General features: G+C 70.0%; 42 protein-coding genes (2 of these 42 running past the window's edge). 23 read left to right on the forward strand and 19 right to left on the reverse strand.

Features of this window, described 5'->3' with window-relative positions; genetic code table 11:
- The 3 genes from WMF34_RS39090 to WMF34_RS39100 form a co-directional block, all read right to left on the reverse strand.
- Positions 1–19, reverse strand: the start of a protein-coding gene (locus WMF34_RS39090; RefSeq protein ID WP_437990980.1) for a hypothetical protein. It extends 230 nt beyond the left edge of the window; 19 of the gene's 249 nt are visible here — the first part of the coding sequence; it begins with the start codon at positions 17–19; the stop codon falls past the left edge of the window.
- Between the two features lie 11 nt (positions 20–30).
- Positions 31–264: a hypothetical protein gene (locus tag WMF34_RS39095; RefSeq protein WP_012240302.1), complete on the reverse strand. Its 234-nt coding sequence runs from the start codon at positions 262–264 to the stop codon at positions 31–33.
- A gap of 72 nt (positions 265–336) precedes the next feature.
- Positions 337–669, reverse strand: coding sequence for a hypothetical protein (locus WMF34_RS39100; RefSeq protein ID WP_044966869.1), 333 nt, complete (start codon positions 667–669; stop codon positions 337–339).
- Between the two features lie 210 nt (positions 670–879).
- Between WMF34_RS39100 and WMF34_RS39105 the strand changes: the two genes are divergently transcribed.
- From WMF34_RS39105 to WMF34_RS39115, 3 genes are all read left to right on the forward strand, one after another.
- Positions 880–1,680, forward strand: a complete 801-nt coding sequence (locus tag WMF34_RS39105; protein WP_044966871.1) for a metallophosphoesterase — start codon at positions 880–882, stop codon at positions 1,678–1,680.
- A gap of 117 nt (positions 1,681–1,797) precedes the next feature.
- The gene (locus WMF34_RS39110) at positions 1,798–2,925 is read left to right on the forward strand and encodes a S8 family serine peptidase (RefSeq protein ID WP_437990981.1); all 1,128 of its coding nucleotides are present in this window, start codon (positions 1,798–1,800) and stop codon (positions 2,923–2,925) included.
- Positions 2,926–3,524: 599 nt separating this feature from the next.
- Positions 3,525–3,896 (forward strand): RNA recognition motif domain-containing protein, encoded by a 372-nt coding sequence (locus tag WMF34_RS39115; RefSeq protein WP_012240305.1) that lies wholly within the window; start codon positions 3,525–3,527, stop codon positions 3,894–3,896.
- Between the two features lie 192 nt (positions 3,897–4,088).
- On the opposite strand, the gene eno is transcribed toward WMF34_RS39115, so the two are convergent.
- Positions 4,089–5,384 (reverse strand): phosphopyruvate hydratase, encoded by a 1,296-nt coding sequence (eno, locus tag WMF34_RS39120; protein ID WP_437990982.1) that lies wholly within the window; start codon positions 5,382–5,384, stop codon positions 4,089–4,091.
- 241 nt (positions 5,385–5,625) lie between these two features.
- Here eno and WMF34_RS39125 point away from each other — a divergent pair, with 241 nt between their 5' ends.
- From WMF34_RS39125 to WMF34_RS39145, 5 genes are all read left to right on the forward strand, one after another.
- Complete coding sequence (locus tag WMF34_RS39125) at positions 5,626–6,267, forward strand: DotU family type IV/VI secretion system protein (protein ID WP_157907223.1); 642 nt, start codon at positions 5,626–5,628, stop codon at positions 6,265–6,267.
- Positions 6,264–7,358: a type VI secretion system protein gene (locus tag WMF34_RS39130; RefSeq protein ID WP_012240308.1), complete on the forward strand. Its 1,095-nt coding sequence runs from the start codon at positions 6,264–6,266 to the stop codon at positions 7,356–7,358. The genes WMF34_RS39125 and WMF34_RS39130 overlap by 4 nt, the downstream gene beginning before the upstream one ends.
- 154 nt (positions 7,359–7,512) lie before the next feature.
- A complete protein-coding gene (locus WMF34_RS39135) occupies positions 7,513–12,951 on the forward strand; it encodes an AAA family ATPase (protein WP_437990983.1) in 5,439 nt (1,812 codons plus the stop codon).
- A gap of 65 nt (positions 12,952–13,016) precedes the next feature.
- Positions 13,017–13,325 carry a response regulator gene (locus tag WMF34_RS39140; RefSeq protein ID WP_012240310.1) on the forward strand — a complete coding sequence of 103 codons (309 nt, stop codon included), beginning with the start codon at positions 13,017–13,019 and terminating at the stop codon, positions 13,323–13,325.
- 237 nt (positions 13,326–13,562) lie between these two features.
- Positions 13,563–14,291, forward strand: coding sequence for an Hsp20/alpha crystallin family protein (locus tag WMF34_RS39145; RefSeq protein WP_012240311.1), 729 nt, complete (start codon positions 13,563–13,565; stop codon positions 14,289–14,291).
- An 18-nt stretch (positions 14,292–14,309) separates the two neighbouring features.
- On the opposite strand, the gene WMF34_RS39150 is transcribed toward WMF34_RS39145, so the two are convergent.
- A complete protein-coding gene (locus WMF34_RS39150; RefSeq protein WP_437990984.1) occupies positions 14,310–15,311 on the reverse strand; it encodes a DsbA family protein in 1,002 nt (333 codons plus the stop codon).
- 302 nt (positions 15,312–15,613) lie between these two features.
- On the opposite strand from WMF34_RS39150, the gene WMF34_RS39155 reads away from it, so the two are divergent.
- The 3 genes from WMF34_RS39155 to WMF34_RS39165 are packed head-to-tail and all read left to right on the forward strand — an operon-like array spanning position 15,614 to position 18,402.
- Positions 15,614–16,600 carry a MopE-related protein gene (locus WMF34_RS39155; RefSeq protein ID WP_437990985.1) on the forward strand — a complete coding sequence of 329 codons (987 nt, stop codon included), beginning with the start codon at positions 15,614–15,616 and terminating at the stop codon, positions 16,598–16,600.
- A 6-nt stretch (positions 16,601–16,606) separates the two neighbouring features.
- Entirely contained in the window at positions 16,607–17,467 is an 861-nt protein-coding gene (locus WMF34_RS39160) for a DUF692 domain-containing protein (RefSeq protein ID WP_437990986.1), read from the forward strand.
- Positions 17,464–18,402 (forward strand): HvfC/BufC N-terminal domain-containing protein, encoded by a 939-nt coding sequence (locus WMF34_RS39165; protein WP_437990987.1) that lies wholly within the window; start codon positions 17,464–17,466, stop codon positions 18,400–18,402. The genes WMF34_RS39160 and WMF34_RS39165 overlap by 4 nt, the downstream gene beginning before the upstream one ends.
- Here the strand turns inward: WMF34_RS39165 and WMF34_RS39170 are convergent.
- A complete protein-coding gene (locus WMF34_RS39170) occupies positions 18,399–19,010 on the reverse strand; it encodes a helix-turn-helix domain-containing protein (RefSeq protein WP_437990988.1) in 612 nt (203 codons plus the stop codon). The two genes, WMF34_RS39165 and WMF34_RS39170, sit on opposite strands and share 4 nt — an antisense overlap.
- A 314-nt stretch (positions 19,011–19,324) precedes the next feature.
- On the opposite strand from WMF34_RS39170, the gene WMF34_RS39175 reads away from it, so the two are divergent.
- Entirely contained in the window at positions 19,325–20,380 is a 1,056-nt protein-coding gene (locus WMF34_RS39175; RefSeq protein ID WP_437990989.1) for a hypothetical protein, read from the forward strand.
- Here WMF34_RS39175 and WMF34_RS39180 read toward each other — a convergent pair.
- On the reverse strand, positions 20,351–21,184 hold the full coding sequence (locus tag WMF34_RS39180) for an AraC family transcriptional regulator (protein WP_437994695.1): 834 nt from the start codon (positions 21,182–21,184) through the stop codon (positions 20,351–20,353). The genes WMF34_RS39175 and WMF34_RS39180 overlap by 30 nt on opposite strands.
- A gap of 344 nt (positions 21,185–21,528) precedes the next feature.
- On the opposite strand from WMF34_RS39180, the gene WMF34_RS39185 reads away from it, so the two are divergent.
- On the forward strand, positions 21,529–22,686 hold the full coding sequence (locus WMF34_RS39185) for a pyridoxamine 5'-phosphate oxidase family protein (protein WP_437990990.1): 1,158 nt from the start codon (positions 21,529–21,531) through the stop codon (positions 22,684–22,686).
- A gap of 30 nt (positions 22,687–22,716) precedes the next feature.
- Here the strand turns inward: WMF34_RS39185 and WMF34_RS39190 are convergent, their stop codons facing one another.
- Both WMF34_RS39190 and WMF34_RS39195 read right to left on the reverse strand, forming a co-directional pair.
- Positions 22,717–23,820, reverse strand: a complete 1,104-nt coding sequence (locus WMF34_RS39190) for a metallophosphoesterase family protein (RefSeq protein WP_437990991.1) — start codon at positions 23,818–23,820, stop codon at positions 22,717–22,719.
- On the reverse strand, positions 23,817–24,977 hold the full coding sequence (locus WMF34_RS39195) for a hypothetical protein (protein WP_437990992.1): 1,161 nt from the start codon (positions 24,975–24,977) through the stop codon (positions 23,817–23,819). Before WMF34_RS39195 ends, WMF34_RS39190 begins: the two co-directional genes overlap by 4 nt.
- 178 nt (positions 24,978–25,155) lie before the next feature.
- On the opposite strand from WMF34_RS39195, the gene WMF34_RS39200 reads away from it, so the two are divergent.
- Entirely contained in the window at positions 25,156–26,070 is a 915-nt protein-coding gene (locus WMF34_RS39200) for a hypothetical protein (protein ID WP_437990993.1), read from the forward strand.
- Between the two features lie 8 nt (positions 26,071–26,078).
- On the opposite strand, the gene WMF34_RS39205 is transcribed toward WMF34_RS39200, so the two are convergent.
- A complete protein-coding gene (locus tag WMF34_RS39205) occupies positions 26,079–26,765 on the reverse strand; it encodes a queuosine precursor transporter (RefSeq protein ID WP_437990994.1) in 687 nt (228 codons plus the stop codon).
- A 1,191-nt stretch (positions 26,766–27,956) separates the two neighbouring features.
- Between WMF34_RS39205 and WMF34_RS39210 the strand changes: the two genes are divergently transcribed.
- Together WMF34_RS39210 and WMF34_RS39215 are read left to right on the forward strand one after the other, a co-directional pair.
- Complete coding sequence (locus tag WMF34_RS39210) at positions 27,957–28,472, forward strand: hypothetical protein (protein ID WP_012240324.1); 516 nt, start codon at positions 27,957–27,959, stop codon at positions 28,470–28,472.
- 379 nt (positions 28,473–28,851) lie between these two features.
- A complete protein-coding gene (locus WMF34_RS39215; RefSeq protein WP_437990995.1) occupies positions 28,852–29,295 on the forward strand; it encodes a leucine-rich repeat domain-containing protein in 444 nt (147 codons plus the stop codon).
- Between the two features lie 39 nt (positions 29,296–29,334).
- Here WMF34_RS39215 and WMF34_RS39220 read toward each other — a convergent pair whose 3' ends face one another.
- Positions 29,335–31,671: a helicase-related protein gene (locus tag WMF34_RS39220; RefSeq protein WP_437990996.1), complete on the reverse strand. Its 2,337-nt coding sequence runs from the start codon at positions 31,669–31,671 to the stop codon at positions 29,335–29,337.
- Positions 31,672–31,890: 219 nt separating this feature from the next.
- Positions 31,891–32,985, reverse strand: a complete 1,095-nt coding sequence (locus WMF34_RS39225; protein WP_437990997.1) for a hypothetical protein — start codon at positions 32,983–32,985, stop codon at positions 31,891–31,893.
- A gap of 634 nt (positions 32,986–33,619) precedes the next feature.
- Here WMF34_RS39225 and WMF34_RS39230 point away from each other — a divergent pair.
- On the forward strand, positions 33,620–35,359 hold the full coding sequence (locus WMF34_RS39230; RefSeq protein ID WP_437990998.1) for a protein kinase domain-containing protein: 1,740 nt from the start codon (positions 33,620–33,622) through the stop codon (positions 35,357–35,359).
- On the opposite strand, the gene WMF34_RS39235 is transcribed toward WMF34_RS39230, so the two are convergent.
- Positions 35,356–36,051: a nitroreductase family protein gene (locus WMF34_RS39235; protein ID WP_437990999.1), complete on the reverse strand. Its 696-nt coding sequence runs from the start codon at positions 36,049–36,051 to the stop codon at positions 35,356–35,358. The two genes, WMF34_RS39230 and WMF34_RS39235, sit on opposite strands and share 4 nt — an antisense overlap.
- Before the next feature lie 75 nt (positions 36,052–36,126).
- Here WMF34_RS39235 and WMF34_RS39240 point away from each other — a divergent pair, with 75 nt between their 5' ends.
- Positions 36,127–36,408, forward strand: coding sequence for a hypothetical protein (locus tag WMF34_RS39240; protein WP_437991000.1), 282 nt, complete (start codon positions 36,127–36,129; stop codon positions 36,406–36,408).
- 761 nt (positions 36,409–37,169) lie between these two features.
- Here the strand turns inward: WMF34_RS39240 and WMF34_RS39245 are convergent.
- The 3 genes from WMF34_RS39245 to WMF34_RS39255 form a co-directional block, all read right to left on the reverse strand.
- Positions 37,170–38,270: an aldo/keto reductase gene (locus WMF34_RS39245; protein WP_437991001.1), complete on the reverse strand. Its 1,101-nt coding sequence runs from the start codon at positions 38,268–38,270 to the stop codon at positions 37,170–37,172.
- 115 nt (positions 38,271–38,385) lie between these two features.
- Positions 38,386–40,722, reverse strand: coding sequence for a multiheme c-type cytochrome (locus WMF34_RS39250; protein WP_437991002.1), 2,337 nt, complete (start codon positions 40,720–40,722; stop codon positions 38,386–38,388).
- Between the two features lie 80 nt (positions 40,723–40,802).
- Positions 40,803–42,881 carry an arylsulfatase gene (locus WMF34_RS39255; protein ID WP_437991003.1) on the reverse strand — a complete coding sequence of 693 codons (2,079 nt, stop codon included), beginning with the start codon at positions 42,879–42,881 and terminating at the stop codon, positions 40,803–40,805.
- Between the two features lie 565 nt (positions 42,882–43,446).
- Between WMF34_RS39255 and WMF34_RS39260 the strand changes: the two genes are divergently transcribed.
- The 5 genes from WMF34_RS39260 (at position 43,447) to WMF34_RS39280 (ending at position 52,252) form a co-directional block, all read left to right on the forward strand.
- Complete coding sequence (locus tag WMF34_RS39260; RefSeq protein WP_437991004.1) at positions 43,447–44,400, forward strand: ArsR/SmtB family transcription factor; 954 nt, start codon at positions 43,447–43,449, stop codon at positions 44,398–44,400.
- Between the two features lie 2 nt (positions 44,401–44,402).
- On the forward strand, positions 44,403–48,248 hold the full coding sequence (gene metH, locus WMF34_RS39265; protein ID WP_437991005.1) for a methionine synthase: 3,846 nt from the start codon (positions 44,403–44,405) through the stop codon (positions 48,246–48,248).
- Positions 48,249–48,265: 17 nt separating this feature from the next.
- Positions 48,266–48,898 (forward strand): glutathione S-transferase family protein, encoded by a 633-nt coding sequence (locus WMF34_RS39270; protein ID WP_012240342.1) that lies wholly within the window; start codon positions 48,266–48,268, stop codon positions 48,896–48,898.
- Between the two features lie 420 nt (positions 48,899–49,318).
- Positions 49,319–50,083: a hypothetical protein gene (locus tag WMF34_RS39275; protein WP_157907227.1), complete on the forward strand. Its 765-nt coding sequence runs from the start codon at positions 49,319–49,321 to the stop codon at positions 50,081–50,083.
- Positions 50,084–51,139: 1,056 nt separating this feature from the next.
- Complete coding sequence (locus tag WMF34_RS39280; protein WP_437991006.1) at positions 51,140–52,252, forward strand: alpha/beta hydrolase family esterase; 1,113 nt, start codon at positions 51,140–51,142, stop codon at positions 52,250–52,252.
- 213 nt (positions 52,253–52,465) lie between these two features.
- Here the strand turns inward: WMF34_RS39280 and WMF34_RS39285 are convergent, their stop codons facing one another.
- The 3 genes from WMF34_RS39285 to WMF34_RS39295 form a co-directional block, all read right to left on the reverse strand.
- On the reverse strand, positions 52,466–55,693 hold the full coding sequence (locus WMF34_RS39285; protein ID WP_437991007.1) for a hypothetical protein: 3,228 nt from the start codon (positions 55,691–55,693) through the stop codon (positions 52,466–52,468).
- A 174-nt stretch (positions 55,694–55,867) separates the two neighbouring features.
- Positions 55,868–57,274, reverse strand: a complete 1,407-nt coding sequence (locus tag WMF34_RS39290; RefSeq protein ID WP_437991008.1) for a DUF1552 domain-containing protein — start codon at positions 57,272–57,274, stop codon at positions 55,868–55,870.
- On the reverse strand, positions 57,271–57,671 hold the 3' end of the coding sequence (locus tag WMF34_RS39295) for a DUF1592 domain-containing protein (RefSeq protein WP_437991009.1). 1,309 nt of this gene lie beyond the right edge of the window; 401 of the gene's 1,710 nt are visible here — the last part of the coding sequence; its start codon lies off the right edge, out of view — the gene reads right to left on this strand; the stop codon is at positions 57,271–57,273. Before WMF34_RS39295 ends, WMF34_RS39290 begins: the two co-directional genes overlap by 4 nt.

Here is a 57,671-nt window from a genome sequence, read left to right on the forward strand (position 1 = left end):
TCTTCCTCTCCTTGCTCATGCGGCTCCCTCTCATTCTGCGCAGGTGAACGTCTGCGGGCACGCCCCCGACGGCTCGCAGGCGTCGCCGCACTCCTCGTAGCAGCGCACGCACGCCTCGTGGCTCTCGTCGGTGGAGCAGGACGGCACCGCGCCGCGCAGCTGGGCACAGCGCTGCTGCGCCTCCTCCGTCGAGAGCCCCCCGCAGCCGACCGCGAGCGCGACCAGCGAGAGCAGCGCCGCGCCAGTACCCAGCCTTCGAGCCATCCAAGCCTCCCTTCGAGCCATCCAAGCCTATCCGAAGCGCCGCGGCAGAGCGCGGCTTTCCGCCGCGCGCGCTCAGCCGTCCGCCGGCCTCGGCACCGTGACGAGCCCGTACGTCCCCGCGCCGCTCACCTGGATCCACGCGCGAAGCACCTGGATCGGCCGCCCCGCCCGCGCCACGGCGGCCGCCGCGTCGCCGAGGTCGCGCGCGCACGCGGCGTGCAGGTCGTCGGTCGTCTCGTGGTCCTCCGCGGAGCGGCGGATCCAGACCGCGGTCGACGGCATCGCCGCGCCCTCGTGCCTGTCCTGCCAGCGCCTGCCGACGAGGTGCGCGCGGAGGAGCTTCCTCGCTTCCGGGGGCGTGTCCGGGTGGAGCTCATACACCATCGTCGCGATGAACGACCTCATGCGCCCGAGCCTGCCGGAGCAGCGCGGGCCCGTCCAGCGCCGCGCGCCGGATGTCCGGCCATGGATGCCAGGCTCCTGCGCCGCTTCGGGGCGGCTTGGCGCGGGCGTCCCCAGCCGACGGGCGCGGTCTCGGATCAGCTTGGGTCCTCGACGCCGAGGCGCGCGGGCACAGCCGTCGAACCCGCGTTCCTGTACAATGCGCGAACGGGCATGACATCTTCCACCCTCGTTGCCGTCGTCGGCGACGTGCATGGCGCCATGCACTCCATGGTCGAGCTGCTCGACGCCTGGGAGCACCGCCATCGCCGTCACATCGATTTCGTGCTGCAGGTCGGGGACTTCGAGCCACACCGCCACGAGGACGATCTGGCCACGGCCTCGCTCCCGCAGAAGTACCGGGATCTCGGTGATTTCTGGGCCTTCGACCAGGGCATGGCGAGCTTCGAGTGGCCGATCTACTTCATCGGCGGCAACCACGAGCCCTACGGGTTCCTCGACCAGTTCCCCAGAGGCGGCGAGATCGCGCCGAACTGCTACTACCTCGGCCGCGTCGGTCGCGTCGAGGTCGCGGGCCTCAGGGTGGTGGGCCTGAGCGGCATCTACTCGGAAGGCGCGCTCGCCTGGCGGCCGCCGCTGCGCGAGATCAAAAGTCAGAAGAAGAAGCTCTTCGCTTACTACACCGAAGACGAGGTGATGAAGGCCGCGAGCTACGGCAGCTGCGACATCCTCGTGCTGCACGAGTGGCCGCGCGGAGCGATCGAGCCCGAGCAGGAAGCGGAGCTCGCGGGCATGCGCCGCGCGCACCGCCCCGAGGAGGTGGGCAGTGAGCTCGCGCGGCTGGTCGTCGATTCGCTGCGGCCCAAGCTCGTTGTCGCGGGTCACATGCACTGGCGGCACCGCTCGCGGATCGGCCCGAGCGCCTTCGCCGCGATGGGACACATCGACACGGGCAAGGACGCGCTCGGCGTGTTCGAGGCACGCGCCGACGGCTCGATCGTGGAGATCGAGTGAAGCGCGATGGGCTCACGAGCAGAGCCCAGCGCTCAGCATGCCAGTCGGACGAGCGAGCGGGCTCGCGCGGAATTCCCGCACGCCCAGGCGGCGAAACGGTGGAATAGTGTCCTGCCCATGCCTCCGAGCGACCTCGACCCCAGGCGTATCCTGCCCATCGCGGACCGGTTGCACGCGGACCCCGGCTACGCCGGCCGCGGCGTCACCATCGCCTTCCTCGACTCCGGCTTTTACGCCCACCCGGACCTCACCACGCCCAGGAACCGCGTCCTCGCCTACCACGATCTGTTCGCGCCCGAGGCGGGCCCCTCGGCGCTCGAGCGCGGCGACGCCTCGTCGTGGCACGGCATGATGACCTCGGTGGTCGCCGCCGGGAACGGCGCGCTCTCCGACGGGCGCTTCCGCGGCCTCGCCTGGGAGGCGAACCTCGTGCTGGTCAAGGTCGGCTTCGCCCACCGCATCGTCCACGACGACATCCGGCGGGGCATCGAGTGGGTGATCGCGCACCGCGAGCAGCACGGAATCCGTGTGCTCAACATCTCCTGCGGGGGCGATTACGAGGAGTCGTACCTGACCGGGAGCCTGTCGCGCGCCGCCGACGACGCGACCCGCCACGGCATCGTGGTCGTGGCGGCCGCGGGCAACGCAGGGCACGACCCGGGGCACCGGGTCCTGCCGCCGGCCAGCGCGCCGAGCGTCATCGCCGTCGGGGGGCTCGACGACGGCGGCGCAGGAGAGCAGACGTGGAACTACCACTCTTCGTACGGCCTCACCCTCGACGGGCTGCAGAAGCCGGAGCTCATCGCGCCGGCGATCTGGCTGGCGGCGCCCATCCTGCCGGGGACGCCGACCGCGGCGCAGGCGCAGCTCCTCTCGCTGCTCGACCGCGCCCGGGACGAGGAGCTGCCCGGGCTGCTCGTCGAGCACGCGTGCGTCGATCCGGACCTCGACGCCATCGCCGGCCGCGAGCCGTACCTCGTGCGCCAGCTCGCGGCGGCCAAGCTGCGCGACCAGAAGGTGATCTCCGGCCATTACAAACACGTGGACGGGACGAGCTTCGCCGCGCCGATCGTGAGCAGCGTCGTGGCGCAGATGCTCGAGGCGAACCCGCGCCTCTCCCCGCAGCAATGCCGGCGCATCCTGATGAAGACGGCGCGCGGGCTGCCCGGCATCGCGCCGGAGCGGCAGGGCTTCGGCGTCGTGCAGCCCCGCGCCGCGGTGGCCGCCGCGCGCGCCGCCGCGTGAGCTCGCCCGCCTCCACGCGGCGAAGAGGTCGCTGGCGCTCAAGCTGACCTGCCCGACCTGCGCCGTGACGCCGCGCCCGGGGCCGTCCTGGAAGCGGCCGATCGCCGCGAGCTGCACGGCGGCGGGCTCGCCGCGGGCGAGCGCGACGGACCTCCAGGTCGAGCTCCGGACAGGCCGGGTACCGCGCCGGTCTGACGGCCGGTTCGCCGGGACTTCGAGCACGAACGGCGCGAGGAGGCCCGGAGCCCGTTCGTCCACATCGCACCGAGCATCGCGGCACGAGGCGCGCGCCGTATCCAACGGGGGTGCGCGCCGCCGCCGCCGTCCGACGCGCCGCGCGCGGCGGCGGTCAGGAACAGGCAGACGCGGCCAGCCTGGGGGAATACCTTGCGTACCCCGCCGCCGGCCGGTAGCTTCCGGAGCGCCTCAAGGCTCGTTCGTCCTCGACCTCTGATCCGGCCGCCTGCTGCAACGTGGTTGCCTCGTCCGAACGTGGGGTGACGGCCGGTCGTCGGGGAGCGTTTTCGCGTGCGGCCCGCGGCACGATCCGGGCCGTCCGCGAGGGAAGCGGGGATCGTGCAACGGGATTGGCGGCAGACATGAGCAAGCGGCTTTATGTGGGGAACCTGGCGTTCCATTCGACGGAAGACAGCCTGCGCACCGCGTTCGAAGGGGCCGGCGTCGAGGTGCTCTCGATTCAGTTGATGACGGACAGGATGACCGGGCAGTCGCGCGGGTTCGGGTTCGTCGAGGTGAGCGATGCCCAGGCGCAGGCGGCCATCAATGCGCTGCACGGCAAGGACCTCGACGGCCGTACCCTGACGGTCAACGAGGCGCGCGAGCGCACCGGCGGCCCCGGTGGCGGCGGCGGCGGTGGCGGCTTCCGCGGGGGTGGCGGCGGCGGCGGCCGTGGAGGTGGCGGCGGCGGGCGCGGCGGTGGCCGCGGCGGTGGTGGGCGCGACCGCTGGTAGCGCCGCAAGGTCGACCCCGACGGCGCGCTCAGCGCCGCGCGGGGCGTCTCGCCCGCTCGACCACGGGCGCCGGGGCGCGGAGCGCAGGGGGATCCCCCAGGAAATAAAACAAGGAACGCCAGCGCGAAGGCGCGGCGACCCGCGCAGGAGCCCGGCCATCGCTGGCCGGACTCCTGACCGGGTAGAGCGGAGCTAGCTGGAGCGCTTCGCCCCGGGGCGGCGGAACGGCGCGCGGCCGGCGAAGACCTGGCCGTCGCCGAGCGCGTAGGAGATCCGGAGCAGCTGGTTGTACTTCGCGACGCGATCCGAGCGGGACGCGGAGCCGGTCTTGATCTGGCCCGCGTTCGTCGCGACCGCGAGGTCGGCGATGAACGTGTCCTCGGTCTCGCCCGAGCGGTGGGAGATGATCGACCGGTAGCCGCCCTCGGCCGCCTGGCGGATGCAGTCGAGGGTCTCGGTGACGGTGCCGATCTGGTTCAGCTTGATGAGGATGGCGTTGGCGAGGCCGTCCTCGATGCCCTTCGCGAGGCGCGCGGGGTTCGTCACGAAGAGGTCGTCGCCGACGAGCTGGACCTTCTTGCCGAGCCGCTCCGTGAGCAGGCGCCAGCCCTTCTCGTCGTTCTCGGCGACGCCATCCTCGATGGACACGATCGGGAACGCCTTGGCGAGCTCGTCGTAGATGGCGACGATCTCCTCGCGGGTCTTCGACTGCTTGTCGAAGGTGTACCGCTCGGTCTTCGCGTCGTAGAACTCGCTGAGCGCCGAGTCGAGCGCGACGCCGACGTCCTCGCCCGGGCGGTGGCCGGCGGCCTCGATGGCGCGCACGACGTACTCGAGCGCCGCCCGGTTCGACGGCAGGCGCGGGGCGAAGCCGCCCTCGTCGCCGACGGCCGTGACCATGCCGTCCTTCTTCAGCAGGCCCCTCAGGGTGTGGAAGATCTCGGCGCCCGTGCGCAGCGCCTCGGCGAACGACTCGGCGCCGTAAGGGACGATCATGAACTCCTGGATCTCGAGGCCGTTGTCGGCGTGCACGCCGCCGTTCAGGATGTTCATGAGCGGCGTCGGAAGGACGCGCGCCGCGGCGCCGCCGAGGTAGCGCCAGAGCGGCAGGTCGACCGTGTCCGCGGCGGCGCGGGCGGCGGCCATCGAGACGGCGAGGATGGCGTTGGCGCCGAGCTTCGACTTGTTGGGGGAGCCGTCGGCCTGGATGAGCACCTTGTCGAGCTCGGCCTGATCGAGCGCATCCATCCCGAGGACGGCCGGACCGAGGACGGTCTCGATGTTCTTCACCGCGGTGAGCACGCCCTTGCCGAGGAAGCGCTTCTTGTCGCCGTCCCTGAGTTCGACGGCCTCGTGCTCGCCGGTCGACGCGCCGCTCGGCACGGCCGCACGGCCCGTGCCGCTCAGCGTGGTGACCTCGGCCTCGACGGTGGGGTTGCCGCGCGAATCGATGACTTCGCGCGCGATGACGCTCTGGATCTCCGACATGACCTCTCCTCAAGGGGACCGCCTTCGCGCGACCCCGGCAGCTCTCGAAGGGGGCTCGAGAAGCGGCCGGAGCATAGGCACGGCCCCCCCCGGATGTCGACGCTCCGGTGCACCCGCGGCGCGCGGCGCGGGATCCGGCGCGGACCGACGCGGACCGACCCGTCGACCTACGCGCGGCGCGCGAGGTGGACGCGCGCCCGGGTCGACGGTCGGTGCGCGCCTGGCGTAAGCTCGCGCCCGCGTGGAAACGTCCATCGGCGTCTTCGGTGAGGAGATGCTCCTCTGGCTCTGCATGCTCCGCCAGTCCCCGCGGCGGCCGCCGGCCGATCACGTGCTGCGGCAGGCGAACCTGCTGCTCGAGGAGCTGAAGGGGTCCAGGCTCGCGCAGGGGATGCCGATCGCGTCGGTCGACGACGGGATGTTCGCGATCGCCGCGTGCGCGGACGAGTTCGCGATGTCGCTGCCGGACCTGCGGCCGGTCTGGGCGCAGCGCCCGCTCCAGGCGTCGCGGTGGACGACCAACAACGCGGGCGTCGAGTTCTTCGAGCGGCTCGAGCGCGTCCGGAAGGGCCCGCTCCCGGTGATGGCGACGTACGCGTGCGTGCTCGGGCTCGGCTTCCGCGGGCGCTACGGGCTGCCGGGGCAGAACCCCGACGATCTGCTGCGGATCCGCCGCGAGCTGTCGCTCAAGCTCGGCGTGGATCCGGATCGGGACTGGAAGGGCGGGGTGCTCAAGCCGGTGCAGGTCGAGGGCGTCGCGGTGCAGCACCTCCCCACCCAGTCGTTCTGGCGGTCCGTGCTCGTCGGGCGGGTGCTGGCGTCGCTCGTCGCGATCGCCGGCGCGCTCGCGCTCGCGTGGACGATCGCCCAAAGGGTCCGATGAGCGGCTCCTTCGTTTACGAGCTGGCGAGCGTCCACACGCTGGTCGAGCAGGCGAACCTGGGCAACGACCAGGGGATCTACGCGGTCCCCTGCTACCTGGTGCTCGGCGAGCCCGGGTCGGGCCGCTCCACGGTGATCCGCTCGATGAACCTGACGTGGCCCGTGAGCGGCGGGCAGCTCCCGATCGGCGTGCCCGGGGCGCGGTGCTCTTACTGGCTGGCGAAGGAGGCGCTCTTCATCGAGCCGGAGGCGTCGGTGCTCGGCCCGCGGCGGGAGCCGGCCGAGCTCTCGCGGCTCTGCGACGAGCTGCGCCGCGCGCGGGAGCGCGAGCCGATCGACGGCATCCTGCTCGTCCTGAGCATCGCGGAGTTCGTCGAGCTCGACGAGCAGGGGCTCGACGCGTACGCGAACCGCATCCGCGCGTACCTCGTCGAGGTCGGCCGGGCGCTGCACGCCGACGTGCCGACGTACGTGGTGCTGTCGCGCTACGACACGCTCTGGGGCTTCGCCGAGGTGTTCCAGTGGACCGCCGAGCGCGGGCGCGAGGAGCCCTGGGGCTTCACGCTCCCGCTCGAGACGAGCCCGGACAACGCCGGGCCGCGGATCCTCCAGGAGCTCGAGGGGCTGAACGCGCGGCTGGAGTCGACCTGCCTCGCGCGGGTGAGCTCGGAGGACGCGCCCGAGGCGCGGACGCGGGCGTTCCAGCACCTGGCCGAGGTGCGGGCGCTGATGCCGCGGCTGCGGCAGCTGTTCGGGGTGATCGCGATGGCGAACGCGTTCGAGCGGGCGCCGTGGCTCCGCGCGGTGGCGATCGGCAGCGCGATGCCCGGCATGGGGGACCGGCTCCGCGCGGGGGTGACGCGGTTCATCAACATGGGGCTGGCGCAGCCGCCGAACGTGGCGGTCGCGATGCGGCCGGGGGGGCTGCCGATCCACGCGACCCTGAGGGCCGTCGTGCTGCCGGAGCGGGACATCGTGCCGCTCCGGCAGCGGTGGCGGGACGACCGGTTCACGCTGTTCTGCTTCGTGGGCGGGCTCTTGCTGCTGCTCGCGGCGGGGCTCACCGAGATCATCCTGCGGTACGCGATGTGAGCGGGCGCCGAGGGCGGCCCCGCCGGCCCCGGCCGTCCAGTTGACATGGCAACTCGTGGGCTCAAACGCCCCCGAGATGCGGAGCACGTCGGAGGCATGGAATCGACCTGCTGTCCAGGAGGCTCGCTCCGTCGAGCCTGGGCGCGCGCCCTCGGTGCGACCAGGCACAGCCCAGCTCAAGGGGTATCACGTCACCGCGAAGATCGGCGAGGGCCCGGGCTCCACCACGTATCGAGCCCGTCGGGACGCCGACGGCATCGACGTGGCGATCAGGATGCTGCACACCGATGACGCCCGAGCCGGCGATGTCATGCGCCTCAGGCACGCCTACCGCGCGATACGGCAGCTCGACTCGGAGAGGGTCGTCAAGGTGTACGCCGTCGAGGAGCACGAGGACGGCCTGGCGCTCGTCACCGAGGCTTTCCCGGGCGCCCCGCTGTCCGCGAAGGCGGCCTGCAAGCTGGGCGTCCGCGCGTCGCTGGACGTCTTGATCCCCGTGGCCGAGGCCCTGGCCGACATCCATCGTCATGGCCTCATCCATGGCGACGTGAGGCCTACGAACATCCTGCTCGGAGAGGACGGTCAGGTGAAGCTCACGGGCTTCGGCGTGGAGTCCATCGTGACGCGCGAGAAGGAGGAGATCTATTGCCGCCGCGTCCTCTCGAAGGTGCTCCCCTATACATCGCCGGAGCAGACCGGCCGCATGAACCGGAGCGTGGACTACCGCACCGACATGTACTCGTTCGGCGTCGTCCTCTACGAGATGCTCGCGGGGCGGAGGCCGTTCGAGGCGCTCGACCCCCTCGAGCTGATGCACGCCCACATCGCCGTGACGCCCGTCGCCCCCTCGGAGATCGACCCGGAGGTGCCCGACGCGCTCTCCGCCGTCACGATGAAGCTGCTCAGCAAGAACGCCGAGGACCGCTACCAGTGCGCCGAGGGGCTGAAGGCCGATCTGGAGGAGATCCGAGCGCGATGGCAGCGCGGCGGCCAGATAGGAGCGTTCAGCCCTGGCCGCCACGACAGGAGAGACCTCTTCCGGCTCCCCCAGAAGCTCTACGGCCGCGAAGGAGACATCCGGAAGCTCGTCGGCGCGTTCGACGACGTGCTGCGGGGCAAGCGGACGATCGTCCTCGTCTCGGGCTATTCGGGCATCGGCAAGTCGTCCCTCGTCCAGGAGATCTTGAAGCCGCTGGTGCGCGAGAAGGGCTATTACATCAGCGGGAAGTACGATCAGGTCAACCGCGACACGCCCTACAGCGCCATCGTCCACGCGTTCGACACGCTCGTCAGGCAGCTCCTCTCCGAGAGCGAGGAGCGGATCACGCGGTGGCGGGACGCCATCCTGGGCGCGCTCGGGACCAACGGACAGGTGATCTGCGACGTCCTCCCGTCGCTCGAGCACCTCCTCGGCGAGCAGCCGCCCGTCCCCGCGCTCGGCCCGGTCGAGGCCCAGAACCGCTTCATCCTCTACTTCCACAACTTCGTGTCCGTCTTCGCCCGGCACGCCCACCCGCTGGCCCTCTTCCTCGACGATCTCCAGTGGGTGGACTCGGCCAGCCTGAGCCTGCTCACGAGCGTCCTCGCGAGAGAGGACCTGGAGTCGCTCTTCTTCTGCGGCGCTTACCGCGACAACGAGGTGAGCCCGACCCACCCCTTCCTCGTCGCGCTGGAGCAGCTCACGAAGGGCGGCCTCGAGGCGCGCGACATCGTCCTCGCGCCCCTCGGCCTCGGGCACCTGACAGAGCTCATCAACGACAGCCTGCAGACAGGCGGCGGAGAGGCGCTCGCGGGCGCGATCATGAAGAAGACCGGGGGCAACCCGTTCTTCGTGAAGCAGTTCATGCGCCACCTCTACGACACGAAGGCGCTGGTCTTCGATCCGCCGGCGGGCTGGCGCTGGGACCTGCGCCAGATCGAGCGGCTGGAGTGCACCGATAACGTCCTGAGCCTCATGGCGGAGACCATCCGGCGCCTGCCGCAGGCGACGCAGCAGGTGCTCCGGCTGGCCTCGGCGATCGGCAACACGTTCGAGATGGATGTCCTGAACACCGTCAGCGAGCGGCCCCCCGACGAGACGTACGCGAGCCTCGACCACGCCGTCGCCGAAGGCCTGATCGTGAGCGCGGACGAGCAGGTTCGATTCGCGCACGACAAGATCCAGGAAGCCGCATATTCGCTGATCCCGGAGGGAGACAGGCCGGCGTTTCACTACCGGATCGGGAAGCTCCTGCTCGGCAAGCCGCGCTCCGACGAGGGGCGCGATCTGTTCGACGTCGTCAATCACCTGAACAGCGCCGGCGATCTGATCCGCGCGCCGGAAGAGCGCATGGAATCGGCCAGGCTCAACCTCCAGGCGGCCGGGCGCGCCCAGGAGTCGTCGGCCTTCACAGCGGCCCTCAGGTACCTGGAACATGGCATCTCCATGCTGCCCGGAGACGCGTGGACCTCCAGCTACGAGCTGACCTTCACCTACCACACGAAGAAGGGGCTCCTGGAGTCGCTCTGCGGACGCCACGACGACGCGCTCTCCACCCTCTCGGGGACCTTCGAAAGAGCGGTGGGGCGCCTCCACAAGACGGAGGTGCGCCGCCTGAAGATGAACGTGGAGATCCTGAAGAACGATCTGCCCGCCGCCATGGAAGAGGGGCTCGCCGCGCTCGGGGCGTACGACATCCACCTGCCGCCTTATCCGGACGACGACGCGCTCATGGCCGAGATGGAGCGGACCATCGCGATGATCGGCGACCGCCCGATCGCGTCGCTCGTCGATCTGCCCGCGCTCGACGATCCCGAGATCGCCGCCCTGCAGGACGTGCTCCAGGAGATGTTCTCGCCGACCTACCAGCTCGGCACGAACAACTTCGGCATCACGGTGATGAAGGCGCTCCAGAACTCGCTGGCCCATGGCATCTCGCGGACCTCGATCTACGCCTACGTGAACTTCGGGACGCTCCTGTGCGCCAGGCTCGACATCGAGAAGGGGTACGAGTTCGGGCGGGCGGCGGTCCGCCTGAACGAGCGCCACCCGGACGCGAAGTCCGAGTCCATGCTGTGCAACATGTGGGGAGCGTGGGTCCAGCACTGGATGGATACCTACGAGAGCTCGAAGGCGTCCCTGCGCAAGGGCGTCCACGCCGGCATGGAGACGGGGCAGTACATCTGGGCCTTCTACAACGCGTGCAACGCGAGCATGAACGGCCTCCTCCGGGGGGAGCACCTCCACGACGTCATCGAGGAGGCGAGGCAGTATCTGCCGCTCTGCAAGCTCGACAAGTTCAACGCGATCACGTGGATCGTCGGGGCCGTCGGGCAGCTCTGCGAATACCTGAGCACGCCGGACGAGGGCGACTGGAAGCGCGGGGCGTGGGTCGACATCGACGCGGTCACCGAGGCCGCCCGCAGCATCGACAACCGGGCGTCGCTCTACTTCGTGAACGTCTTCAAGGTCCACGCCGGCGTGTTCCAGGGCGCGTACGAGGAGGTGGCCGAGATCTGGGGCTCGACCGATCCGGCCCGCCTCGGCATGCTCGCCGCGTGGCACGCGAGCCCTTGTTATCACTTCTACGGCGGGCTGGCCTTCTCGCGGGCCGCGGGCGCCGCCGCCCCCGCGCTCAGGGCGGCGTACCTCGCGAGGCTCGCGGAGTGCGCGCGCAAGGTGGAGTCGTGGGCGGCGCTCGGCCCGGAGAGCCACCGCCACCGTAGCTTGATCCTGAAGGCCGAGGTCGCCCGGAGCGAGCGCCGAGAGGGCGCGGGCGCCCTCTACGATCAGGGGATCGCGGCCGCGCGGGAGGGCCATTTCCTGCACGACGAGGCGCTGGCCAACGAGCTCTGCGCTCGACACTACCTCGACCTGGGCAGGGCGTTCGTCGCGCGCGCCTACATGACCGAGGCGCACAGGCTCTACGCGCGCTGGGGCGCCGTGCGGCCGATGCTGCGCCTCGAGAGGGACTTTCCGCACGCGCTCGGGCCGGAGGCGCTGCGCAGGCGGACCGACCTCGCGCGGGACGGGGGCGCCGACGTCCGCGGAGCCGCCGTGGGTCACGGCGCTCGCCCGGGGCTCGACTTCATGACCATGCTCAGGGCCTCGCAGGCGGTCTCTGGCGAGCTGAACCTCGACCGGGTGATCGAGGCCCTGCTGACGATCGCGGTCGAGCACGCGGGCGCCGAGCGGGGGCTGCTGATCCGCGCGTCCTGTGGCTCGCACGCCGCGCACGACGTCGAGGCCGAGGTCGTCACCCGGCGCGGCCGGGTCGAGGTCACCCTTCGCCAGACGCCCGTCACCTCGAGCGATCTCCCCACCGCCATCCTCCAGTACGTCATCCGCACGCGAGAGAGCGTGATCCTGGACGACGCCGCCGTGCCCAACCTGTACTCGGAAGACGCCTACGTGCGCGGGCGGCGCCCCCGCTCCGTGCTCTGCCTCCCCCTGGTGAAGCAGGGCGCGCTGGTCGGCGTGCTCTATCTGGAGAACAACCTGACCCCGCGCGCCTTCACCGCGGATCGGATCGAGGTGCTGGAGCTCCTGGCCTCCCAGTCCGCCATCTCGCTGGAGAACGCGCGCCTCTACACCCAGCTCCAGCAGGAGAACGGCGAGCGCAGGCGGGCGGAGCTGGCGCTGCGGGAGAGAGAGGCGCGCATCCGGCGCCTCGTGGACTCCAACATCATCGGGATCGCCGTCTGGGACCTCGACGGCAGGGTCATCGACGCGAACGACGCGCTCCTGTGCATGCTCGGCTACAGCCGTGAAGATCTGACCTCGGGCAACATCCGCTGGGCAGATCTCACGCCGCCGGAGTTCAAGGAGGCGACCCGGCGGACGCTCGAGCAGGTCCGCGTGACGGGTGAGTTCGGGCCGCTGGAGAAGGAGTATTTCCGAAAGGACGGCGGCCGCGTCCCGGTGGTGATCGGCGGCGCGCGGTTCGAGGGGTCGGAGAGCCAGGGGGTGGCGTTCTTCCTCGACGTGACCGAGCGCAAGCAGGCCGAGGAACGCCAGAAGCTCCTGATGAACGAGCTGAACCACCGGGTGAAGAACACGCTGGCGATCGTCCAGGCGATCGCCGTGCAGACGCTCCGCATGGCGGACTCGCCCAAGGCCTTCACGAGCGCCTTCCTCGCCCGGTTGCTCGCCCTGTCCCAGACCCACAACCTCCTGAACCAGACCGCGTGGCAGGGCGCCGACCTCCACGACGTCGTCCGCGCCGAGCTCGCGCCGCACGCCAGCGGCAACGCCGAGCGCGTCCGCCTGGTGGGCCAGGACGTCCGCCTCCTCCCGGAGGCGGCGGTGACGCTCGGCATGGTCTTTCACGAGCTGGCGAGCAACGCGGCCAAGTACGGAGCGCTATCGCAGCCGTCCGGCCGCGTCGCGGTCACATGGGACGTGATCACCCAGGCGCACGGGCGCCTGCTCCACCTGGAATGGCAGGAGACGGGCGGGCCGCCTGTCCGGCCGCCGCGCCGCAAGGGCTTCGGCTCACGCCTGATCGAGCGCGATCTCGGCCGCCAGCTCGCCACGGAGGTGCGCCTCGACTACCTGCCTGGCGGCGTACATTGCGTGATGGACCTGCCCTTCGAGCGCGTGGGCGTAGGATGAAGCCGGTCCCAGGAGGCGAACGTGGGCTGGAGGGGCTGCGTGTCCTCATCGTCGAGGACGAGCCCATGATCGCCTCGTCCCTCGAAGACGCCCTGACCGACCTCGGCTGTGTGGTGATCGGCCCGGCGCTGAACATGAAGGACGCGACGCGCCTGGCCCGCGCGGCCGAGATCGACGGGGCGAGCCTGGACGTCAACATCGCCGGCGAGAAGGTCTATCCGGTGGCCGACATCCTGAGCGAGCGAGGCATCCCGTTCGTCTTCCTGACCGGATATGGCAAAGCTGGGTTGCGCGAGTCCGATCTCAGCCATCCGGTGCTGCAGAAGCCGTGCAGTCTGGACCGCTTCGAGGAGATCCTGGCGGGGTGGCGGTGAGCGATCCCACCGGGCTCCCGGGCGCAGCGGCGCCTGCGCGCGCTCGGCCCCGGCGCGCTCTGCCGAGGACGGCGCGCCCGTGTGGCGCGCCGCGCCGGCCTGCGCGGCGCGCCACGGCGGACACGGCCAGCGGGCGCGGCGTCGACAGGCCACGTCATCTACGTTGGTTCACGCTCGCGACACGGCATCACACTTGCAAGTCCGACGTTGGCAACGTTCGCAAGAGAGGAGGTTCTTATGGCGGAACAGCAGCGTCAGCCGACAGGCCAGGACGTGTCCGTGAGCAAGTCGCAGCAAGGCAAGCCCGGCAGCCAGGCGACAGGTCAGACCCCTTCCCAGGGGGCCGGCGGTCAGTCCACCGGGCTGCAGCGTCAGCAGGGCGGCGGCCAGATGGGGCGGTACGCCGCGGCGGGCGGCGTCTTCAACCCGTTCGCGATGATGAGCCGGATGATGGAGGACATGGATCGCATGTTCGACGACTTCGGCTTCGGAGGGTTGCTCTCGCCGTTCAGGCAGGGCCGCGCGATGGGTGAGCCTGGTGGCGGCCGGGGTCTCTCGTCCCTCGGGGGCGGCCTCTGGTCGCCGCGCATCGAGCTGGGCGAGCGCAACGGTCAGCTCGTGGTCAAGGCCGATCTCCCCGGCGTCACCAAGGACGACATCCGGGTGGAGCTCCGCGACGACACCCTGATCATCGAGGGCGAGCGCCGGCAGGAGCAGCAGGAGCAGCGCGAGGGGGTGAGCTACACCGAGCGCAGCTACGGGTCGTTCACGCGCGCCATCCCGCTGCCCGAGGGCGTGCAGGCCGACGACGTGGACGCGAGGTTCGAGAACGGCGTCCTCGAGGTCTGTCTGAAGCTGCCGCAGCAGCAGCAGCGCGGCCGCTCGGTCGAGATCAAGAGCGGCGGGCCCTCGCAGGGGACGAGCGCTGGCGGCGGCCAGATGTCCGAGAAGAACCGGCCCAGCTAGCCGATCTCGACCTGGGTCTCACCGGGGCGGCGGCGCGCCTCCGGGCGCCGCCGCCTCGCGCCCTCCGAGGATCGCGAGCTCGGTCTCGATCCACCGGTCGAGCTCGCCCTGCAGGCTGAACAGCGCCAGATCGAACTCCCGCCCGTTGATGACGATGAACGGCGTCCCCGAGAGCCCGGCGCGGTCGGCCTCGGCCTTGTCGCGCGCGACCACCCGGGCGGCGGGCTCGCCCGCCATGTCGGCGCGGAACCGGGCCATGTCGAGGCCGACCTTCTGCGCGTAGCCGAGCAGGTCCTTCTCCTCGAGCCGCTGCTGGTTCTCGAACAGGAGGCGCTCCATCGGCCAGTAGCGGCCCTGGCGGTGCGCCGCGATGGCCGCGCGCGCCGCGGCGTCGGCGTGCGGGTGCGATCGCAGCGGATACACCTTGTGGATCAGCCTGACGTGGGGCGCGTGGCGCTCGACCACCTCGTCGAGGTGCGGGACCGCGCGCCCGCAGGAAGGACACTCGAAGTCCGACCATACGACGATCTGGATCGACGCGCGATCCGGCCCGCGAGAGGGCGAGTCGGCGAGGTCGATCTGCTTCACGTTCGGACCGAACCTCACGCCGTACGCGGCCTGCGCCTCCGCGCCGCTCGCGCCGCCGCGGATCTTGTCGGCGAGGAGCTGCGCGGCCGGCGCGCAGGCCGCGCAGGCGCGCGACTCGCGGACGCACTGCGCGAGCGACACCGCCTGTTCGGGGCACGGCGCGTAGAGCTGCGAGACGAGCTGCCACCAGGTATCGCGCTCGCGGCGGACGAGCTCGGCCGTGTCCACGCCGGGCAGCTCTTCCGGCGCGCCGCCGGGCGCGTCGAGCAGCGGCGCGCCGGAGGAGCTGCCCGGAGGCCCGGGGAGCGGGACCGCGGGGGAATCGGCGAACTGGGGTTCCTGCCGCTCCGCGCCGCCGCAACCCGGGAGCGCGGCGAGCGCGAGGAGCGCGGCGAGCGCGGGCCGTCGTGCACCTGATCTCGGAATGAACACGCGCGGATGCTACACCCCTGCCGCGGCCGGGCCAGGCGCGAAGCGCCGCCCGAGGCGCGCGGCCGGCGCCGCGGCTCCTCAGAAGACGCCGCCGAGACCGAAGGTGGCGCGGCCGGGCGCGAGGGCGACGTGCGGCGCGCGCCGTCAGACCCGGCGGCCCTCGTTCCGCCCGCGGGCGTCGAGCGATGTGCGTGCGACAACTTGCCACATGTTCCGCGCGCCACAGCCGTGGCTATACGTCCCGCGCCGGACGACCGGCAGGCGCGCGCGCAGCGCGGCCCTTCGGAGACAGGACGACTCCCATGAAGACATCGCCGGGATCCACGTTGTTCGCGCTGGCGCTCGCCAGCTTCGCCGCCTTCGCGCCCGCGTGCGGCGACGACGAAGGCGTATCACCCGTGGACACCGAGCCCCCCGCCGGGACCGGCGGCGCAGGCGGCGACGAGCCCGCCGGGACAGGCGGCTCCGGCGCGACGGGCGCGGGTGGCCAGCCCGTGGACGACGAGGACAGCGACCACGACAGGGACGGCTTGACCCCGCGCGCGGGCGACTGCGACGACTTCAACAACACCGTCCATCCCGGCGCCGAGGACCGGAATTTCGATGCCATCGACTCGGACTGCGACGGGGCCGACGCGCCGGCCAAGACGCTGGTGTGGAGCGCTGCCGCGCAGCCCGATCAGCCCGATCAGGTCGACGCGCTGGCCCTCATGGACGCGGACGGCGACGGGCAGATCTCCCTCGACGAGTTCTCCGCGAGGTGCGCCGAGTCCGCCATGCTGGTGGGCACCGCGCGCCCCGGCGTGGTCCAGGTCCACGCGGTCTGCGGCGGCACGAACAGCTGCCGCGGCATGGTCTATCAGACATGGAACGAGATTTATGAGCACGCCTGCCGCGCCGTGAACAGCTGCGCGGGCTGGAGCTGCGTCGAGACCGCCGAGGACCAGGAGCGAGACGGGCCCGCCGCGTTCGCAGGCGCGAGGTGCAACCACTGCCACGCCGGCGCGGAAGGCAAGTTCAACGTGCAGGTGCCGCCCGGCGAGGACGTGAGCGCCTTCATCGCCGATTTCTGGGAACGTCGCTCGGACGCGTACCTGCAATCCGTCATCGCGTTCGGGATCCAGGGCGCCACCGCCGAGGGCCAGGCCTACTCGAACATGCCTGGCTCCTATCGCCTGCTCTCGCGCGCCGAGATAAACCGGCTGATCGCCCACCTGCGCACCCTGACGCCGGAAGGCGAGAGCTTCGAGCAGCTGCCGCCGGCAGACCCGATCGACCCGGGCAACTAGCCGGCGATGGGCGCGCCGAGAGACCCTGCCGGCGGCCTCGCGAGCGGAGCGCGGGCCCCCTCGCGAGACGCGCTCGGCCTCGGGCTGCGCCCGCCGCACTACGAGGCGATCGAGCGGACCCGGCCCGAGCTCGGCTTCTTCGAGATCATCGCGGAGAACTACCTCGGCGCGTCTCCCCTGCCCCGGGAGCGGCTCCGGCGCATCGCCGAGCGGACTCCGATCGTCGCCCACGGCGTCTCCGTCAACCTGCTGGGCGAGGCCCCCCTCGATCGCGATTACCTGTCCCGCCTCAGGGATCTGATCCAGGAGCTCCGCATCCCCTATTTCACGGATCACCTCTGCTGGACGGCGTTCGAGGGCGTCACGCACCACGACCTCCTGCCGGCGCCCTACGATCCGGAGCTCATCCCCTACGCCGCGGGCCGGGCGTTCGAGGTCCAGGAGGCGCTGGGCGTCCCGTTCGGGATCGAAAACCTGTCTTCCTATGTCGCCTGGGAGCGCGACGTGTTGCCTGAGTGGGAGTTCTACCGCCGCGTGGTGGAGGAGTCCGGCTGCTGGGCCATGCTGGATCTCAACAACGTGTTCGTCTCCAGCGACAATCACGGGTTCGATCCGCGCGAGTACCTCGACAGCGTGCCATGGCACAGGGTCCTGCAGGTCCACCTGGCGGGCCACCAGACGTTGCCCTCCGGCTTGCGGCACGACACGCACGATCGCCCGGTGTGCGACGAGGTATGGTCTCTTTACGAAGAGGCGTGGCGCCGGGGCGGTCCTTTCCCGACGCTCCTCGAATGGGACGCGGAGATCCCGCCCTTGCACGTGGCGCTCGCCGAGCTCGGCAAGGCGCGGCGGGTGCGGCCTTCATGAGCCCGAGGGGCGGGGCTCCTCCGGGCTGGCTGCGAGAGCTCCAGCGCGACTTCACCGCCGTCCTCCGCGCGCCGCTCGACTCGAGCGCGGGCCGCTTCCGGGAGCTGCAGGAGCGGTATCCCGCTCGGCTCGTGGCGCAGGTCAAGGGCGGCCCCGGGGGCCTCGCGCCGGCGGAGCGGCTCGCGGTCTATCACCGCCAGTACTGGATGCGCCTGTTCACCGCCCTGCAGACGAGCTTCCCGCGCGTGTCGCGGGCGATCGGCTGCTGGCACTTCAATCACCTGGCCGCGCTGCACCTCGAGGCGCGCCCGCCCCGTCACTTCGACATCGACGAGAGCACGCGCGGGTTCGCCGAGCGGCTCCGCGGCGCGCTGCGCGGCCCTGACGGCGCACGCCTCGATCGCCCGCCGGGGCGCCCGGCGCGCGGGCACGACGACGCCTGGCGCCGGCGGATCGAGCTCTCCAGGGCGCCGCTCGCGATGGTCCGCCAGGCGCTGCGCATGGACGAGGCGGAGCGGCGCGCCTGCGAGTCGCCGTTCGAGGGCCTCTGGCGGCCGACGCCGGAGGAGCTCGCCACGCTGGCCGAGGCGCGGCTGCGCTTCGCTGTGTCCTTCACGCTCACCCACGAGGACTGGGACCTCGCGCGCTTCTCGCGGCTCGCGGGAGGCGATCCGGGAGAGGGCCCCCTCGACGCGAGGCGTCGCCACCCGTCGACCCGCGCGTGGGTCTTCGCCCGGAGCGCCGCCGGCACGACCACGACCTCGGTGGATCCGCTGTTCGCCCGCCTGCTCGAGCGCTGCCGGGAGCTGCCGTTCGGGCAGGCCCTTGCCGCCGTCGAGCAGGGCTGCACGGCGGCGGAGGCAGCGCAGCTGCACGCCAATCTGCAGGGCTGGATCGCGCTCGCCCTCTCGAACGGCTGGTGGACGGGCCTCTAGGCGGCCGCGCTCCTGCGGCCGGCTGCGCCGTTTCCCCCGTCGTTGAGCTTCGCTTCGTGCTTTGCGACCCACTTGCGGAGCCGCTGCGACAGAGGCGACCGCCCGTTTTCGTAGTTGGCGACCGAGCTGCGCGCGAGGCCGAGCTTTTCGCCGAGCTCGGCCTGCGAGAGCCCGAGCTTCTCGCGAAGCACCTTCAGCGTCGTCGAGTCCGCCGCCGCTTGCGTGCGCGCCGGTGCGCTCGGACGGGTGGGTGGCACGGCCTCGACCGCGCGCCCGGCCCGCTGTGTGCGCTCGGCCGCCGCCGGCTGCGACTCGGCGCGGGGAGCTTCCGGAGCGGTGCGCCGCGCGACCGGCGCTCGGACGCTGTTCGTGCTCCCCGCGAGCTTCTCGCCGCAAAACGGGCAGTAGTCGAACGCGAGGACCTTGCCCGAGTCGGTGCGGAACTCGACTCCCTGGATCGACGCGGGAATCCCCTGCGCGCGGCGCTCTTCGCTCGCCCACCCGTACACGAGCGTGAGCCCGCGCTCCTCTTGATTCACCGGTAGCCCGGTCTGACTCATCCGAAGGCAGACCGTCCTGCCGTCGCGCGTGCACTGTCGTCCGATCATGGGCATCGTCATCTCCTCTTTTCCGTGCGGGCGCAGGCGTACCCGGTCGAACTTTTGCGCAGTACTGCTCACCTGTCAAGGTGGACACACGCCAGGTCGAACTTTTGCGGGATACTGTGCATTTGTCAAGGCAGAACAGCGGGAAGCCTGGGCGTGGAAGAGGCGATGATGTAGGGATCGCCCACGAGCTCGTCCTCGTCCTCGTCCCTCGTCCTTTTCATTTTCGCTTGTTCACTTTTCATTTTCAGCTCCAGCGTGGAACCCACGCGTGGAGTGTCCACGTGCCGTCGCGTTCCTGGGGGAGCTTGCTGCCGATGAGCCCCGTCAACGTTTACCACTGCCAGCGATGCATCGCGCCGCTGGAGGTCCCGCCGGGCAGCCGCACGATCGTGTGCCGTTACTGCGGAACACACAACGAGCTGCAGCGCGCAGTCTCGCCCGGCCCGCCCGGCCCGTCCGGCGCCGCGCCTCGCCCCGCAGCGGCGCCGACACGCACGTCCGCGGCCATCCTCCTCGGGGTCGCCATCGCGATCGCCATGCTCGTGAGCATCGCCGTGCTCGCCTCGCGGGGCGCACGGGTCCCCAAACCGTTCCGCGGCCCGCTCGAGCTCGAGTGGTCGAACGAGCGGAAATTCGTCGTCAAGTCCGACGATGCGCTCCACGGCGACGTCGCCATCTACGAGGGCACTTACCAGATCACCTTCCACGGCTTCCCGGAAGGCACCCGGTGGAAGGTCGGGGAGAAGAGCGGGCGTATCGAGAGCGCTATCTATGACATCATCAAGCTCGACAATGTCGAGGGCCAGCTCGGGAGAGTTCCAGTCGCCAGGTACCGCGATACCCTGCTAGGGCCCAAGGCGAAGCTCGAGATCGAGCTCCCCTCCGGACAGGCAGCTTCCATCGAGCTGCGCCAGGTCGACGCCGCCATGTCCGTCCTGTCGGTGCTCGATCGGGTCAAGAATGGTCCGGTCCTCTTCGAAGGCGAGCCGAAGCAGGAGAACGATCTGAGCAGCGTGCTCCTCCTCGAGACGGCTTCCATGAAGCTCTTCGGCCAGGCGGTCCTGCTGCAAGACGTCGATCTGGTGGCCATCACGCGCCGGCTCCCGGAGATCAAGGGCCGAAAGACGTGCACCGGGTACAAGGACCGCGCGGGCGAGCCGCTCGCCGACCTGACGATCCGGTTCAAGGAGACCGAGGCCACCGTGCTCGATAGGCGGACCGGGGCCGTCGTGCAGAAGAAGGTCTTTCCGCCGGATGAAGAGTGCCCGATGTTCAGGTTTTCGATCGGCGACGATCGCGAGCGAGAGCAAGACAGCTACCCGCCGACGCGGGACATCGAGTCATGGCTGAGCTCCTTGGTCCAGCGTTAGCCGGCCGAGACGACGGGCCATGTACCGCGCCGGCGACGCGCCGAGCGCCTTGCGGAACATGGTGACGAAGCTGCTCGCGCTCTCGTAGCCGAGGTCGCTCGCGACGCTCTGCACGCTCGCTCCGCGCGAGAGCCGCTGGAGCGCCAGGACGATGTGGAGCTGCTGGCGCCAGCGACCGAAGCTGAGGCCGGTCTCCCGGACGAGCAGCCGGTTGAGGGTCCGTTCGCCGACGCCGATCCGGCGCGCCCACGTGCCCATCGTCGCGCCGTCGGCGGGGTTCTCCGCCATCGCATCGACCAGCTTTCGGAGGCGCGGGTCGGCCGGCATCGGCAGGCGATGTTTCTCGATCGTCGCCGCCGCCAGCTCGTCGAAAAGGACGGCCACGAGCCGCGCATCCGGCCCGTCGAGGTCGTACAGCGCGGGGCGCGCCGCGAGACGGACGAGCAGCTCGCGAAAGAGCGGCGTGACCGAGACGGCGCAGCACTCGGCCGGCAGGCTCGGAGCCACGTCCGGCTCCATGAAGACGCCGTAGCCCTCGAGCGGCGCGCGCCCTCGTATCTTGTGGAGCACTCCGGCGGGGATCCACAGCGCCGAGCGCGGCGGGACGATCCACAGCGCGTTCGACGCCTCGCACGTGACCTCGCCGCGCTCGAGGAAGAACAGCTGTGACTCGCGATGGCTGTGGAACTCGCTCTCCAGCCCGCCGGTGAGCATGCTCAGGCCGACGGCGTTGGCGGGCCGCGCGAGCGTGCTTCGCCACTGGCCACGATCCTCGCGCGCGAAGCGACGCGAGAGCGACTCCATCGCCTCGGCCGCCGACGCGCGCGGCTCGTTCGCGATCTGGACGTCGCCATGAAAGGTCCAGCCGGGGGAGCCGATCGACGGCGACGCGGGCGGGGCCGACGGGCCTTTCGTGGTGGAACCGGCGGAGGGCGAGGCCGATGCCGTCGCCGGCGATGCCGTTGATGCCACGGGCGACGCGGGACGCTTCCTTCGCTTCGAACCCATGGCCGGATTGCAAAACAAAATGTCCTCATTTCGGAATGCGGTCAAGCTCACCGGCTGCGATGGTTCCTCTGCGCGCTCCGGCGGCCGTGCCGGAGCCCGCGAGACCGCTCTTCGGCGGACAGGAACGCGGAGGCTCTTCGATGCGGAAGGTGATGACCGCGCAGCAGGTCGAGGCGATCGTCGGCGCCCCGATCCCGGCCGTGCGCATGAAGCAGATCGGCGCCCTGGACGAGGGATGTCGGCGCGTCCTCGCCAATGCTCCGATCGCCGGCTTCGGTTTTCGTGACGAACAGGGAGGCTGGCGCAGCACCTTCGTCGGAGGCGCCCGCGGCTTCGCGCACGTGGAATCGCCGAAGCGCGTCCGGTTCGAGCTACCGGCGAGGCACCCGGCGCCAAAGTCCGGCAGCGGCGCCTCGTTCGTCTTCCTCGTGCCGGGGATCGGCGAGACCCTTCGGCTCAACGGCTCCGTGGCCGAGCGACGCGGCGGCCGGATCGTCGTCACCGTCGAGGAGGCCTTCGTGCACTGCGCGAGGAGCATCCTCCGATCCCGCCTCTGGCAGGGACCGCGCGCTCGCGCCGCCGCCGCCGTCGAGCCGCCGTCGCCGCGTGATGGCGCGCGCCACGAAAGGGAAGGCGGACCCCTCGGCGATCCGAGCGTCGCTCGCTTCCTCGCATCGAGCCCCTTCGCCGTCCTCTCGTCGTGGGACGCCGCGGGCTCGGGCGATACGAGCCCGCGAGGAGATTTCCCGGGCTTCTTGCGGATCCTCGACCACGAGACGCTCGTCATCCCCGATCGCCGGGGAAACCGGCGGACCGATACGTTCCACAACGTCGTGACGTGCGACGAGGTCTCCCTCGCGGCCGTGGTTCCAGGGCGCGACGACGTCCTCCACGTCAGCGGCACGGCGTACGTCACCGACGAGCCGGCGCTCCTGTCGACCATGGCCCTCGCCGGAAAACCGCCGCAGGCCGCGCTCGTCCTCCGCGTGGCGCGCGCGGAGCTCCTGGCGAACGAGGCCCTTCAGCGGTCGACGATCTGGCAACGCTCCGCCGGCGCCGACGCGGGCGCCGTCCCCGATCTGATGGCGCTGGCGACTCAGCACCTCGCGCTCAACGAGGACGGCGGCGCGAAGGCGGCGATGATTCGCCTCCTCGGCAGCGGCGCCGGCGCTTTCCCGAGGCTCCTGCGCTGGCTCATCGATCTCGGTTACCGCAAGGGGCTGACGGACGAGGGCTACGACCGCGGCGCGACGAGGGCGGACGACCCGGAGAGCCAGCGCGAAGGTCGCCTGCGATGACGATCGGCCCGGACAGCGAGGCGATCCGGCTCAATCCACGCGAACCACGGCGACCTGCGCTACCTTGCCGGGGGGCTCGACGTCGACCGTCACGAAATGGCGCCCGATGCCGTCGAGCCGCTCGGGGATCGCGCCGCCGCCGCCCGAGATGTACGCGGGGATCCCCGCGTTCTCGAACGCATAGAACGAGTGGATGTGGCCGTAGAACGTGAGATCCACGCGCCCGCCCGCGAGCATCGTGAGGAGCTTGTTCGCCTCGGCGCGGCTCGCGAATGCGCCGTTGCGGGAGCCCACCGGGTCGAGGGGCGCGAGGTGCATCGTGACCACGTGCAAGAGATCCTGCCCCTCGGTGAGCCAGCCGTCGAGCCACCCGTAGGCGAGCGGATCGATCGTCGCGCTCGCCGAGTCGAGCATCGTGAACTGCACACCTCGGAACGCGAAGCGGTAATTCCCGCGGCCAAACCACTCGTGGTAAAGATCGTCCCGCGTGCCGAGCTCGTGGTTGCCGAGCGTCGCATAGCAAGGAAAACGGAGCGTCTTCATCTCGCGCTGGAATCGCTCGAGCTGCTCGGGCGAGCCCCGCGACGTGAGATCGCCGCTGATGAGCGCGAAGCGGACGCCCTCCGCCTCGTTCATCCTCGCGTAGATGTCCTGAACGCGGTCGATGTCCTCCTGGACGTCGGCGAAGACCGCGAACCTCCACGGCTCGCGCCGCGCCTCGTCCGGCGGGCGCAGCGAGAGGGTCGCCTCGGCGCCGGGCGGCAGGGAGAGGCGGAAGGTGCGCTGGGTCGGAAACGGCGCCTCGACGAGCTCCACGGGCACACGTTTGTCCCCGACGCGCGCCGAGAGCTCGGCGTCGGCGAGCATGTTCTCGATCGTGATCGTCCACGGCCCGCCCGCCTCGTCGGTGAGGCGGATCGAGAGCGCGGGCGCGCTCGCCCAGAGCGCGAGCTCGCCCGCGTCGAGGCGGCGGACCGCCGCGAGCCCCTCGTCCACGGTGACGCGCGCCTTTCCCCGTGAAGCCTTTCCCACCTCCAGGTCGCGGCGCGCGCGGCCCTCGGCGACGTCCAGGCAGGAGAGGGCGAGCGGCGCGGTGAGAGCGATGAGCGCGAGGAGAGCGTCTCTCAGGATCATGGCGAGTCTCCAGGGCGGAAGAGCAGCGCGAGGCGCCCGACGTACGCGGAGCCCGCCTTCACGTCGGCGAGCAGGCCCCAGCGCGGCGAGGCATGGAGCCGGCCCTCCAGGCCGAAATGGCCCGGGACGCCGCTGCCGAGGCCGGGGAGCTTCGCGCCGCCGACATATCCGTCATGCCGGTGGTCGTAAACCACCTTGGCCTCGCCGCGCGGATACCCCGCGTGCCCGAGGTACGCGCCGAAGGCGAAGCGGGGAATCAAGAGCTCGTTTCCCTCGAGCGGGCGGCGGCCGTGGCGGTAGCCCTCGACAGCGATCCCCCAGCCCATCTCCGCGAACGAGCCCCGCAGCGTGCGCCCGAGGTGGGCGAGATCGAGCCGGCCCTCGAGGCTGACCTCGCCGGTGGTGATCGAGAAGTCGTCGGAGGTGTAGCGGTGATGGGTGAGCGCGCCCTCGATCTCGAGGAACGAGCCGTCCGCCGCGCGCGGGCCGTCCGGCGTGCCGGGGCCGAGGAAGCGATGCGCGGCCTCGACGCGGAGGCGCGCATTGTCGTCGTTCAAGGCAAACCAGCCGGAGCCCGAGACGCGGAGGGAGCTCAGGCGCAGATCCATGCCGGGCACGAGGAACGTGCGGTACGCGAACGTGGGGTCGTGGACGTAGGCGAATCCGAGCTGCGTCTCGACCCAGGGCAGCGACGAAGGAGGGCTGCCGGTGCCGCCCTCCGGGGCGAGCACGCCATAGAGGTCCGCCAGAAGGGAGATCCCGAACAGGCCCACACCCGTCACGGTGGTGAGCACGATCGGCGCGATGACGCGCCGCGAGGCCCCTGAGGCCGCCGCGCCCGCGAGCCCGCCCACGGCGAGGCCGGCGCCCGCGCCCTCGAGCGCCAGGAGGGTCCAGCCCGTGCCCGGCTCACCCAGGATCAGGTGCCCGGTGCCGTGCGCGATGACCCCGGGGAACACCGCGCCGGCCGCGGCGACGGCGCGGCGCCCGGCGGAGACATCCTTCGTCGGCGGCGCCGCGGTCGCTGGCGCCTCACCTGGCGCGGCGGTGGCCGGAGGGATTGGCGCGCCATCACCCGCCTCGACCTGGGCCGGCGCGAGCACGAGGAGGAGCGCCAGGGTGAGGACGTGGCCTGTGGTGCGCGGGGGCCTCAGCATCGAGCTCTGCGTGGCGGGCGCCTAACGTGGCACGGCCGTGCCGGCTTTGCACGCGTCGAGAGCACCCGATCCTCGCCGCCCTCGACCGGGCAGCTCCTCCAGCGCGCGGGCCCGTGACGCTGTAGCCGGCGCCGCAGGTCGGATAGTGTTGTCCGGCAACCAAGGAGAAGCCGCGAAGATGATCCGATCCTCACGCGCCGCGACGGCGGCCATGACAAGCCTGTTCCTGCTCCCGCTCGGAGCGTGCGTCGCGGAGTCGGGGGCTCGGCCTCCCGCCGCGGCCGCCGCCCCATCACCCAGCCCGGAGCCCGCGGCCGCTGCGACGAGCCCCGCTCCGGCCGCGACCGCGCCGGCGACGGCCGCGACTGCGCCGGCGACAGGCGCGCCCGACCCGGCGGCCCCCGCGGCGGTGGATCTCGATGCGCTCTACAGCGAGGCGATCTTCAAGTCCGCCGTCGTCACCCCCTCTGCCGCGCGCAAGCTCGTGCCGCTCAAGCCCGACGCGAACGGCACCTACACCGTGACCACCTGGGCCGGCTGCCGGGGCGACGGCGGACCGAACAAGTGCGGCGCCTACGTGGCGCAGCAGCCCGTGAACGTGAAGTGGGACGTGTGGGTCACGAGCAACGGCGAGCTCCAGAACAAGTGCAAGACGTGGACAGGCGATGTGGTGCTCCAGATCCACCAGGTCCTCGGCCTGTCGGCCCCGCAGCCGTCGCTCCCCGTGGACACGACGGAGCGGCAGTTCGTCACGTTCTCGGGGGTGCCGGCCGCGAGCATCTTCCGCCCGTGCACGGACGCCCGCGTCGACACCGATTCCTGCGACGGGACGAAGCTGCCTGAAAAGCAGCCTTCACTGGCGCCGGCCGATTATTACAGGTGGTTCACGAACCACGCGATGTCGTCGTGGCAAGTGCCGGAGAAGGGCCAGACGCCCACGGGCTTCCCCTGGACCAGGCTCGGCTACTCGTACAACTGGGCGCCGGGCGCGGACATCTACGGCGCGTCCGAGTACGTCATCTCCGGCGGCGCGAAGGCGGTGAAGCTCACCGTCGCCGCCGTCCAGACGGCCAAAGATTACTGCAAGCCCTGAGCAGCGGGTTATGCCTGAAGCCCGGGGGCGTCCTGGCTCTTCTTGTCGGGCACGAGATAGATGCCCGGCAGGCTTATCAGGGTCATGGCGAATTTGGTCGCCAGATTGATGGCGAAGATCTGCCGGATCACCTCGAACGGCAGGACAAAGGCGAAGGCGCCGAAGCAAAACAGCAGGTTGTCGACCGGGACGCTGACCGCGTTGCTCGCGAGGACCGCGAGCCACTGGCGCCTGGGGCCCGCTTTCCTCAAATAGGCCTCGCGGACCCGATGGAAAACCTCGGTGTCCAGCAGCTCGCTCACGACCTCCGCGACGATGCTCGCGAACACGATGCGCCACACCGGGCTCAGGATCGCCGAGAACTGTTCGCCGAGCCCCCAGGACGGATCAGACGGCACTTGCGCGGCCCAGAGGAGATAGAGGGCCATCAGGAGGTTGGCCCCGCCGGCGCAAAAGATCAGCGTCTGGGCGCCGCGCTTGCCGATGGTCTTGTGGACCATGTCCCGCAAGGTGAAGGTAAGGGGATAGATGAAGGTCCCCATATCCACGGCCAGCGAGAAGACGACGCCGATCTTGAGGCTCGCGATCTGACTGATGAGCTGCGCCGCGATATAGAACGAGATGACGACGATGGCCGCCGGCCTGATGGCGCTCGTCAGCTCCTGGCTCGCGCTCCTGGACGACAATTCGGACATGAGAATCGCCTCATTTCACGGCGGATTCGTGGACCGCCGAAGCTTCGAGTCTGGATGCCCATGATGTTCATGCGTCCCTGGTGACTCGCGCCGCTGAGCCTCCCTGCGGGACGAGGGGCCTCGCTTCGCTGGATCACGGTAACCGGGTGCAGCGGCCGCGCAGGTGTGGACCCGGGGGCGCTCCGCTTCTGCAGCGCCCAACGCGCAGGCGCTGCGCGCAGCGCGGCTCCAGCCCGACGAAGGCGCCCGCGCAGCGGGGGCGACGCGCCTGGAGGCGCGCGAGCACGATGCAATATGTGCGCGTCGCGTGTCGACACAATTCTACAGACTGCTCGACGCGCACGGCGCTGCCGCTCCACCGGAGCGCGCTCGTCGGCGGCGGTCGGGTTTGCACTTTTCGGTCTGATGATTCCATAGAGTTGCGAGCCAAAGACCGAACACGACCCGCGCGTCGAGATGCTTGACGTCGCGCACATCAGCATGCGAGCATACTTCCACGGTCGGCGTCTATGTAGATCAGCACGGTGCCGCAGGCGATGAAGTTACACGATGATGACCCAACCTCGTGGAGATCCATGGCGCCATAGTCGCCACGATCCCCGACGCGGTCATCGGTCTGTGTCGTCGACGAGGAACTGCGCGCAGCAGCCCCGGCGAACGTGAACGCCTTGCTGATGCCTTATCATAACTGATCTGTTGTTCTATTCGCTACACCTATTCGAGATGAAGTTTTGAGGGCGTGGCACAAGCACGCTGACCACCGCTCCTTGCCGCATCACGCTCAGAAAAGCCGGAGGGTGGCGAAGCTGGAGGGCGGCGAAGAGGGCCGCGCCAATGCAGGCGCTTGCGCGCCACCACAAGCGCTTGCGCAGCAGCGCAACCGCCAGCGCAAAGCCATCAGCGCACGAACCTGGCAACTAGGCTTCTCGCCGCCCCTCGATCGCGGGATTTCCGCCAGGATTTAGAGACCGCAGCGCTCGTTCGACCTCATGGAACAGCGATTGCTTATGCCCGGACGCGGCGGAGGACCGCTCGAAGGCTGAGTGACGGCGAGAGGCTCGCGGCACAGCAGCCCGACGGCGGAGCTCTCGCCGCTTGCACCGCGGCAATAGAACGCGGGCACTTACTGCAAATCAACATTGCCTTGTGGGCACGTGTCCACAAGGCTCACACCCATCTTTGGGAGCATTGATGAAGCGAAACAAGCTGATGTGGTTCGGGATGGCTCTCCTCGTCTCTGCGTGCGCCGCCATGGGCTGCGCCGCGCCGGACGCGCCGGCCGGCAATCTGCTGGACGGCGGCGACGATGTGCCGGCGTCGGTGGTCGAGGCCGCCCAGCAAGGGACCATCTACGAGGTGAGCGTCACGTTCGAGGGCGAGACGACGACCGTTCAGGCGCAGGCGACGGTCGAGCTGCGCGCGCACCTCCTCGATGCGGGGTTCAGAGATCTCCACGGCGAGGAGGCGGTCACTGCGTTCCTCACCGCGATGGCCCAGCATACGGTCGATGAGACCGGAGAGCTCCCGGAGGGGATCCTGACCGTGGGTGACCACGAGGGCGATCCGAGCGAGCTCGCGCCGAACGATGTGTGCTTATACGCCATCCAACACGACGTCTACGTGTGCACGGCCGTCTGCGCCAATTGCCCTCCCCACTGCGTCTACAGCCACACGTGGTACTCCTACACCATCAACACCTGTAACTGAATGTGACGAGCGCTGGTCACCCGCGCCGCCCAGCCGGCGGCGCGGGTCGCTATCGATCGATTATTCTGGCGTGACTGTTGTTCGCGCTCGCGCGGCCTGGGTCACCCAGCGGCGTCGCTGCGCGACGCCTCCCGCAGCGCGTTCGAGCGTTGCGCGACATCGCCAGTCGGTCTACCTTTGTGAAGGTCACACTTGAGTAGCATTCTGACCCGCCACGCCAGCCGGCGGCCTCCGGCAGCGGCTGAATGTCAACGTGGGGCGGGTCCAAGGGCTGGAGCTTGAGATGCCGCGGAAGCAAACAGTCAAGCACACTCGCGACGATGTTCAGCGGACTTACGTCCTGTGGTACACGGACGACGCTCCCGCACGAAGGGAATCCGTGGCGTTCTTCCAGGCGGCTGGCCGCCTGTTCCCGGCGATCAACATCCCACGAGAAGTACGTGACATGTCGGTCGAAGAGGCCAACGAGTACCTGAGAATCCATCCGACACAAGAGCAGTGGGAGGGGCTCACGCTTGTCAGGCCGATCGCGGAGAGCGATCTGCCGAGGTTCGAGCACGTCAATGAGCTCCAAAGAGTATGCCTCATGGGCGGCGACGTATCGGATCGAGGTCTGAAGCATCTGCTGTGGCTGAAGCAGCTCGAATGCCTCGTGCTGTACTCGAATCAGCTCACGGATGCGTGCCTCGAGACCATCCGGCAGATGCCCTCGTTGCGCACGCTCGACATGCAGGACTCTCGCCGCGTCTCCCGTTCCGCGTTTGAAGACGCCGTCCGGTCGTTGCCCCAGATCGAAACATCGTATGCGCCTTTGCCCCCATGACGTCGTGCGGAGACGTCGACACAGGGACGCCCCTCTCCCCTACCCCAGCAGCGACGCCGCCACTTTCGGCGCCTCGCGCGCGGGGCACCCCATCCAGCCAGAGAGCCGCTCCGCCGGCTCGCCGCTCGCGAGCGCCCGGAGCACCCGCTCCGCCACGTCCGCGCGGAGCGCCCGCGTCCCGAACACCGGGTAGCCGATCGCCGCGTACGCCTTCGGATCTACGCCCCGCGCGACCGCCATCGACACCGCGCCGGGCGCCGGGCACGCGGGCACCCGGCCGCTGTCGAACCAGGCGGCGCACAGCGCGAGGCGGCGCTCCAGCGCGCCGCGCCGGAGCAGCGGCTGCACGTAGAGCACGCGCTCGCCCACCTCGATGCCGCGCGCCGCGAGCAGCGCCCGGCCCTCCGGCGCGAGCTCCGCGACCTGCTCCTCCGCGTCGCGCGCCGCCGCCGTCCCGAGCCCCTGCTCCAGCTGGTAGACGATCCCCCGCGCCGCGGCCGGGAGCGCGCGCACCTCGGGCGAGCGCAGCGGCGCGAGCAGCACCTCGACGAGATCGCGCGCGAACGCCACGAGCCGCCGGAGCACGCGCGATCGCGCCCCCGCGCCGAGGTCCTCGAGCGCGGCGAGCCGCACGTCGGGCAGGAGCAGCGTCGGGCCGCGCGCGAGCTGCCCGAGCAGCCGCTCGCCGTCGAAGATCCGCCCGCCCACGTCGACCGAGAACCGCTCGTGCGGCGCCTCCACGAGCGCCTCGACCCAGCGCGCCCGGTCGTCCTCGGGCGCCGGCGCCGCGGGCCCCGGCGCGAGCCGGGCCCGGAGCGCCGCGATCCGCGCGAACGGGTGCCCCTCCGGCACCGCCGGCGGCTCGGCCTCCGCGCGCCGCTGCGTCAGGGGCGCGCCCGGCGACGACCGCGCGCTCGACGCCGCCCGCGCGCCCGACGCCGCCCGCAAGCGGCGCCCCGCGCCGCCGCCCCGCTCGACGAAGCGCTGCACCAGCCGCTCGTGGAGCGCGTCGCTCAGGCGATCCTCGATCGCCCGCGTGCGCTCCTGCCACGCCGCCGCGTCGCGGACCCAGCGCGCGTGGTTCGAGATGTACGTCCACGTCCTGATCGACGCGATCCGCGTGATCAGCGTGTCGATGTCGCCGCCCACCTCGTCGATCTCGGCCACCCGGGCGGCCATCCAGCCGGCGTCGAGCGCCGCGCTCGGGCCCGAGAGCTGCCCGTAGATCTCGGCGAGGAGCGCGACGTGCGACTCGAACAGGAGCTTGCGGAAGTCGGGGATGCGGCAGACCTCCCAGAGGAGCCCCACCGCCTCTTCACCCCGCGCGCGCGCTCGCACCTCCGGGTCCTCGGCGAGCCTCGCCAGCGCGGCCGTGTCCTCCGCGTCGTCGACGAGCCTCAGCGAGCGGGCGCGCGGGCGCGCCCGGAGCGACGCGAGGAGCGCGTCGATCGAGCTCATGTCGAGCTCGCTGCTCCGCCAGAGCAGCCGCCGCACCGGGGGGAACCGGTGCGCCTCGATCGCGGCGGCCACGCCGTCGGGGAGCGCGAGCGGCGCGACGGTGCCGAAGGTCCCGTCCGCGAGGTGCCTGCCCGCGCGGCCGGCGATCTGCGCGAGCTCGGCGGGGTCGAGGTCGCGCACGGCGCGCCCGTCGAACTTGCGGAGCGCCGCGAACGCGACGTGGCGCACGTCGAGGTTGAGCCCCATGCCGATCGCGTCGGTGGCGACGAGGTAGTCGACCTCGCCCGACTGGAAGAGGGCGACCTGCGCGTTGCGGGTGCGCGGCGAGAGCGCGCCGAGCACCACGGCCGCGCCGCCCCGCTGCGCGCGCAGCCGCTCGGCGATCTCGTAGACCTGCGGGGTCGAGAACGCGACGACGGCGCTGCGCGGCGGCAAGCGCGAGAGCTTGCCGGCCCCGGCGCTCGCGAGCCGCGAGAGGCGCGGGTGCTGGACGATGCTTGCGGTCGGGACGAGCTCGGCCATGAGCGGCCGCATCGTGTCGGCGCCGAGGAACCAGGTCTCGCGCCGGCCGCGCGAGAGGAGCAGGCGCTCGGTGAACACGTGGCCGCGCTGGTCGTGCGCGGCGAGCTGGATCTCGTCGATGGCCAGGAAGTCGACCTCCAGATCGACAGGCATCGCCTCGACGGTGCACACCCAGTAGTCCGGCCGCCTCGGGACGCGCTTCTCCTCGCCGGTCACGAGCGCGACGCGGGCCTCGCCGACCTGGGTGCTCACCCGGTCGTAGACCTCGCGCGCGAGCAGGCGCAGCGGCAGGCCGATCATGCCCGAGTCGTGCGAGAGCATGCGCTCGATGGCGCGGTGGGTCTTGCCGGTGTTGGTCGGGCCCAGGACGGCGGTGATGGGGGAAGCGTCGACCATGGCGCACGCAGCTTAGTACCGGACGCCGCAGCTACGCCCCCGCGCGACGCGCCGAGGGCGTGCGCCTCGGGTTCCGTGCCCGGAAGCGAGCAGGCGGGTCTGCGTCAACCCCGCCCAGCGCCGTCGTGCGCCGGGAGAGGGCAACTGCACGCCGCGCGCTGCGAGCCGGACGCGCCCGCGACGGAAGCGCAGGCACCGCCTGCGAACGACGAATCTCTCTCAGCGCGCCATCGGGTCCGCGAGCCAGGCGGCGAGCGCATCGGACGGGAGCGCCAGCTTGGCGTCGTCGAGGCGATCAGCGCCGAGGCGCTCGAACCGTTCAGCCAAAACGGAGTGCTCCATCTCGGTCAGGGGTCGGCCCAGCTTCTTCTCGAACTGCCTCGCCAGCACCCGGAGCTGCCCTTCCTTAAGGCCCTCCTTGCGGCCCTCCTGGAGGCCCTCCTTGCGGCCCTCCTGGAGGCCCTCCTTGCGGCCCTCCAGAAGCGCCTCCTTCCGCGCCTCGTCGCGGAGCGACTGCTTGAGCTGCTCGAACCACTGCTGAACTTCCGTCACGATCTCCTCCTCTTCCACGTCTTCCGCAGTGCGCGCCGAGGGCTCGGCCGGGACCTCGAAGCGCAATCGTAACAGCCAAGGCAGGGCGATGCCCCTCTCCCAAGCGTCGTCGGGCAGGGCGACGAGCTCATGGATGGCATCGCGGAGCACGGCGCCTGCGCCGAGCAGGCGCAGGAGCAGGGTGTCTCGGGTGCGCGGCAGCTCGGTGATGACGACGACGTCGATCCGCCATCCCGGCGCGGCCTGGTAGAGGCCGGCGCGCCCGGGCACCGGGGCGAAGCCGAACGCGTCGAGCACGGTGGCAGGCCGGCCGCTGCTGAGGACGCACAGCCGCGGGAAGAGCACGGCGCCCCCGGCGCGGCGCTCGAGCTCGTGGTGCCAGTGGAGCTGCTTGCGGACACAGCCGCGCAGCTCGGCCGGACCGGGTGTGTCGTGGAAGAGCTCGAACTGGCAAGGCTCCGCCGCGAGCTCGCCGATCAGTCCGAGCTCCGCGCGCAACGCGGCGCGGGCAGGATCGGGCACGTACCAGATGTCCATGGTCTGGGAAGTTGCGATGACCTCGACCTGAGTGTCGGCGCCGCCGGTGAGAGCGAGGGTCTCGCGCAGGACGTTCTTGCCGAAGGCGTCGAATCTGCTGCGCATCGTGCGGTGGCGAAAATGGGATTTATCGAACGTACCGGCAAGCCAATTTTCGCGTGGATCATGCTGTTTTTGCGAAGCGATGGAGAGCGGCTTCGCGTGTGAGGAGAAGGCTCGGGCCATTACACGTGCCGCATCGACGTCATTTAGAAATCGTGCCTTCAGCGCTTTACGGCTACGGGGTTGGAGGGGGGGGCGACTCGATGGACAGGAGAGAGGTAGTTCGTCATGCGCATGTTCGGGGTATGCATGCGCGTACCGAGAGAGAGCGCGAAGGACGCGGCGGTCGAAGGCGTGGGCCTCGACGCTGGGGATCGGGCTCCTGCGCACGCAGCGCGCTGGCCCATGTCACGGACGAGCGCGGCAGCTCGCTCCTCTCTCTGCTGGGCTGCATCGACGTCGGCGATCGGCGGGCGCCGAACGCCTGAACAGTCAGAAAATTTCACTATCATTGCATGCGCGGAGCGAAGCCTGGGCCACCTGGGGGGGAGAGAGGCTCCTCCCCTCTTCAGCGGCATCGACGCCTCACCTCGAGGCCGCGGAGCGCCCATGGGGTCGGGGGAGCGCAGCCTGCCGATGCGGGGAAGGAGAAGATGCGAGAGCTGCCCGCTCGCGCTCGGCCTTCGTCGCGTCGCCGCGCCCATGGCATGATGGGGCGAGATGCCGGCCGCTGTAAGAAGCACGACATGGGGCCCGCCCTCTGCTAGACCGCGGATGCCCGAACGGAAGGACGCTGGGACGCGGAAGGCTCGATCGCATGCTGTCGCTTGAAGCGGGGAGCGTCGTCGGTGGGAAGTATCGCCTGGAGCGGCCGCTGGCGGGCGGCGCCATGGGCTTCCTCTGGGTGGCCCGGCACCTCCAGCTGGACGTCGAGGTCGCGCTCAAGTTCATGATGCCGCAGCACGCCGACTCCCCCGTGGCGCGCGCGCGGTTCGAGCGGGAGGCGAAGGCCTCGGCCCAGCTCCGGACCCCCAACGTGGTCCACGTCTACGACTACGGCCTCGAGGGCGACACGCCCTACCTCGCGATGGAGCTGCTCGAGGGAGAGGACCTCGCGGCGTACCTCGCGCGCCACGGGCGCCTCGAGCCGGAGGAGCTGCTCGGCATCGTGAGCCAGGTGTGCAAGGCGCTCCGCCGCGCGCACGAGGTGGGGCTCATCCACCGCGACCTCAAGCCGGCGAACATCTTCCTCGCGCGGCAGGGCGAGGAGGTCGTCAAGATCCTCGACTTCGGGGTCGCCAAGGCGATCGGCACCGGGCTGGCCGCCGACGCGACGAAGACCGGCACGCTCATCGGCTCGCCGCACTACATGAGCCCCGAGCAGGTGCGCCGGAGCAAGACGATCGACTTCCGCAGCGATCTCTGGTCGCTCGGCGTGATCATCTTCCAGTGCCTCACGGGCCAGCTGCCCTTCCCCGGCGAAGAGCTCGGCGACGTGCTCGTGGAGATCTGCACGGGCGACATCCCGGTCGCCTCGCAGCTCGCGCCGAATCTCTGGCCCGAGCTGGATCGTTTCCTGGAGCGCGCGCTCAAGCGCGAGCCCGCGGAGCGCTTCCAGAGCGCGAGCGAGCTCGCCCGCGCGTTCGCCGCGGCGGTGCAGCGCACGGCGGTGCCAGACTCGCGCGACTCGCTGGACTCGACCGAGGCGCTGGCTCACGGCGGCGCGCCGGCTCATGGTGTCGCGCCGGCTCTCGGCATCGCGCAGGCTCTCGGCAGCGCGCCGGCTCACGGCATCGCGCAGGCTCTCGGCATCCCGCCGGCTCACGGCGTCGCGCAGGCTCTCGGCAGCGCGCCGGCTCACGGCGTCGCGCCAGCTCACGGCATCGCACAGGCTCTCGGCATCCCGCCGGCTCACGGCGTCGCGCACGCTCACGGCGTCGCGCCGGCCGGGGGTGGCACCGTGGCCCTGGACGACGCGGTGACCGCCGGCGGCACGCTGGCGGCGGGCGGGACGGTCGTCGAGGACCGCACGCGTGTCCCGGGTGGCGTGGTGGGCGCGAGCGACACGCTGGCCGCGGGCGGCACGCTGACCGCCAGCGGCACGCTCGAGGCCGTGGGGGGCGCGCTGCCCGCGCCCGTGGATCGTCGCGCCCCGTCGCGGGCGGTGCTCGCCGTGGCTGCCAGCGTGCTCGTGGTCGGCCTGGGGATCGCCGCCGTCGTCCTGCTTCGCTCGCCTGCTCCGGAGGCCACCGCTGCCCCCGCGGCGACGTCTCCGCCGGACGCTCCCGCGTCCGCTGCACCGCCGACACGGGAGGAGGAGGTGCCTGCCCTGCCTCCCCCGGGCGCGAGCGCCGTCCCCGCCACGCCGGCTTCGTCGGCCCCGACCAGCGCGGCGTCCGCCTCGGCGCCTCCCCCATCGGCCGTGCCCCCACCTGGCGCCGTAAAGGCCACGCCAAGGCCTGCGCGCCCGCAGGCGCCTCCCCCGGCCAGGCGGCCCTCTCAGGGGGCGCCCTCCAGCAAGGGCGCTTCCGAGAAGGATCCGACCTTCGGCTTCTAGTATTCCGTCTCTGAAGAGCGCGAACCAAAACCGTCGATGAACTTGACCGTCTCGTCGAGCGGCGCCCGGCCCGTACGAGTGTAACCGATCGTGGGGTCCTCGTGGCCGATCGACATGCCGCAGAAGAGGATGAGCCCGTCCGGGGGTGACAGGACCTGCGCGACGGTCTTGCGAACCTGCGACCACGCCATCTGCGGGCAGCTGTGCAGCGCTTCGGCGCGCAGCAGCAGCATGACGGTCTGCAGATACATCCCGGTGTCGGCCCACTGGGCCGGGCCCACGTCACGGTCGATGTAGCAGAACAGGGCGGCGGGCGCGCCGAAACAGTCCCAGTTGGCGATCGCGGCCCTCTGCCGCGCCTCCCAGTCCTCGCGAGCGATGCCGAGCGAGGCGTAGCGCTCCCTGCCGAAGGCGGCTCGGCGCTCTCTGTACGGGGACTTCAGTCCCGGCGGGTACATTTCGTACTCCCGATCGTCCCAGGGGTCGCCTGCAGCCACGCGCTCAACGGCGAGCTTCTTGAGCTCAGCCAGCGGCGCGCCGGTCACCACGTAGATGTTCCACGGCTGGAGGTTCGACCCGGATGGCGACCAAGCCGCCGCGGATAACACGCGCTCCAGCACCTCCCTCGAGACGGGCTGGTCGGTGAATCCGCGCACCGCCCGTCGGCTCCTGACTGCCTCATAGACATCCATGACCACCTGCCTCTCCAGATCTTCTCATTGAAATCACAATCCTATTCGGCGACCTGGCCAGGGTCGAATCGCTGCGTGGCGGAGCGAGACCGACTCGGGTGGACCACGCTCATCGCCTCCACGGACGTCGCCGCTCATGTCGTCAGGCACTTTGCGCCCGCGCGCGAGGACGAGGACGAGGACTTCGGGCACGGCGACATCCTCTACGCCGCGGACGCCGTCGACCAGGCCTGGGCGCCGCTCGCCCGGCGGCTCCTCCACCACGGAAGCCCCGCGGGGAGCGCGCCGGATCCTCCGAACCGGCGCGCTCCGCGCTGCACGACGAGCGAGTTACCCCGGGCTCGACACGCCCGGTGATGGTTGGGGGCGGCGCGTCAGCTCCTCGAAACTCCAGCCCTTCGGAGGCCCGCCCCGCCACCACGCCAGCAGCCGGCCCTCCGTTCGCCACCTCCGGGCTGTTCGGTCCGAGCACGGCCGACGTGCTGCGCGCGCCCTATCCTATGCGGACGAGGCGGAGGCGGCGCTCTCGATAGCCCGCGCCCGCGCCCCGGTACGGCGCCCGCGCCGGGCCCCGAAGCCCCGGCCACGCCGCAGGAGCCGGCGAACCCCGACATGTAGGAGCCCCAACGCCCGGACGACATGGCCGGCGCGTGCTCGACCAGGCACCCCGGCATATCGGACATGGCCGGCGCGTGCTCGACCAGGCACCCCGGCATATCGGACATGGGCTCGCGCCTGGGCGGCGAGGCGGCCGGCCATGTCGGACATGGGCCCGCGCCTGGGCAGCGAGGCGGCCGGCCATGTCGGACATGGGACCGCGCCTGGGCGGCCAGGCAATCCGGCATGTCGGACATAGGCCCGCGCCTGGGCGGCTAGGCGGCCGGGCCATGTCGAACATGCAACCCTGATTCATTCACTCTCCCGGGAAAGCGACGGCAGTTCAACAATCGCTCGATGCCGTCGGCGGCGCTCTCTCTTGTGGGGCCAGCCGCCGCACGCTCGGGCACGTGCGGCGGCTGGCGCGCGCGGGGCGTCGGCGGAGGAGCAGGGCGCCTGCTCGGCGACGTCCGTGGCGAGGCTTGCCCCCCTTGCGTTGGGAGCCACCGCCGGGCTCCCGCTCAGAGGTTCGCGGTCGTCAGCCAGTGGGGGTTCTTCGTCGTGCCGTCGAAGCGCTCCGTGGTCTTGAACTGCTCGTGTTCTCCTCTGGCCCCGAGCTCGGCGGTGCGCGCCAGGATCGCCGAGACGCGCTCGCTGCCGAGCGGCTGGAACGTGTAAGCCGCCTTGAGCGCCTGCTTGAGGACACCCAGGCTGTCGCAGCCGGTGATGACCACCGACGTCGGCAAGCTCATGGGATAGTGCAGGCAGGTGATCGGCGAGACAACGCCCGCCTTCGCGATCTCCCCGCCGGCGAACGGCTTCATCCCCAGCACCCCGATGCCCTGCTGCGTCAGCACCGGGAGCACCGCCTTCTCGAAGCTCCGGTAATGGGGATCCAGGACGTTGAGAGGCATCTGCACGGTGTCGAGCGGGACGCCCTGCCGCTCGGCCATCTTCAGCATGGCGAGGTGGATGTCCGGGTCCTTGTGCCCCGTGAAGCCGATGAACCGGATCTTGCCGGCCTTCTTCGCGGCCACGAGCGCCTCCATCGCGCCGCCGGGCCCGTAGATCTGCTCGGGATCGCTCATCCGGATGATCTCGTGCATCTGCACGAGATCGATGACGTCGGTGCGCAGCCGCCGGAGCGACTGCTCGAGCTGCGCCTCGGCGGTCGCCCGGGTGCGGCCGTCGAGCTTGGTCATCAGGAAGACCTTGCCGCGGTATCCGTCCTGGAGCGCCTTGCCCATGCGCTCCTCGCTCTTGCCGTCGTGGTAGTCCCAGCAGTTGTCGAGGAAGGTGACCCCGTGATCGATCGCGAAACGAACGAGCCGGATGCTCTCCTGCTCGCCCTTGGGGACCGCCATGTGGTAGCCGCCGAGGCCGAGGAGGCTGACCTTCACGCCGGTCCGCCCGAGCGTCCTCGTCGGCATCACGCCGCCCGCCGGTAACACGACGTCCTCTTCCTCTGGCGCCCCGGAGGAAGGCCCCTCGGGAGGCTCCGGAGCGCCCGCGCCCGGGGATGTAGCGTTTTGCCGCAGCTGCGCGCTCCCCGCACACGCGCCGAGCGCGAGGCTGGCGCCCGCGGCGTGGAGGAAGGTCCGCCGAGAAGGTCGCTTCATCATGACAGGGCAACGCTCCTTTTCAGGGCGAAGCTCGACTGCAGGGGACATGCCATGCGAACACAGGCACGAGCCCACGATCACGACCAAGGTGGTGACCGCGTGGGGGTGAAGGAGCTCATGGCCGTCCGAGACGCGACTGGGCGTGAGCAGCCTGGGGGGAGGACCGCATGGCGGCCAGCGCGGCCTGGTAGACGGTCTGGAAGCGAGCCTGCTCGGGCGCGAGCGCAGCGGCGCGTTTCAGCGGCTCGAGCGCCTGCTCCTTCTGGCCTTGCCGGACCAGGGCGAGGCCCAGCGAGTGGAGCAGCTCGGCCTGCTCGGGAAGGCGGGTGATTCCGCGCCGGAGCAGCGCGACGCCGTCCGCGTCGCGGCCGAGCTCGCGATAGAGGTCGGCGAGGTTCACGTAGGTGGGGACGTAACCGGGCTCGATGCGAAGCGCGGCGAGGTAGGCGTGCTCGGCGTCGCGCGGCTTGCCCGTGCGGGTGAAGATCACGCCCAGGTTGTTCTGGGCCTCGGCCCGATCGGCGTGGAGGGTCTGCGTGGCGATGTACTCGCGCAACGCCCCGTCCAGCTCCTGCGCGGCGCGCTCGGACAAGGCGCCGAGGTCGACGCCCGCGAGCACGCGCGCGGCTTCGACGCGCACGCCACGTACGGGATCGACGAGGAGCGGCGCGGCGACGGCCGCGGCGTGGCGAGGGTCGTAGCCCTCCAGCGCGCTGAGCGCAGCGCGCCGGAGCAACGGGTCGGGATCGGCGAGCGCCGCGCGGAGAACGGCGAGCGACGCGGCCGTCGGGGCGGCGCGCAGCGAGGCAAGCGCGGTGGCGCGCGCGATGCCGGGGAGGGAGCCGTCGGCCGCGAGCCGCTGGAGCTCAGCGGCGACGGCCGCGTCGCCGGGCGCGGTGCGCGCGAGAGCGAAGACCTCGGTATAGGCCTGGTAGCCCTGCGCGGGGCGGCCGAGCCAGGATCGCACGGCGTCGGCGGCCCAGCGCGCCGGCTTCTGCGCGTGGCAGTCGGTGCATGGGTTCGGGATCCCGAGGCGGACCGAGAGATCCGGCCGAGGCACCCGGAAGCCATGATCGTGACGGACGTCGACACCCATGTACGTGCGCGCCGGCATGTGGCAATCGACGCAGCGCGGAGCGGCGGGCGTGACGCCGGCGTTCGCGGCGGCGGCGCCGTCCGCGGCGGCGGCGCCGTCCGCGGCAGCGGCGTTCGCGGCGTGGTGGTGATGCGCGGGGACATCGAAGCGCGCCGGTTCGTGGCAGGACGCGCACACGCCGCTGCCCTCGGCGCGCAGACGGCCCGAGTGCGGCTCGTGGCAGTCGCTGCACGTCACGCCGGCATGCGCCATCTTGCTCTGCTGGAACGAGCCATAGGTGAAGACCTCGTCGCTCATCACGCCGTCGGGCGTGTAGAAGGGCGCGGTCAGCAGCTCGAGCGCCACGCTGTCGAGCAGCGGAGCGCCGTGCCGGAACGGCTGCGAGAGCGTCTCGCGGCGGCTGTGGCAGAACGCGCACGTGGCGCTCTCGGTGCCGCTCGAGGCGCTCTTGGCGCGCTGCGCGGTGCCGCTGGGCAGCCGCGTCCACGTGGCGTCCTTGCGCTCGTCGAAGCGCACGTCGAGGCCCTTCGAGGGGTCCGGCGTCCTCGCCTTGGTCCAGTCGAGGTGGCGCGCGCCGCCGCCGTGGCAGCCTTCGCAACCGACGCTGATCTCGGACCAGGTGGTGGTGAAGTGATCCGCGGCCGCGTCATACCCTTTCGTGACATGTGTCGAGTGGCACTCGGCGCACATGTGGTTCCAGTTCTGGCTGGCAGCGGTCCAGTGCAGCACGTCGCCGGCGCGCACGTCGTCGCGCTCGTGCAGGTGGTACCAGCGCTGCCCGCCACGTGGTCGAGGGCGCGCGTCCCACGCAAACGGCAGCGCTTGCAAGCGCCCGCCCGGACCGGCGACGAGGTACTGCTGCAGCGGCTCGACGCCGAAGGTGTACAGCACCTCGTAGCGGTGCAGCTGGCCATCGGGGCCGTCCGTGGTGACCCAGTATTTCCCGCCCTGGCGATCGAAGCGGTGGACCTGCCCGGCGTAACGCAGGCGCGCCCCGTCGAAGTTCCCGAGCACGGTGGCGGCGGTCGCGTGCTGCATGGCCCGCGCGTGCTGCGAGCCCTGCCACGCGGCGTGCTCCTCGGCGTGGCACGGCGCGCAGCGGTCGCTGCCGACGAAGCCGGCCGCCGCGCGCTCCGGCGAGCGCTCCGCCGGGCCGACCAGCTTTGTGGCAGCCGGCGAGGCCTCCGCGGCGCCGCCTCGCGCCGCCCCGGGTTTCGCCCCCGAAGCGCTCGCGGTGGAGGCGTCGGCTGGCGCGCGCGAGGACGCGCTCGTGGGCGCGCGCCAGACCACGAGCCCGAGGAGCGCCAGGGTCAGGACAGCGATGGGCCACGAGCGAACGAGTCGGGAATCGGCCATGTGCAGAGCGGAGGCGAGCGCCGCCGCGAGACGCGGGTCGCGCAGAGACGCCCGGATCTCGCGTGCGGCAGGGTGCGCGTTTACTCGGTGAGGATGACGCCGCGGGCGGCGGCGTACTGCGACCACGCGGCGGCGAGCTCGGCCGCCACGTCCGGATGAGCCGCGGAAACGTCGTTGTTCTCGCCGCGGTCGGTGGCCAGATCAAACAGGCTCCAGGCGCGCGGCGTCGGGCCATAGGGCGCGCTGAGCCACAAGAGCTTCCAGTTGTCGCGGATCACGTAGCGGTGGTTGCCGTGCTCCCAGATCAACGTCTCCCCGGGCGCGCGCAGGCCGGTCGCCCGATCTTCGAGCACCGGCAGGATCGAGCGCCCGCTGATCGGCTCGACGTCCCTGCCCTTGTAGGTGGTCCCCGGGTTGGGCACACCGGCCAGCTCGAGCACGGTCGGCAGAAAATCGATCACGTGCGTGGTCCCGTCGAACTGCGGCCTGCTCTGGTGCTGTCCCGGCAGCCGTGCGATGGCCGGAACGGCGATGCCGCCTTCGGTCGTGTAGCTCTTCCACAGCCGGAACGGCGTGGCGCTCACCTCGGCCCAGCGGGGTCCGACGCCGATGTACGAGCCCGGTCGACCCAGGTTCTCGAGCGAGTTCACCACCGCGCCGGAGCGGCTCGGGTCGGTGGCGGCGAAGCCCTCGCGATTGCCACCTTCCGCGCCGTTGTCGGACTGGAAGAAGATGAAGGTGTTCTCGTACTCGCCGACCCGCTTGAGGTACTGGATCAACCTGCCGATGTTGGCGTCGAGGTTCTCGACCATGGCGGCGTAGATCTCCATGCGCCGCGCCTCGTAGATCCGCTCCTCCGGCGTCAGCTCTTCCCAGGTTTTCGGGTTGCTGCCGCCGCTCGGCAAGCGGGGATTCGGCGTGAACGACTGGGGGATGACGCCGCGGCTCTTGAGCCGCTCGAGGCGCCGCTCGCGGATGGCGTCGTAGCCCGCGTCGTAGCGGCCGCGGTACCTGTCGATGTACTCCGGCGGCGCCTGGAGCGGCCAGTGCGGCGTGGTGTACGTCGCGAACGCGAAGAACGGCTTGCCGTCGGCGCGGTTGCTCTCGATGTACTGAATGAGCTTGTCCGTGTAGAACTCGGTCGCATAGAAGTCGCGCGGCGGCTGCGTGTACACGCCGTCCTCGCGATAGAGCCGAGCCTGCGCGGTCGTCGGCGGATCGGCAAACTCGTTGAAGAACGTCGCGACGCCGGGGAGCAGGACGTACGATTTCTCGAAGCCGCGCGCCGGAGGGCTCTGATCCTCCGTGTCGCCGAGGTGCCACTTGCCGGCGATGTACGTATGGTAGCCGGCGTCTCTCAGGATCTCGGCGACGGACAGCGCGTTGTCGGTCAGGTAGCCCTCATAACCGGGCTGCCCTGCTTGCGGTCCAGTACCACCGCCCATGCGGCCCAGCCCGACGGCGTGGCTGTCGGTGCCGGAGACCAGCATCGCGCGGGTCGGCGCGCACAGCGATCCGGAGCGGTGCCCGGTGAGGATGCGGCCTTCTGCGGCGAGCGTATCGAGGTTCGGTGTGGTGATCTCGCCGCCGAACGCGCCGAGATCCGAGAAGCCGAGATCGTCGGCCACGATCGTGACGATGTTGGGCAACTCGACGATCGTGCCGCCGCCGCCCGTGCCGCCGGCACCACCATCTCCGCCGCCCGTGCCGCCGGCACCCCCGGCACCACCATCTCCGCCGCCCGTGCCGCCGGCGCCGCCGCCCGCCCCGCCGGCGCCGCCCGTACCTCCGCTGCCGCCGGCACCGCCGGTACCTCCGCCGCCGCCCGTACCTCCGCCGCCGCCCGTACCTCCGCTGCCGCCGGCACCGCCGGCGCCGGCGCCGCCGCCGCCCGAGCCCGCTGCACCGCTGCCGCCTTCGCCGGTCGCGCCAGCTTCACCCGAGTTGCCGCCGCCGCCGGCACCGCCCGTGGCGCTGCCGGTGCCGCCCGTGGAACCGCCCGACCCGCCGCTCGCGCTGCCCGTCTGAGCGGCGCTGCCGCCGCTGCCCGAGTCATCGTCGCCCCCGCAGCCGATCGGGCCGAGCAGCGTGGCGAGCAACCAGGGCCCGGTCGCGAGCGCCGAGCCAATCCATCGATGACGTTCGAAGAACCGCTTCATACCTGTCTCCTTGGGAGTGCTGGAAGCGCCGCATGCCGGAGTCGAACGTCGTCGTAAGCGAGGTTCCGCCGTGATCCCGGAGGGACGCCTCGGCTCGCACCCTGGCCAAACGTCAGCCGGACGCGCCACGAGAAGGGCGAACTCGGACGGTGACGAGCCGCGTGGCTCGGCCTTCACGACAAACGGCAGCGTGGCGCGTCACCGGGACGCCGGCGCGCTGCCTCGCTGTTCTCCTCGCCGCAGCTCGCGCCGCGGCGCATGCGGCTAACTACAGCAACAGCAATGAGCACCTGCTCGACGGCACGCGCCTGCGGTCCCCGAGTGCGCGCCGAACGTCCGCATGGCCACAAGGAAAGGAGACATGCGTCCGTTATAACGGATTACATGACGTTATACAAGACAATTTTCGCGGCCGGCGGATCGTCCTCAACAGCGGCGAGCCGAGGCCCTACCCGTGTTCCAGGCGCAGCTCGGCGGCCAGCGTTCGTGGATCCTCGGGCACCGCCGCGCTTGACGCCGGCAGCCAGCGCTCCTATGACATTCGCGCATCTAGATACATGAATACATGAGTCTTTCCCAGTACATCGAGATGCTGAACCTCCTCGGGGACGAGAGCCGGATACGGCTCTGCGTGCTCCTCCGCGAGCGCGAGCTGCGGGTGACGGATCTGGTTCGCGTGACGGGCATCGCGCAGTCGCGCGTCTCGACGCACCTCGGGCGGCTCCGCGAGGCGGGGTTCGTGCGGGATCGGCGCCAGGGGCCGCAGTCGTTCTATGCGCTCGCTGTCGACACCCTGCCCGGGACCGCGAAGGCCCTCCTCGATGAGGCAACGAAATCGCCCGACCCGACCCTGGAGGGCGACCAGCGGCGCCTCCTGGAGCTCGACGCCGAGCGGCGCGGCGGCCTCCCCGAGTCCTTCGCCGGCGAGATGGAGCGGCACTACTCCCCGGGCCGCACGTGGCAGTCGCTCGCGGTCGGCATCGCCGCGTTGCTCCGCCTCGGCGACGTCCTCGACGTCGGATCGGGCGACGGCGCGGCGGCCAGCGCGCTCGCGCCTTACTGCCGCTCGCTCACCTGCGTCGACTCGAGCAGCCGGATGATCGAGGCCGCGAGAGAGCGGTTCTCGACCCAGCCCCACGTCCGCGTCGAGGTCGCCGATGTCCACGCGCTGCCGTTCGGAGACGCCTCCTTCGACTCCATCCTCGTGTTTCACACGCTGACCTACGCCGAGGACCCGCCGCGGGCGCTGGAAGAGTGCGCCCGCGTGCTCCGCCCGGGCGGTCGGGTGGTCATCCTGTCGCTCGACGCGCACCAGCAGCGGGAGATCACCGTGCCCTACGGCGAGCGCCACCCCGGCTTCTCGCCCGCCGACATCCGCGCCATGCTCACCCGCGTGAAGCTCGATGTCGCCGCGTCCGAAGTCGCCTGCCGCGAGACGAAGAAACCCCATTTCCAGGTCGTGCTCGCCATCGCCGACAAGCCGACCCCCGGTCCCTCCAAGAGCGCCAAGCGAGGCTGATCATGCCGTCCAACAACACCACGCCTCCCCTTCATCCACTCCAGAAGCTCCTCCAGCGCCGCATCGTCATCATCGACGGGGCGATGGGGACGACCATCCGCACGTACGGGATGAAGGAAGCGGACATCCGGGGCCAGCGCTTCGCGGATTCGAAGAAAGACCTGCTGAACAACGGCGATCTGTTCTCGCTCACGCAGCCGGAGATGATCTGCGATATCCACCGGCGGTTCCTCGAGGCCGGCGCGGACATCATCGAGACGAACACCTTCGGCGCGACCAGCATCACCCAGAGCGAGTTCTTCGTCGACGACCCGCGGGAGCACGGCGGGCGGAAGGACCCGGCCTTCTATCAAGGGATCATCGACGACCCGTTCCTCAACGACCTCGCCTGGGAGATCAACGAAAAGTCCGCGCGGCAGTGCCGCGAGTGGGCCGATCGCGTGGCGAACGCCGACGGGCGGCAGCGGTTCGTCGCGGGCGCCATCGGCCCGCTCACCGTCTCCCTGTCCAACTCCCCGGACGCCGACGACCCCGGCTTCCGCGTCGTGACGTTCGATCAGGTGAAGCAGGCGTACGTCCACCAGATCCGCGCCTTGATCGCCGGCGGCTCCGACGTGCTCCTGGTCGAGACCATCTTCGACTCGCTCAACGCGAAGGCCGCGCTCGTCGCCATCCGAGAGGTCTTCGACAAGGACGGCAAGACCCTGCCGGTGATGATCTCGGCGGCGGTCGGGCGCGGCGGAGAGACGATGATCTCCGCGCAGACGGTCGAGGCGTTCTGGAACGCGGTGAAGCACGTGAACCCGCTCGCCATCGGGCTGAACTGCTCGCTCGGCCCGGACCTGATGTATCCGTTCCTGTCCGACCTCTCGGAGAAGTCCAGCGCCGCGATCTCCTGCTACCCGAACGCCGGCCTGCCCAACCCGCTCTCCCCCACGGGCTTCGATCTCGAGCCGCCGGACATGGCGCGCCACATCGGCGGCTTCGCGGACGCGGGCCTGCTCAACATCGCCGGCGGCTGCTGCGGCAACACGCCCGAGCACATCGCGGCCATCGCCAAGGCGCTCGCCGGCAAGCCCCCGCGCGCCCTCGACCCGAGGCCCCCCGCGGAGGCCCCGCCCGGCGGCGCGGCCTCTTCCGGTTCCGGCGCGCCGATCCCCCTGCGCCTGTCCGGCTCGCAGCCGTTCACGCAGCAGCCCGGCGTCTACATGATCCTGGGCGAGCGCACCAACGTCGCCGGATCGCCGAAGTTCGCGAAGCTCATCAAGGAAGGGAAGTACGAGGAAGCGGTGAGCGTGGCGCGCCAGCAGGTAGAGAACGGCGCCAACGTCATCGACATCTGCATGGACGAGGGCATGATCGACGGCGTCTCCGCGATGACGCGCTTCCTGCTTCTCCTGGCCAGCGAGCCCGAGGTGGCGAAGGTCCCGTTCATGGTGGACTCGTCGAAATGGGAGGTCATCGAGGCGGGCCTCAGGTGCATGCAGGGCAAGGGCATCGTGAACTCCATCTCGCTCAAGGAGGGCGAGGCGAAGTTCCGCGAGAGCGCGAGGACGATCCTCAAGTACGGCGCCGCCGTCGTGGTCATGGCCTTCGACGAGCAAGGGCAGGCCGCCACCTACGAGGACAAGATCCGGATCTGCAAGCGCGCGTACGGCATCCTCGTCGACGAGGTGGGGTTTCCTCCCGAGGACATCATCTTCGATCCGAACATCCTCACGGTCGCCACCGGCATGGAGGAGCACAACAATTACGCCGTCGACTTCATCGAGGCCACGCGCTGGATCAAGGCCAACCTGCCGCACGCCAAGGTCAGCGGCGGCGTGTCGAACATCTCGTTCAGCTTCCGCGGCAACAACCGGGTGCGCGAGGCCATGCACTCGGCGTTCCTCTACCATGCCATCCGGGCCGGCATGGACATGGGCATCGTCAACGCGGGCATGCTCGAGGTGTACGAGGAGATCGAGCCGGAGCTCCGCGAGCTCGTCGAGGACGTCCTGCTCAACCGGCGTCCGGACGCCACGGAGCGGCTCGTCGACTTCGGCGAAGCGCTGAAGGCCAGGAGCGCCGGCGCCGCCGAGGCCGAGAAGAAAGAAGAGGAGTGGCGCAAAGGCACCGTCGAGGAGCGGCTGTCGCACGCGCTGGTCAAGGGCATCGACACGTACATCGATATCGACACCGAGGAGGCGCGCGCCAAGCTCGGCCGCCCGCTCTCCGTGATCGAGGGCCCGCTGATGGATGGGATGAGCGTCGTCGGAGATCTCTTCGGCGCGGGCAAGATGTTCCTGCCGCAGGTGGTGAAATCGGCGCGCGTGATGAAGAAGGCCGTCGCGTACCTCACGCCGTTCATGGAGGCGGAGAAGGCCGCGATGGCCGCCGCTGGGCAGGAGGTGAAGACGCAGGGGAAGATCGTCCTCGCCACGGTGAAGGGCGATGTCCACGACATCGGCAAGAACATCGTGGGCGTCGTGCTCGCGTGCAACAATTACGAGGTGATCGACATGGGCGTCATGGTCCCGTGCGAGAAGATCCTCGAGCGCGCCAGGCAGGAGAAGGCGGATCTGATCGGCCTGAGCGGGCTGATCACGCCGTCGCTCGACGAGATGATCCACGTCGCCCGCGAGATGGAGCGGCAGAACTTCAAGCTGCCGCTCCTGATCGGCGGGGCGACGACCAGCAAGGCGCACACGGCCGTGAAGGTGGCCCCGCATTACAGCGAGCCGGTCGTGCATGTGGTCGACGCGAGCCGCGCCGTGCCTGTCACCACGAGCCTCCTGAGCGAGGAAGGCAAGGCGGCGTTCGTCGCCCAGCACCGCGCCGAGTACGAGAAGCTCCGCCGGCTCCACGCGGCGCCGAAGCACAAGCTCGTCTCCCTCGAGGCCGCGCGCGCGAACCGGACGCGGATCGCGTGGCGCGCCGAGGATCTGCCGGTGCCCGAGTTCACCGGCGCGCGCGTGCTCGAGGACTTCCCGCTCGCCGCCTTGCGCGAGTACATCGACTGGACGCCGTTCTTCCACACGTGGGAGCTGAAGGGCGTCTATCCGCGGATCCTGGAGCACGAGAAGTACGGCGAGCAAGCGCGCCAGCTCTTCTCCGAGGCGAACGCGCTGCTCGACACGATCATCGAGAAGAAGCTGCTGACGGCGCGCGGCGTGTATGGCTTCTTCCCCGCGAGCGCCGTGGGCGACGACGTGGAGGTGTACACGGACGGGACGCGCGCGAAGGTGCTCGAGCGGTTTCACTTCCTGCGCCAGCAGACGGCGAAGGAGGGCGGCGAGCCGAACCGGTCGCTCGCGGATTTCATCGCGCCCAGGGAGACCGGCCTCCGGGACCACATCGCCGGCTTCGCGGTGACCTCCGGGATCGGCCTGAAGGAGCTGTGCGAGCGGTTCAGGGCGGTGCACGACGACTACAACGCCATCATGGCCGAGGCGATCGCCGATCGCCTGGCCGAGGCGTTCGCCGAGTGCCTGCACAAGCGGGTGCGCGACGAGTGGGGCTATGGCCGGCAGGAGGACCTGACCAAGGCCGAGCTCATCGAGGAGAAGTACCGCGGCATCCGGCCCGCGGCGGGGTACCCCGCGTGCCCGGATCACACCGAGAAAGGCACGCTCTGGCGGCTGCTCGACGTCGAGAAGAGCACCGGCATCCAGATCACCGAGTCGTTCGCGATGTGGCCCGGATCGAGCGTGAGCGGCCTGTATTTCGCGCACCCGGAGGCCCGGTACTTCAGCCTGGGAAAGATCGATCGCGACCAGGTGGTCGACTACCACGCGCGCAAGGGCATGACCGTCGCGGAGGTCGAGCGCTGGCTCGGCCCGAACCTCAACTACGACGCTTCAAACTAGCAGAAAGAGACACCACCATGGCCATCGTTCTTTACCATCACCCGTTTTCGCGCGCCGCCAACACCGTGTGGATGCTCGAGGAAGTCGGCGTCGAGTACGAGCTCAAGTTCGTCGACATCATGGCCGGCGACCAGAAGAAGGAGGAAGTCACGAAGCTCAATCCGATGGGCAAGCTGCCCTTGCTCGTCGACGGCGACACCGTCGTCACCGAATCCGCGGCGATCGGCCTCTATCTCGCGGATCGTTATGCCTCGGGCCGCCTCGCGCCGAAGCTCGACGACGCGGCGCGCGGCACTTATTTTCGCTGGTCGCTCTTCGCCCCCTCGGTCATCGAGCCCGGCTCGATGGCCAAGGCCGGCAACTGGGAGTTCCGCGCCGGCTCCGCCGGTTGGGGCAACTACGACGACATGATCGCGACGATGGAGTCGGCCATCTCTGGCCGTGACTTCGTCCTCGGCAAGGAGTTCTCGATGGCCGACGTCATCTTCGGCGGCACCATCGCGTACATGCTCGACTTCAAGATGCTCGAGCCGCGCCCGAGCTTCACCGGATATGCCAAGCGGGTCAAAGCCCGCCCGGCGTACGCGAAGAGCGAGGCGCGCAACAAAGCCGTGATGGACGAGCGCGGCCTCAAGATGCCTGGGGCTTAGAGCGCCCTGAAGGATTGAAGCGGAGCGCCTCGGCGAGCGCCGTAGGAGCGCCGCGTCCTCTTCCTGCGCCGTGCGCGAGGTCGGAGCGTGGCGAGGCCGCAGCCAGGCCGAACGCGAACCACCCGCCCCTTGGACAGCGCGATCTCGAGCGGCTCCGCCACGACCGGCGAGGCGTCCGTCACCACTGCACCGGCAGGAAGCGCGGCGCCTCCGTCGAGGACCACGGCAGGGGCTGCGAAGGTCCGTAGGCCCGCAGCTTGCAGCGGCGCCAGTCCAGCTGGTAAAATTGCGAGTCGCTGGGAGAGCCCCTGGCCTTGCACAGGTCTGGAGAGTGAGGCAGGAGCAGAGCGTCGATTTGGGCCTTGCGCTGTATGAAGGGGATATATGCGTTTTCGGCGACATGGAACAGATGTTACGGCCGTGACTATTCACATATCGAGCACCGAAGGGAACTCTTCGGCCGGCATCGAGATCGCCGATGTTCCACGCTCGGATGGTTCTCCTAGAATAACCAGCAGCGATCCTGATGTGGTTAGCGTCGATGGCACACCTCGCATCCGCGCCGTTGGCAATTTTTCGTTTTATCTCAGCGCGCTTGCCACAACATCAGGCAGCGGCGCTGTAACGGTGACTGCGGCGACACGGTCCGGAATCCAGGCGACACTAAGGGTCGTGGTTGACGCTGCGATAGAGTTGCCGGATCCTGCCACTGAAGCTGGAGCCGTCGCCAGACTGTTGATGTCGGAGGCCCGCGGACCTTCCCACGCGGACTACCTGGCAGCAGACACATTGGATAGCATGGGGTGGATGCAACGGGTCCTGGAGAATCGATTGGCGAGCGACCCTTCTCGATTCGGGGCACGCGGGGCGAGAAATTTGATCGACATCATTCGCGCCGCCAATCAGTTCGATGGGTTCTCCGATTATCCGAACTACGATCAGGTGGTTCGTCGTCGACTGCAGCAGATGGTCAACATCGCGAACAATGACAATGACCGAATGCAGTCCGATTTTCGAAATTTTATACAGAATGCCATTGACGTGGCTCGGCTGCGGGTCGCCATCCGGGACCCAAGTTCAACAGGCTTGTTCGGGTGGAGAGCCGCAGGGACTGGAAGCCCAGGGCCGAGGTTCGCGAGATTTCGCACGTTGGCTGGAAATACGTTCTTCACGTTCCGGCCATGATGGAAACCTTGACATGGCGAGGCCGCTGAGCACCGCCACCCGATCGCGCGCCTCGTCGTAGGCCCGCCCTGCATGAACAGGCAGCTGTTGGCGTCGGCCACGTGGCTCCAATCGCGGCCATCCCCGCTGAGCACGCCACGGTTGGGGCGACCGCTGACGAGCAGCACCCTCTCCATGCCCGCGTGGTAGACGAAGCGAGGGTGATCGTCGAACGAGACATCGGCGCGGTCGCGGATCTTCCAGGCACCCATGGGCGTCGGGTCGCGGGCCAAGGTGAGCGAAGCGACGTCGTCTCGAAGGGTTTGCGGCCGCGTGGAGCAGCCGATGAGCGCGAGGACGCGCGAACACAGGAGAGACACGCAGTCACGCAGGAAATCTGCAGCGCTGATGCGACCCGAAGCGGAGCCGATACCGGGAGACTCGAGCGCCTCTCACCCTGTAAGACTGGAGCCTTCCTGCAAGGTCGCCGCACCATCGGGCGCCTCGGAGCCCACGGGCGGGCTGATCACGGCGTCACCGAGCGCCTTGCGGTGCACAACGGTGCTTTTCCAGTACGGTGGTCCCCGGTTGGGAGAGCGTGCTGGAACATCGGTCGGCTCGCCGAGCGCGGAGAGGAAGCGGGCGACGTTCCGGGGCTCGGTGACCATGGCGGCACGGTTTCCGCATCGGCCGCGGCAACATGACACGCTGGCAGTACGATTGTAGTCGGGCAGTCCGGCGATGGCCGCGGTCCGGCGTCCACCCCTCTTAACGCGGCGCTCCGAAGGAGCCGTGCCAGCCATGTCCTCCCTCGGGCCCGAAGATACCCGAGGGCCGGTCGATTGGAATTGACACCGGCAATGTGAGCGTTCACATTCCAGTCGAGGGCCCTCCTTTTGTTTTGGCTCGCTCGGGTCCTCCTGAGTACCGAGCTCTTCGTCAATCTGAGCACTTTGCCAGGAGGCGGATCCCGTAAGGAACGCTCTGTCACCTGAGGTGAGTGTGGCGAGTCGCCCTTGATACGCTCGAGTCGTTTTGTTTTCTTTTCACCTGATTCCGGTACGTAGGAGACCTGTGATGCAAGATCAAACGTTCAGCCGACTCGCCTTCTGTGTCACCCTTGCGAGTTGGGTCGCGATCTCGTGCGCCCCCGCCGAGTCCGACTCGAACGACGACGGAGGGGGCGGAGCGACGGCGACCAGTTCCGTCAGTAGCGCGAGCGGCAGCGGCGTTGCGACCTCCAGCAGCAGCGCGAGCGGCAGCGCGAGCAGCAGCGGCGCTGCGACCTCCAGCGGCACCACCGCGGCTGGGACCGGCGGTGACAACAGCGGCGGGAGCGGCGGGGCTGAGCCGACCGGCAGCGGCGGTAGTGGCACGGGTGGCTGGCCCGAAGGCGCCATTCCCATGGGGAACGCGCCTGTGCGGAGCGCGGGGTGCGGCAAGGCAACCACGCTGACGAGCAAGGAGTATACGATCTCGAGTTCGGGCCAGAATCGCGTGTACTACGTCGATATGCCCAAGAACTACGACATGAACAAGCCCTACCGGCTGTTCTACACCTCGCATTGGATCGGCAGCCGCTACCAAGACGTCAAGGGGCAAGACTTCTACTTTCTCAAGCCGCAGCTGGAGGCCGACGGAGAGCAAGCCATCTTCGTGGCCCCCTCCTCGGACGGTGCGACGTGGCAGGAGAAGGACCACGCGCTGTTCGACGACATCATGGCGCTCATGAACGAAAGTGTCTGCTACGACACGACCCGCGTGTTCGCGACCGGCTTCAGTTTCGGAGGGATGATCACCTATTCGCTGTCGACGAACCATCAAGCGGAGATCCGCGCGGCCGTGGGCATCGCCCCGGCCAACTACAACATCTGGTTGCCTGAAAAGACACGTAAGCCCATTGCCTGGATGCACACGACGGGCATGAGCGACGGGACTTGCCCCTGGGTGAACAACGAAGGTCAAAAGAGAGGGGCCAAGTTCATCGCCCTCGAAAAGGCCGAAGACAACGGCTGCACGATCCCGAACAACATCCCGACTTCAAACGGCGCGTACAGCTGCTACGATTTCCAGGATTGCAATCCGGAGCACCCGACGCGGGTGTGCACCTTCGGCGGCGGGCACACGAACATCGACGGCAATCCGAACTGGATCCCCATCGAGTCGTGGAAGTTCTTCAAGCAGTTCTGACCGGCGTCCTCGCCGCGGACAGGCCCCTCGCCCGCGCGTGGCGCCGCGGTCGGGGCGCCTCGCCTGCAGGAGACGAGGGGCCGCCTCCAAGCGCGTAGGCGAATCAAGCCGGATCGCAGCGCGAGGAGGTGTAGCGCGGCAGAGCGAGAGGGTCGGGGTACGCCCGAGCTCGGCGCGCGGCACCTCGACATGGCGCCCTTCCCCCCATGGGTTTCAGGGATTGAACGTCGCGACGAAGACGTCGGAGCCGCCGGCGTGGGGGATGGGGCCGGTCCCGAAGTCGACCGCCGCGCTCGCAGCCCCTGTGAGGGCGATCACGCCGCTCGGCGAGATCGCGATGCCATGTGCGCTGGCGCCGAAGCTGAGGGTCCAGAGCTCGGCGCCGCTCGGGTCGAGCTTGGCGAGCCCGTCTCCGGCGACGACGATGTTACCAGCGGAATCGAGCGCGAGCGCATCGCCGAAGGGGATCGAGTCGCTGAACACGTGGGCACCCGCGGCGTCCAGCTTGAGGAGCACGGGGCCGGCGGGCAGCACGCCGCCGCCGAGATCGACGGTCCCGTCCGTGGTGCCGACCACGAAGACCTCGTCAGCCGCATCGACGGCCACCGACCAGTCCGCCTTCCACGCGCCGCCAGGGGCGATCGACGGATCCGGCGCGAACGGGCGGCTCCAGAGCACGGCGCCGGTCGGGTCGAACTTGTTGACCGTGAGATACCCTGCGTCGGCCTGCGGTGCGGTCACGGTCAGCGCGTTGCCCGCGCTGTCGATCGCGAGATCGGCGTGGTATTCCAGGGTAGTGAAATAGTCCTCCTCGTCGGGAGGGGGCGTGATCCTGTGTTTCCAGAGGACATCGCCGCCAGGGCTCAGCTTCAACAGGTAGGCACCGTTCGCCCAGTGGTCGACGTAGACCAGGTAGGTGTTGCCGAGCGCATCGACGGCGATACGCTCGGGAACGCTGTAGCTCTCGAGCGCGTCCGACGTGTAGATGGGCGCTTGACTCCAGATGGCCTTGCCATCGCGGTCGAGCTTGGCCACGAAGCCCACGGTATTGTGGCCCGGTTCGAAGGGGGGGAGGCACTGGTTCAACACCCTGTCGGCGCCACCCGAGTATGTGCCGGCGAGCAGGAGGTCGCCGTTGCCATCGACGGCCATGACGAGCGGGTGGCCGCTCGTCAGGCGCTCGCTCCAGAGCGGCGCGCCCGATGGATCGAGCTTGAGCAGGAAGTGCCTTCCGGGCGGGGAGGTCAGAGGGCCCGCGCCGAAGTCGATGGTTCCTGTGAAGGTGCCGGTGACATAGTAGTTGCCTGCGGCATCGCTCGCGATGTTCAGGCCCTCGTCGGCGCCGGTGCTGCCGAACCCGCGCGCCCACGACAGCATGGGGCAATGGGGGTCGCCGTCGCAGCTCTCGTCCTCCGGCGTGGAGCAGAGCTCCTCGGCAGGCGTCACCTCGCCCACGCAGGCGCCGAAGCCAAGGCCGCTGGGCCGGCAGGTCTGCGTCCCCGCAGCGCAGGGTCCGACGCCCCTGGTCCCGGCAGGGCCGGAGTAGCACGCGATGACCGAGCCCGGCACGCACGTCTCGGACGGGTCTCCGCCGCCGCCGTCGCTGCCGCCGCTGCCTCCTCCCTCGCCGCCGTCGCCGCTCGACGGCGGATTGAACGTGGCAGCATAGATATCCCAGCCTGCTGTATACGCGATCGGGCCGGTCCCGAAGTCCACAGGGCCACTCACGACGCCGGTGACGGCGACCGCGCCGTTCGGGGAGATGGCCATGTCCGCTACCGAGGCCGCGAAGTCGCGCGTCCAGAGCTCGGTGCCGCTCGGGTCGAGCATCGTGAGCCCACGCCCGCCGAGGAAGATGTTGTCCGCAGGGTCGACCGCGATGTTGCCGGTGTGGCGGACGGGCTGGGTGAACACTTCCTCGCCGTCCTGATCCAGCTTGATGACAGCTCCCTCGACCAACACGAGGATCTCGCCCGCCGAGTTGGCAGCCACCTTGCCACGAAAGCCGTAGTCGTCCAATCTCCGGGACCAGAGCAAATTTCCATCCGGAGAGAGCTTCGAGACGTACGTGTAGAGGGCAATGTAGTCGCCGTCGATACCTGCTGAATTCACTGTCACCACGTTGCCGGCGCTGTCGAGCGCGAGGTTCATGTGGAAGCTCGGGCTGCCCGGAGTGCTACGCCTCCAGAGGACATTGCCCATCGCGTCCAGCTTCACCACCGCTGTCGCGTCCTCCAACCCGATGGCTAGGTATGCGTGGTCGAGCGCATCGATGGCCATCTTCGTGGCCCAGGTAGGATGCGAAGGGTAGAAGCGGAATCCATCGCTCCAGATGTGATTGCCGTCGGGGTCGAGCTTGGCCATGAATTGCCCGGAACGATCGGCCGGAGCCGGCAGGGCGCACCCGCCGAGGCTGAAATCATTGCCAATGCCAGAGAAGTCGTCCTCGTAGTTGCCGGCGATCAGGACGTTGCCGTTTCCATCGATGGCCAGGGCATCTCCTGTCTCGCGCAAGGGGGTGCCGAAGCGCTTGCTCCAGAGCGGCGCGCCCGAGGGGTCGAGCTTGAGAAGGAAGATGTCGCTGTCACCGGCGCTGGTCAGAGGGCCGGTGCCGAAGTCGACCGTTCCTTTGAAGCCGCCGAGGATGTAGTAATTCCCCATGGCGTCGACGGCGATGGTCGATGTGGGAATGGTGGGCTCGATGCCGAACCCGCGCGCCCAGGCGGCCGGTTGCGGGCAATGGGGGTCGCCGTCGCAGCTCTCGTCCTGCGGCGTGGCGCAGAGCTCCGCAGCAGGGGTGATCTCACCCGTGCAGGGCCCGTAGCCGAAGCCGTCAGGACGACAGGTCTGCGTCCCGGCCGTACAGCGCCCGACGCCGTTGGTCCCCTCGGGGCCGGAGTAGCACGCGACGATGGATCCCGGTACGCATGTTGCCGGCGATCCGCCGCTCCCGGTCGAGGTGCTCTCGTCGCCGCCGCCGTGGCCTGCGGAGCCGCCGCTGCCCGTGGCAGCGGAGCCGCCATCGCCGTGGCCCGCGGAGCCGCCGCTGCCCGTCGCAGCGGAGCCGCCGTCGCCGTGGCCCGCGGAGCCGCCGCTGCCCGTGGCAGCGGAGCCGCCATCGCCGTGGCCCGCGGAGCCGCCGCTGCCCGTCGCAGCGGAGCCGCCGTCGCCGTGGCCTGCGGAGCCGCCGTCGCCGTGGCCTGCGGAGCCGCCGTCGCCGTGGCCTGCGGAGCCGCCGCTGCCCGTCGCAGCGGAGCCGCCGCCGTCTCCTGTGGTTGCGGAGATGTACCCGCCGCCGCCCGCGGCGCCGCCGCTGCTGCTGCTACCGGGCGCGCTCGGACCGCATTCATTCGTGCGGCCGAAGGCGACGAGGAGCAGGGCGGCGGAGGCACGCCGGTGAAGCCCGGAAGTCGAACCGATGGACTCGAACGGTCTTGCCATGCCGCCTCTGATGCTCGAGGCAGACGCCGCATTCATGCCGCGCGATCGAGCATCAACCATCGTGAGCGTCAACAGCTTGCGGTACGGCCAGGTTCTTCTTCGCTTCGATCAGCGCGAGCTCGGCGCTGATCAGCATCCCATTGATGATGGATACGATATGACCGGAAGTGCCGGTCAGGCCTTGAGATCGTCGAGCTCGCCGGGCTGGCCGAAGGAACCGAAGTTCGTGATCGGCCCCCCGCCCTCCTCGGTGCAGCCGACCGCGTTCGCGAGCGTCGTGAGCAGCTTGTTGTGGGGCGCGTCCTTGTCCTGCACCGTATTGGACTGCCGCGTCACCTTGATGTACTGCCCCGTCTTGAAGTAGCCGCCGCAGCCCCCCGCGATGATGTACGGCAGGTCGCGGAAATCGTGGCGCAGGCCGTCGGAGAGCTCGTTCATGAACACGACGGCGCTGTTGTCGAGCACCGTCGCCCCGCCCTCCTCGTAGCCCGCGAGCCGGTCGAGCAGATAGACATACTCGCCCACGAACCAGCGATCGATGTCGAAGAGCATCTCCTCGTAGCCGTCGACGGTGCTCCCGGTGTCGTCGTCCCTCGTGTTCCCGTGCGAGAGCTTGTGGTGGTTGTACTCGTGGGCCATCCCATCCCACTTGAAGATGGGCCCCGCCGCGCCCGAGCCCCATTGCAGCGTCGCCGACCGCGTCGCGCCGGTCGCGATCGCCAGCGCGAGGATGTCCATCTGCATCCGCCCGACCTTCTTGAACTCCGCGTCGAACGCCACGGTGTCCGGGTCGATCCCCTCGATCTCCGCCGCTCGCTCCGGCGAGAGCTCGCGCGGGATGATCCCCGAGCCGCCCATGCCCACCTCGAGGTCGCGCACGGTCTGGAAGTGCATGTCGAGCTTGTCGCGATCGGCCTTGCTGAGCTTCTTCTTGAGCAGGGCCTCGTACTCGACCGAGACCAGGTCGAGCACGCTCTCGCGGCGCTTCGTGAGCCGCACGATCGCCTCCTCTTCGAGGTCCGTCCCGCCGACCAGGTCCCGGTACGCGAGCCACGGGTTGTTCTCGCCGCTGACGGGCTGCTCGCTTCCGGTGTACGAGATGTGCCCGCGCACGTTCGGCGTCTTCGCCCCGACCATCAGCGTGAGCGCGGGCGTGCCCGGCGGGTTGATCTTGTTCGCGATGAACTGGTCCAGCGAGATCCCCGCCGCGTACTGGCTGCCCTGGACGAGCGGCTGCGCCGTGAGCTTGCAACCCATCCCCTTCGCGTGGTCGTCGCCCGCGCTCGGGTCGAACCCGTAGCCGCGCGGCACCATGTGGATGCCCCGCGGGATCAGGAGCTTGTCCCGGTACGCGGCGAGGGGCGCTATCGCCCGCGTCGCTCCGAACGAGGCGGCCGTCAGCGCGCCGTACTGCGTGCTCGGGAAGAACTTGGCCATGTTCACGCCGTTGCACATGAAGAAGGCGATGAACCGGCGCGGCGCGCTCGCGTCGGCCTTGGCGTCGCGCGGGCGCAGCGACTCGAGGAGCGGGAGGCCGAGCATCACCCCGCACGCGCCCCGCAAGAACGTTCTGCGATTCATTGGTCCACCTCTTCCACGGCCCGATACCTGAACGTCTTCGTCTGCGTGAGCGCGACCAGCAGCTCCTTGATGTTGTACCCGGACGCGCCGAGCTTCTCGTCGAGCTCGGCGATCGTGCACGCGTCCTCGCGCGAGAGCTGGCGCGCATTGCCGTAACGGTACCAGTTCGTCAGATAACACCGCTGCGCGACGGGGCTCTCCGCGAGCTGCGTCGCGAGATCCACGGCGCCGTCGAAGCGGATCTCGGCCTTTCCGACGGCGATCGTGCCTGTCGCGTCGATCGTCTCGCCGTCCTCGTCGGCGCGGTAGCGCCCGACCGCGTCGAAGTGCTCCAGCGCGAAGCCCGGCGGGTTGATCACGCCGTGGCACTTGTTGCACGCGTCCGGCGACGTGTGCA

Origin of the sequence: Sorangium sp. So ce145 (genome assembly GCF_051525985.1) — a bacterium.
Taxonomy (GTDB): Bacteria; Myxococcota_A; Polyangia; order Polyangiales; family Polyangiaceae; genus Sorangium; species Sorangium cellulosum_B.

Coding starts and splice junctions, on each gene's coding strand:
- WMF34_RS39095 (WP_012240302.1), bottom strand. CDS start 264: ATGGCTCGAAGGCTGGGTACTGGCGCGGCGCTGCTCTCGCTGGTCGCG.
- WMF34_RS39100 (WP_044966869.1), bottom strand. CDS start 669: ATGAGGTCGTTCATCGCGACGATGGTGTATGAGCTCCACCCGGACACG.
- WMF34_RS39105 (WP_044966871.1), top strand. CDS start 880: ATGACATCTTCCACCCTCGTTGCCGTCGTCGGCGACGTGCATGGCGCC.
- WMF34_RS39110 (WP_437990981.1), top strand. CDS start 1,798: ATGCCTCCGAGCGACCTCGACCCCAGGCGTATCCTGCCCATCGCGGAC.
- WMF34_RS39115 (WP_012240305.1), top strand. CDS start 3,525: ATGAGCAAGCGGCTTTATGTGGGGAACCTGGCGTTCCATTCGACGGAA.
- eno (WP_437990982.1), bottom strand. CDS start 5,384: ATGTCGGAGATCCAGAGCGTCATCGCGCGCGAAGTCATCGATTCGCGC.
- WMF34_RS39130 (WP_012240308.1), top strand. CDS start 6,264: ATGAGCGGCTCCTTCGTTTACGAGCTGGCGAGCGTCCACACGCTGGTC.
- WMF34_RS39140 (WP_012240310.1), top strand. CDS start 13,017: ATGATCGCCTCGTCCCTCGAAGACGCCCTGACCGACCTCGGCTGTGTG.
- WMF34_RS39145 (WP_012240311.1), top strand. CDS start 13,563: ATGGCGGAACAGCAGCGTCAGCCGACAGGCCAGGACGTGTCCGTGAGC.
- WMF34_RS39155 (WP_437990985.1), top strand. CDS start 15,614: ATGAAGACATCGCCGGGATCCACGTTGTTCGCGCTGGCGCTCGCCAGC.
- WMF34_RS39160 (WP_437990986.1), top strand. CDS start 16,607: ATGGGCGCGCCGAGAGACCCTGCCGGCGGCCTCGCGAGCGGAGCGCGG.
- WMF34_RS39165 (WP_437990987.1), top strand. CDS start 17,464: ATGAGCCCGAGGGGCGGGGCTCCTCCGGGCTGGCTGCGAGAGCTCCAG.
- WMF34_RS39170 (WP_437990988.1), bottom strand. CDS start 19,010: ATGATCGGACGACAGTGCACGCGCGACGGCAGGACGGTCTGCCTTCGG.
- WMF34_RS39175 (WP_437990989.1), top strand. CDS start 19,325: ATGAGCCCCGTCAACGTTTACCACTGCCAGCGATGCATCGCGCCGCTG.
- WMF34_RS39180 (WP_437994695.1), bottom strand. CDS start 21,184: ATGGAGTCGCTCTCGCGTCGCTTCGCGCGCGAGGATCGTGGCCAGTGG.
- WMF34_RS39185 (WP_437990990.1), top strand. CDS start 21,529: ATGCGGAAGGTGATGACCGCGCAGCAGGTCGAGGCGATCGTCGGCGCC.
- WMF34_RS39190 (WP_437990991.1), bottom strand. CDS start 23,820: ATGATCCTGAGAGACGCTCTCCTCGCGCTCATCGCTCTCACCGCGCCG.
- WMF34_RS39195 (WP_437990992.1), bottom strand. CDS start 24,977: ATGCTGAGGCCCCCGCGCACCACAGGCCACGTCCTCACCCTGGCGCTC.
- WMF34_RS39200 (WP_437990993.1), top strand. CDS start 25,156: ATGATCCGATCCTCACGCGCCGCGACGGCGGCCATGACAAGCCTGTTC.
- WMF34_RS39205 (WP_437990994.1), bottom strand. CDS start 26,765: ATGTCCGAATTGTCGTCCAGGAGCGCGAGCCAGGAGCTGACGAGCGCC.
- WMF34_RS39210 (WP_012240324.1), top strand. CDS start 27,957: ATGAAGCGAAACAAGCTGATGTGGTTCGGGATGGCTCTCCTCGTCTCT.
- WMF34_RS39220 (WP_437990996.1), bottom strand. CDS start 31,671: ATGGTCGACGCTTCCCCCATCACCGCCGTCCTGGGCCCGACCAACACC.
- WMF34_RS39225 (WP_437990997.1), bottom strand. CDS start 32,985: ATGGCCCGAGCCTTCTCCTCACACGCGAAGCCGCTCTCCATCGCTTCG.
- WMF34_RS39230 (WP_437990998.1), top strand. CDS start 33,620: ATGCTGTCGCTTGAAGCGGGGAGCGTCGTCGGTGGGAAGTATCGCCTG.
- WMF34_RS39235 (WP_437990999.1), bottom strand. CDS start 36,051: ATGGATGTCTATGAGGCAGTCAGGAGCCGACGGGCGGTGCGCGGATTC.
- WMF34_RS39245 (WP_437991001.1), bottom strand. CDS start 38,270: ATGATGAAGCGACCTTCTCGGCGGACCTTCCTCCACGCCGCGGGCGCC.
- WMF34_RS39250 (WP_437991002.1), bottom strand. CDS start 40,722: ATGGCCGATTCCCGACTCGTTCGCTCGTGGCCCATCGCTGTCCTGACC.
- WMF34_RS39255 (WP_437991003.1), bottom strand. CDS start 42,881: ATGAAGCGGTTCTTCGAACGTCATCGATGGATTGGCTCGGCGCTCGCG.
- WMF34_RS39260 (WP_437991004.1), top strand. CDS start 43,447: ATGAGTCTTTCCCAGTACATCGAGATGCTGAACCTCCTCGGGGACGAG.
- metH (WP_437991005.1), top strand. CDS start 44,403: ATGCCGTCCAACAACACCACGCCTCCCCTTCATCCACTCCAGAAGCTC.
- WMF34_RS39270 (WP_012240342.1), top strand. CDS start 48,266: ATGGCCATCGTTCTTTACCATCACCCGTTTTCGCGCGCCGCCAACACC.
- WMF34_RS39280 (WP_437991006.1), top strand. CDS start 51,140: ATGCAAGATCAAACGTTCAGCCGACTCGCCTTCTGTGTCACCCTTGCG.
- WMF34_RS39285 (WP_437991007.1), bottom strand. CDS start 55,693: ATGGCAAGACCGTTCGAGTCCATCGGTTCGACTTCCGGGCTTCACCGG.
- WMF34_RS39290 (WP_437991008.1), bottom strand. CDS start 57,274: ATGAATCGCAGAACGTTCTTGCGGGGCGCGTGCGGGGTGATGCTCGGC.